Source organism: Fibrisoma montanum (assembly GCF_003583365.1).
Lineage (GTDB): Bacteria > Bacteroidota > Bacteroidia > Cytophagales > Spirosomataceae > Fibrisoma > Fibrisoma montanum.
In genome coordinates this window covers 230,687-288,357 of sequence record NZ_QXED01000008.1, presented here as the reverse complement: position 1 = coordinate 288,357, position 57,671 = coordinate 230,687, and the positions used below count along the sequence as shown (strand labels likewise).

Sequence of the window (57,671 nt, the reverse complement as noted above, 5' to 3'; positions counted from 1 at the left end):
ACCATGGTTGCGGTTGGGGTAGTAGAACGACTGAAACTGCTTCCCCGACCGGATCAGCGCGTCTTCGAACATCACCGAATTCTGGAAATGTACGTTATCATCGCCGGTGCCGTGAATGAGCAGGTACGGGCTGCGCAGTTTGGCCGCGTGGGTGAGGGGCGAATTCTCGTCGTAACCCGAGGGGTTTTCCTGCGGGCGTTTGAGGTACCGCTCCGTATAGATAGTGTCGTAGAAACGCCAGGTCGTGACGGGGGCCACCGAAATGCCCATCTTGAATACTTCGGCCCCCAGGGTCATACAAAGGGCCGTCATGTAACCCCCGTAGCTCCAGCCCCAGATGCCCACCCGATTCGGATCAACATACGGCCAGGTTTTGAGCGTCTGCGCCACGGCAATCTGGTCCTGCGTTTCGAGCCGGCCAAGCTGGGCGTACGTCTGCGTCCGGAAGGCCGTTCCGCGGGCGCCCGTGCCCCGGTTGTCTACCGATATGATGACATAACCTTTATCGGCCATCGTCTGATACCAGAAAAAATCGCGGGTATCCCAGTCATTTTTAACGGTTTGTGAACCCGGACCGCCGTATACAAACATCAGTACCGGGTATTTTTTCGTACTGTCGAAGCGGAGCGGACGTATCTCAAAGCCGTTCAGCAGCGTACCGTCGGCGGCTTTCGTCGTGAAGAACCGTTTGGGCGAGAGGGCATACTGCCGCAGCCGGTTGTTCAGGCCACTGTTGGTTTCCAGTATGCGGAGCTGCTCGGCTGTCGGGGCTTTGCGCAACGTAACGACGGTAGGAGTGGCCGCCGACGTATAATACTCCAGGTAGTACGTGAAGTCCGGATTGAAATTAATGGCATACGTACCCGATTGTTTGGTTAACCGGGTTTTGTTGCGCCCGTCCAGCCCGATGCGGTACAACTGCCGTTCGAGCGGAGAGTTTTCGGTCGATAGGTAATAAACCGCCTGGCTTTTCTCGTCGACGCCCAGGATGTTGATGGCTTCAAATTCGCCGGACGTAATCGGGCGGATCAGTTTGCCGCTCATATCGTGCAGGTAAAGGTGTTTGAACCCGCTCCGTTCGCTGCTCCAGACAAAGGCCTTGCCGTCGCGCAGGTAAGTCAGATCGTCCGTAAATTCCAGGTCCACGTAAGTTGGGCTGGTTTCGGTCAGTACGGTAGTTGCCTGCCCGGTGGCGGCATTGATGTGGAGCAGATCGAGCCGGTTCTGGAGCCGGTTCAGTCGCCGGACCGACAGCAGGTTGGGATTCCGGGTCCACTGAATGCGGGGCAGGTACAAGTCGGTGTCGGTACTGAGGCCGGTCTGCGCCTGCACTTTTTTTCCGCTTGGCCCTTTGTCAGCTACGTCGGCGATCCAGACCGTCACGGTCGAGTTGGCTTCGCCGGCTTTGGGGTATTTGAACCGGTAGTCGATGGGGTAGAGGTTACCCCAGAGCTGCATGTTGTACTCCGGCACGCGGCTTTCGTCGAACCGAATCCAGGCGATACGGCGGCTGTCGGGCGACCACTCGAACGCCCGCGACATCGTGAATTCTTCTTCGTAGACCCAGTCGGCCGCGCCGTTGATGATGGCGTTCTGTTTACCGTCGGTCGTGAGCTGGGTTTCCTGTTTGGTAGCCAGATCAACCACAAACAGGTTATTGTCGCGAACGAACGCCACCTGTTTGCCGTCGGGCGAGAACGTAGCGTACAGCTGCTTGCCGCCCTTACTCAGCGGGGTCAGTTGTGCCGATTGCAGGTCGTACACGTAGAATTGGGCGCGACTCGACCGGCGGTAAATCGGTTCGTCGTCGGTCGTGATGAGCAGTTTACGTTCGTCGGCGCTGAGCTGGTAACCTTCCAGGTTAATGCGCTGGTTGCCGCCCGCCACAACGGCCGTTCGCTGGTCGAATAAGGTATCGACCGGCTGGCCCGTAGTGATGTTGAATTTGACAATGCGACCGTCGTTCTGGGTTGTGTAGAAACCACCGGTTTTCATCCAGTTGACTCCTTCGACGGTGCGTTGGGTAAATACACCGGCGTTGCGCCCCCAGACATCGTCGAGTGTGACGGCCCGCTGCATTTGCGCCGTCGCAAGGGTATGGATCAGAAAAAGGAGCGCAAGGAGCGAACCTGTGTACTTCATGGTAAAAGGGGTTAACTGTAAACAGAAAATCCAACCCTGCGATGGAGTTGGACTTTCAAAAATAACAAAATAGCGTTTACGATGGGTCGCCCAGCAGTCCTTTGCGCTTCAGGAGGGCATCGGTGAATTTCAGATCGTTTTCGCTGTTGAAGATCGTGTAGGGCAGGTACAGGAACTGCGCTTTCGACAACCCCCGTGTCACGGTTTTGGCGATCCAGTTGGCTTTGACGTTCTGCAGCGCCTGCTCGTTGTTGAGGAAGAAAATGTAGGCTTCCTTGTCTTTGATAACACTGCCGATCTGATCCCACTTCAGCATACCCCCTTCGCGGGCGTTGATGCGCATGAGAATCTGCCGGCTGTCGATTTCGTAAACGTATTTCTGAAACAGGGCCTTGCTCTGTTCCATCTGCGTAATGCCGGTAATCTGCACAGCCCAGAACAGTACGTACAGGATGGTGAGGAGCACAATGACAATGTAGATCCAGATGTTGGGATAAGCCCCCGTAACGTTCAGGATAACGTTCAGGATAATCAGGCCCAGGGGAACAAACGCCCACTTCCAGTTATCTTTTACCCACTGACGCAGGGCTATGTTGATGTACGTTTTTTGATCTAACGCGTATTTCTTGGTTTTAACAATCATGGTACCTCATAATGAAGGCACAAAGATAGAAGTTTGTTAGGAAAAGCAGGAAAGAAAAGGGAGGAGAGGAGGCAGAGTGGAACGGAGAAGGAAAGTGGCGATTAAAGTGCTTTTCTTTTCTCCCCTCTACATTCCTCCCTCTCCTCCTTTCCTCCCTTCTAAGCTTCCTTACGAAAGTGAAGGGCGTTGATAACGTATTGCCGGCCGGCGGTCTGCCGCATCAGTACGTAGACCGTGAAGGCGTGGCCTTCGGTCGCGTAGGTGCCGGTGCTGTACAACAACCGGTCCGATGCGCCCCGGTACACAAACTGAAAACTATGGGGCGGATATTTACGAAAAAAGCTGCGAAGAATCAGTTCGGCGTGGGGGGCTGCCAACGAGCTAAACTCAACCTTCTCCGAATCGATGATTAACTCGATGGTGCTGGCAAAATGAGCCGAGAGCTGCCCGGCGTTGCCGTTGCGAAGCGAGATACGTATGGTCTCACTGAGCTGCGTACCGGGTGATGAGTTGGCCGGTGGCGTTGTCCATAATGTAGAGAAAAGTAAAAGAGCGACCAGGGCTTTCATGATGATGGTTGTAATCTCGGTATGCCCTGACAATTGGCTAAAACTATGCCAAACCCATCCGTTTGTTTGCCAGACGATGTCGGAATAGTCTTATTGGTAGTTGGACCAATCCGGCAACGTACTGGCGCTATGGCGACTTTTTACCATCTTTGCAGGGCTAACCATCGTTACAGCCGGTATGACGACCGCTCAACCTACGCTCATCCTGAACGCCGAACAGATTCAGCAGAAAATCCGTCGGATTGCCTTTCAGATTTACGAAAACAACTTCGGAGAACCTGCTATCATTCTGGCCGGCATAACGGGCGAAGGCTATGTACTGGCTGAGTCACTGGCACAGGAATTGCGACAGATCGCGCCGTTCCGGCTTGATCTGGTACGTCTTACCATCGATAAGTCGCAATCCGCGCAGCCGCCGGTTCAGGTGGAAGGCCCCGACGCCGACTTTGCCGATAAGGTGGTGATTGTTGTAGACGACGTGCTGTACACCGGTCGGACGCTCGCTTTCAGTTTGCAGCCGTTTTTTACCATGCCGGTCCGCAAACTACAGGTAGCCGTACTGATCGACCGCAACCATCCGCGCTACCCCGTTGCCGCCGATTACAAAGGGTATGAACTCAGTACTACCCTCAACGAACACGTTGACGTTATCCTGAGCGACCCCGATCGGACCGGCGTTTACCTGCGGTAAGAAAAGACAGCAGAAACCCTGGCCGAAGCCTGACCAGGGTCCGGTTCATTACATTATGCCTTTGTGCTGCGAATCAGGCTGACGCCGGCGAAGAAAAAGATGCCGCCCAGCACCAGAAAGACAAAGGATGCCTGAGCGACACCCCCTTTTGAAAAATCGATGCCTGCGTAGATGAGGCCAACCAGGCCGACCAGGGTCAGCAGAATGCCAAAGATGCTTTTCGTATTCATACGTTGAGCTGATTATTTTGGTGAATGATAGCGTATATCTCCTCAGTAACAAATACGGAGGGCTACATTCCCAAAAATCTTCTGAACGTGTGATTCTGACTATTCCAGAAGCACCATTACGTCTTCCTTGGTCAGTGACTTGACAAAGTTCTCTTCGGTGGCAATGAGGTTGCTGGCCAGTTTCTGCTTCGACCGCTGCAGGGCCAGAATCTTCTCTTCGACCGTGTTTTTGGTGATGAACTTATAGGTAAATACCGTTTTCTTCTGACCGATGCGGTGCGCCCGGTCGACGGCCTGCGCTTCGATGGCCGGATTCCACCACGGGTCCAGAATGAATACGTAGTCGGCGGCCGTCAGGTTGTGGCCCAGCCCACCGGCTTTCAGCGAAATCAGGAACAGCTTCACCGAATCGTCGGTCTGGAACAGTTCTACCTGCGACTGCCGGTCCTGCGTCGACCCGTCGAGATACGCGTATTTGATGTTCTTTTCTTTCAGGTATTGCCGCACTACGCTCAGGTGTTTGATAAACTGACTGAACACCAGAACTTTGTGGTGATCGGTCATGGCGCTTTCCAGGCGCATCAGTACGTCCTCCAACTTGCCCGAATCGCCTTCGTAGGTATCGTCGATCATCCGGGGGTGGTTTGCAATCTGCCGGAGTTTGGTCAGGCCCTGGAGCACGATCATCTGTGATTTGGCCATCCCATCTTCCTCAATACGTTCCAGAATCAGGTTCCGGTAGTACGACTTCGCTTCTTCGTACTGCTTCTCCTGTTCGGGTGTCATCTCCGAATAGAGAATGCTTTCTACTTTTTCGGGCAGATCGGTGGCTACCTGCGCTTTGTTGCGCCGGAGCATAAACGGCTTGATCAGCCCATAGAGCCGGCCGGTTTTCTGCTCGTCGTGGCGTTTCTCAATCGGCACCTGAAACTCATTGCGGAAAAACGACTGGCTTCCCAGCAGCCCCGGGTTGATGAACGTCATCTGCGTCCAGAGGTCCATGGTGCTGTTTTCCAGCGGAGTACCGGTCAGAATCAGGCGGTTGGCCGAATTGAGCTGCATGACCGCCTTCGTAATGTGCGACGACGGATTTTTGATGGCCTGCGATTCGTCCAGAATCACGTAGTTGAAGCGGTAATCCTTGAGCAGTTCAATGTCGATCCGGACAATACCGTACGAGGTCAGAATCAGGTCGTAGTCGTCGAACTGCGCCGTGTTCTTATCGCGGTAGGTGCCGGTGTAGACCATCACCCGCAGGTCGGGCGTAAATTTGCGGGATTCCAGTTCCCAGTTGTACAGCAGCGAGGTAGGCATAACCAGCAGCGTCGGTTCGGTAATGCCCAGTTCTTTCTGCCCCTGCAGCATGGCCAGCGTCATCACGGTCTTACCCAGACCCATGTCGTCGGCGAGGCAGCCGCCGAAGCGGTACTGCCGCAGGAAATTCATCCAGTCGTAACCCGCCTGTTGATATGGGCGGAGCGTACCGGTAAACTGCTTCGGCAACGGGAAGCTTTCAATCTCTTCAAAGTCGCGTAGCCGTTCGAGTTTGCGGGTCATCACGGCCGTTGCGAGGCTATCGCGTTCGAGTTCCTGCACCAGTGCGAGGTGGTGTTTACGCAGCACGAGCTGGTCGGTGCCGTCGGGTTGTTCCAGAAATCCGAACAGCTCCGAATATTTCGTGAACCAGGCTTCCGGAATGACGGCAATCTCGCCGTTGGGGAGCGTAAACTCCCGCTTCTTATTCAGAATCAGGTTCCGCAGTTTCAGAAACGGAATTTCAAACTCGCCGAACCGAACGTTGGCGTAAATGTCGAACCAGTCGCGGCCCTCCTGGATGGATACGTCGATGGACGAATACCCCAGAAAATAGCGCTTGGTATCCTGGGCACTCTGCTGAAGCACAAACCCGGCCTGGTCGAGTTGGGCGCTGTGTTCCGAAAGCCACGAAAAAGCTTCCGGTTTGGGCAGAGCAAGCCGGCCGTGCCGGATGTCGAGGTTGTGCTCGCGAAGCCAGTTTAGTTTCTGCCGTTCAAGGCGCTGATCCCGGCGGATTTTATGAAATACGTATTCGTCGCCTTTCTTCTCCAGGCTTACGTTAGCCGAAGCCGCAAAGCTGTCGAACCGGAACGTAAAGGAACCGTAGCGGAACGACAGGTCGAACGCGATTCGTTGCCCGGCATCATCGTCGGGTTCAGGGCCATCGGCAAAGAGCGAAGCCGCCACCGGGCGGCTCGATGCCACCTGTTCCGAAACGGTAAGGACCGGCACCGGATCTACGGTCTCTGTTTTTATCTCGAACCCTTTGGCATATACGTCATACGAAGCGATCAGTGGGGCTACGAACCGCTCATAATACTGATGCTCAATATTTTTCGGGATAACGATATGGTTCTTGTTAAAGAACGGTCGGAGTTTTTTTCCGTCTACGCTTTTGCTGAAATGATACAGCCGGTTGTTGACCATCATATAGGCGGGCTCATCGCAGATCATCAGCGCATCCTTAAACTGGAACTCGATCCGCTCCGTTTCCCGGGTCCCGTTCGATCCGCTTCCTGCTTCGCCGGTTTCGGCAACCGGATAGCGAATAATGGGAAAATAGTGGGTTGAGTCGTCGTTCCGGACGAAGTGAAAATGCACCCGTGCCGGTTCAGACATCCACTCAATGCGCGACCAGGCCGGATTGCCGTCGTTGCCCATCACGTAAAAAGGCTTGCCGGGCAGCAGGGCCATGATCTGCGCTTTCAGGTTTTCGAGATAGCCCGCGATGGCCTCCTGCACCAGCTTGTCGCCTTTCTGAGGATCGTATAGTTTAAGGAAGAAATCGACCGCCGGCAGCCGCCGGGTGTTGAACTTCTTGACGATGGTGTCCTGCTGGATGCTTTCGATCAGCCGGACGAGTTCAAAATCCCGTTCGTCGAGTTTTTCGGCAAACTCACCAACGTTCTGGGTCGAGAGGGTCTGATTAAGCAGCGTCAGTTCCCCCCGGCCGTTAAGCTGAACGACAAAGGCTTCGATCAGGAAGCCTAAAAATTCATGCTCCAACAGCGAATAAACGATCTGAAACGGATCAGATGGTGAAACTTTCATAACACTGCAAACGATCGGCCAGTACTAACGGTGGTGTTGAGCTACTGGAATGACGAGACTAAGAACTAAACCAGTGGATCTGTCGGGATAAAACCAGTTGATAATACGAATAAAAGCTTTGTTATCAGTGGTTTAACAGACAAAATAGAAACCTAACGACCTCAAATATACGAACTCATACAAGAAACCCAACTCTACATTTCAGCCAAAATAAACAAAGTGTAAACGGATCGCGAATAACCTTATTTAACGGCAATTCTGACCGCTGGAATTGGTTTGGCCGCAGGAAGAGGCCGGGTGGGCCAACCAGTAGACGATTGATTGAAAAATGACTTTGGCATAGTATTAGATGAACGGGTGTTCAACCAAAAAATCGCTTCGTGAGCTTTGTATTCGTATCGGTAAACTCAGGCAGATGGAAGCGCTGAATCCGGAATATATGATCAAAGCAGATTAAAAAATAAACAATTTCCAGGGCGGTAAATCGGGTAGTAACTGCTCCGCATCGTTTGTGTATAAACGAAGTTTCCGCTGAGAATAACAGATTGTATTCATACGTATGTAATGTGGTAAATAATTAAGAATGAATAGGTTAAAGAGTATTCTATTGTGACATTATTAGTCAGATAGAACTACTTGTTTCCGTTACCTGCGTATTGGTCTTCCTCCTGTTTTTCCGCCTGATGAGTGGCCTGTCTGCCGGTCGCCGGCGTCTCTTCAATTCGGCAAGCTGGCATTCTCTTTGATAGTTTCTGAGCAGCTACACAAAGGATAGGCGGAGTTTGTCCTGATCGACTCCGCCGACTGTCATTTCGTAGGCAACCTTAAATCGTTACTCTATCTGCGTATGGTAAAGAACATTTACCCTCTTGTATATAGTCTGCTTCGTATTTTTCGCCAGGAAGGCTTCAATAGGCTATATCGGAACTTCGTTCCTTTGCTTCTTTTACTACTGCTGGGAGGTAACGCAGTTGCCCAGATATCAGGGACCGTGTACCGGGATTTCAACGCAAACGGAACCCGCGAATTCAGTCCCACATCGCTCACCGGAGAGGTCGGTGTCGGTGGCGTTACCGTGACTGTGTATGCTGGCGGATCGGCTGTCGGAACGGCTGTCACCAGTTCGGCGGTTGCTACGCAGGGGCAGTTCAGCATTACGCCCTCGGCGGCCGGTCCTTACCGTATCCAGTTCACCAACCTGCCGTCTGGCTATTTTGCCGGGCCGAGGGGGTCGCAAAGCGGCACAACCGTGCAGTTTGCTGCGTCATCGCCGGCTACTGTCAATCTGGGGATCAATTACCCGGCTGACTACTGCCAGGCTGAGCCCAGCTTTTTCATACCCTGTTACGTTAACGGTAACCCAACCAGTACGACAGGAAACGCGGGCGCTCAGCCTGTTCTTGTCACATTACCATATAGTACGACGAGTACGGGAACAACGACTGCTGAAGTCGGTATTGCCGTCAACAGCCAGCTCGGAACCGTATACGGCATTGCCTATCAGCGGGCCACCCGAAACGTTTTTTCGTCGGCTTTTGTCAAGCGCCATTCCGGTCTCGGGCCGAGTGGAGCGGGCGCCATCTACATCACCAGACCGGGTTCCGGCACAACGTATACCTCAGCGCTGTTTGCTACCATTCCAAATGTAGGCTCGGTGGCCACTAATACCGCCCGGGGCTTACCCGGGACTATTTCGGAACAGAACCGGGATTTGTCGGTGTTTGATCAGGTTGGTAAAACAGGACTTGGCGATCTGGAAATTTCGGACGACGGTACGCAGTTGTATACCCTCAACCTAAATGACCGGCAGCTTTACCAGGTTCCCATCAACAACCCCAGCAGCGCGAACCCCACGGCCGGTACACCCGTGGCATTTGCCATTCCTTCGCCAACGCAGACAGCGGGAAGTGTATTCCGGCCCTTTGCCCTGAAATACTATCGGGATCGGGTATATATCGGGGGGGTGACAACGAACGAAGGCGTGACGGCCACCCGCACTTTCTCGGCTGCGGGAAGCTCAATTTCTTCGCCTAACCTGATCACCCGCGATACGGTCGGTATGAAGGGCGTTGTGTATGAGTTCAACCCGGCCAATAATACATTTACGCAGGTTCTGTCCTTTCCCCTGACGTATAAGCGGGGCGCCGTTAACAACGATAAAGTGGGTGTTGACCGCTCGGAGTACTGGCTTCCCTGGACCAACATTCAGCCCGGTTATGACCAGAACAACCCGTCTAACGCGAACCCGATACCGAACCGGTTCTCGCGGGCTGATCTGGCTAACTGTAGCTACCCGCAGCCCTGGTTTGCGGGAATCGAATTTGACATCGATGGTTCGATGATTGTCAGCATTCGGGACCGTCTGGGCGACCAGTACGGTAACCTGAATTTAGGCTTAAATCCAAACAGCACTCAGTTGTTCCGGGCAATTTCGCCGGGCGATATGCTTCGGGCCGGGCAATGCTCACCGGGGCAATGGACAATTGAAAATAACGCCCGGATTTGTAACGGAACACCAACGGCGGGAGCAAACAACGGACAAGGGCCGGGCAATGGCGAATATTATTTCAGCGATGCCGTATCGGTGGGAGACAATATTAACGGAACGCTTCGCCCGTACCACCTCGAAATGAGCCTGGGCGGTCTGGCCGTATTGCCGGGTCGCGATGAGGTGGCTGCGGCAGTAATGGATCCAACTACAAATATCGACGCGGGGGGGATTCGGCGTTTCCGGAACTCAAACGGAACCGGTAGTCCGTCAACCAGCGTGCAGATATACGAAAGTTCGAACGTTTCGACTTTCGGTAAAGCAAACGGCCTGGGCGATCTCGAAGTTGGCTGTAATTACCAGCCGATCGAGATTGGTAACCGGATCTTCAACGATGGGTCGGCTTTAACGGCCAATGGTCTGCAGGATAATGGGCAGGGGGCATCGAATTTTGCCAACATCACCGTCCAGCTGTATCAGGCTGGATCGCTGACCGCCACCACTACGTCGAATGCCAACGGCGAGTATTATTTCACCAACCTGCTGCCTAATACAGCCTACGAAATACGGATACCCCTCAGTCAAACCGCGTTAGCCGGGTTTACGCCGACCACGCCCAACGCCGGATCGGACGATCTGGTCGACAGCGATGGCGTCATCGTGGGCAACAACGTCGTTATCTCACTGACGACCGGCGACTACGGCGAAAACAACCATTCCTACGATTTCGGCTTCGTTACCTGTCCAACCATTACGAATGCATCCGCTTCGCAGACCGTATGTTCGGGCACCCCGGTCAGTTCGCTGAGTGTCACGACCACGGCGACTGGAACGGGCGCGATCCGCTTCGTTTATTTTACTTCTCCGCAGAGCGGTACGGCGGCCTACTCGGGCGGTACAACCCTGGGAACAGCTACCCCGGTCAGTAACGTTGCGTCGCTGACCAACGTCGCTTTTCCGGCTAACACCGGTACGACACCCATTACGTATTATGTATATGCCGTTCTGAACCCGACACCGGGACCGCTGGATTGCCGGCCGCTGGACGACATTCTGATAACCGTACGACCGTTGCCAGACGGTTCGGCAACGGCCACTACGATCACCTGTGCTGCCTCGGCAACCGTAACGGGTACGTCGTCGGTGACCGGCTCAACATTTAGCTGGACCGGCCCGGGTGGATTTACGTCAACGGCCGCGAGCTTCACGACCAACACCCCTGGTACGTATACACTGGTGGTTTCGGCCAATGGCTGTACGGACCCGTCGCCCGCTACGGTGGTGGTTAGCCAGAACATCACGCCCCCACAAAACGTAACGGCGACCAATGACGGGCCGCTGACCTGTATCGATCTGTCCGCGACGGTGTCGGCCAGCAGTTCGACAACGGGCGTTACGTACCGCTGGGCCGGGCCGAGTGGCTTCACCTCAACCGCCCAGAGCTTTACGACCAGCATTACCGGAACCTACAGCGTAACGCTGACAGGCCCGAACGGCTGTACGGCCACGACCACAACAACCGTAGCCGGCAACACCACCGCGCCGTCGGTCACGCCTTCCGTCAGCAACACCCTGACCTGCGCCCAGCCTACGGCGACGGTATCGGCCAGCAGCACCACGGGTGGTGTGACCTACCGCTGGGCTGGTCCGGGGGGCTTCACCTCGACGTCCGCCAGCTTCACGACGGCAACGGCCGGCACCTACTCGGTAACGGCCACGAATCCGGTCAACGGCTGCACAACGATTTCTTCGGTAGTAGTTAGTCAGAATACGGCCCTACCTGCCAACGTCGGTGCTTCGAACACGGGTCCGCTGACCTGTACGCTGACCACAGCGACGGTGTCGGCCAGCAGTTCGACAACGGGCGTTACGTACCGCTGGGCCGGACCGGGGGGCTTCACCTCAACATCCGCCAGCTTCACGACCGCAACGGCCGGTACCTATTCAGTGACCGTAACGGCTCCGAACGGCTGTACGGTCGTAACGAGTACAATGGTTCAGCAGGACCGTACTACCCCGACCATTGGTGCCTCGAACACGGGCCCGCTGACCTGTACGCTGACTACCGTAACGGTAAGCGCCACCTCCGACGTACCAGCTACGTACCGCTGGGCTGGTCCGGGAGGCTTCACCTCAACCGCACAGAGCTTTACGACCGCAACGGCCGGTACCTACTCGGTGACGGTAACGGCGGCCAACGGCTGTACGGCTGTGACGAGCACTTCGGTAGGGCAGGACGTCGTTGCGCCAACGGTAACGACATCGAACACGGGTCCATTGACCTGTACGCTGACCACCGTAACGGTAAGCGCCACGGCCGGTGAAGCGGTGACCTACCGCTGGTCGGGCCCTGGTAACTTCAGTGCTACCACGCAAAGCTTCAACACGTCGACCGCGGGTACATATACCGTAGTTGTAACGGCCGCCAACGGCTGTACGGCCACGGCCACATCGACGATTAACCAGAACACGGCCCCGCCAACAGGCGTTGTGGCGTCAAATAACGGCCCGATCACCTGTAATCTGGCGGCTGTAGGCGTCAGTGTCGTCAGTAGTGGTGGCGTGGCATACCGTTGGGTAGGCCCGGGTGGCTTCACGACCACGGCGCAGAACTTTACGACCAGCGTTGCCGGTACGTATTCAGTGACGGTTACTTCGGCCAATGGCTGTACGGCTACGGCCAGCACGTCGGTAGGGCAGGACATCGCCCCGCCGGCCGGCGTAGCGGCCACCAACAACGGCCCTATCACCTGTGCCCAGCCCTCAGCCACCGTATCAGCCAGCAGCACCACGAGTGGCGTCACATACCGTTGGGTAGGCCCGGGTGGCTTCACGGCGTCCACACAGAGCTTTGCCACCAATCTTGCGGGTACCTATTCGGTGACGCTGACGGCCCCCAACGGCTGTACGGCCACCACCAGCACAACGGTGGGTCAGAACATCGCCCCGCCGGCCGGTGTAGCGGCCACCAACAACGGCCCCATCACCTGTGCCCAGCCCTCGGCCACCGTGTCGGCCAGCAGCACCACGGGTGGGGTAACCTATCGCTGGGCGGGACCGGGTAGTTTCACTTCGACAGCCGCCAGCTTCGCTACATCCGTCGCCGGAGTGTATTCGGTGACGGTCACCAACCCGGCAAATGGTTGTACCACCACGGTGACGACTAACGTAACCCAGGACCTGAACGTACCGACCGGTGTGGCTGCTTTCAACAACGGCCCCATCACCTGTGCCCAGCCTACGGCGACGGTATCGGCCAGCAGCACCACGGGTGGCGTAACGTATCGCTGGACGGGGCCGGGTAGCTTCACCTCGACATCCGCCAGCTTCGTCACATCCGTTGCCGGTCTGTACTCGGTAACCGTAACCTCGACCAATGGCTGTACGGCCACGGCCAACACCACCGTTGGGCAGGACATTGTTCCTCCGGCAAACGTAACCGCTACGAACACGGGTCCGCTGACCTGTACGCTGACGACCGTAACGGTAAGCGCCAATAGTTCAACGCTGAATGTAAGCTATCGGTGGTCAGGGCCTGGTACTATTACGGCCAATACGCAGAGCTTTGCTACTAATGTTGCGGGTACCTATTCGGTGACGCTGACGGCCCCCAACGGCTGTACGGCCACCACCAGCACAACGGTGGGTCAGAACATCACCCCACCGGCCGGCGTAGCAGCCACCAACAACGGCCCCATCACCTGTGCCCAGCCCTCGGCGACGGTCTCGGCCAGCAGCACCACGGGTGGGGTAACCTACCGCTGGGCGGGACCGGGTGGTTTCACTTCGACATCCGCCAGCTTCGCTACATCCGTTGCCGGAGTGTATTCGGTGACGGTCACCAACCCGGCAAATGGTTGTACCACCACGGTGACGACCAACGTAACCCAGGACCTGAACGTACCGGCCGGTGTATCCGCCAGTAATACAGGCCCGCTGACCTGTACGCTGACCACGGTCACCGTCTCGGCTAACAGTACAACACCAGGGGTAACGTATCGCTGGTCGGGTCCGGGTAATTTTACATCAACCGCTCAGAACTTCACGACCAGTACACCGGGTCTGTACTCGGTAACGGTCACTTCGGCCAACGGCTGTACGGCCACGGCCAACACCACCGTTGGGCAGGATATTGCCTCGCCGACGGTGCTGGCTTCGAACACGGGGCCGCTGACCTGCGCCCTGACAACCCGTACCGTTTCGGCTACGGCCAACGAAGCGGTGACGTATCGCTGGGCGGGTCCGGGCGGGTTCACCTCGACGGCCGCCAGCTTCACGACCAGCACACCGGGGCTATACTCGGTAACGGTCACTTCAGCCAACGGTTGTACGGCGACGGCCAATACCACCCTCCAGCAGGATGTGGCGGCTCCGACCGTTGCTGCGTCAAACACCGGCCCGCTGACCTGTTCATTAACAGCGGCTACGGTGTCGGCCACGGCCAGTGAAGCGGTGACGTATCGCTGGTCGGGTCCGGGTGGTTTCACCTCGACGGCCGCCAGCTTCACCACATCCGTCGCCGGTCTGTACTCGGTAACGGTCACTTCGGCCAATGGCTGTACGGCCACGGCCAACACCACCCTCCAGCAGGATGTGACGGTTCCAACGGTCTCGGCCAGCAATGAAGGTCCGCTGACCTGTCTGATCACCAACACTACCGTTTCAGCAGTTGCCAGTGAAGCCGTGACCTACCGTTGGGTGGGGCCAGGCAACTTCACCTCAACGGCCGCCAGCTTCACCACATCCATCGCCGGGGTGTATTCGGTGACGGTTACTTCGGCCAATGGCTGTACGGCTGCGACCAGCACAACGGTGGGTCAGGACATCACTCCGCCGGCTGGTGTGGTAGCTGCCAACAATGGACCGATAAACTGTGCCCAGCCTACGGCGACGGTGAGCGTATCTTCAACAACCCTGGGGGTAACCTACCGCTGGACGGGACCGGGCAACTTCACCTCAACGGCCCAGAGTTTCACGACCTCGGTAGCGGGTGTATATTCGGTGACGGCCACCAACCCGATCAACGGCTGTACGACGGTTACCACTACGAGTGTTGTGCAGAACAACACCCCGGTAGCGAACGTAACGGCGACCAACACCGGTCCGCTGACCTGTACGCTGACCACGGTAACCGTCTCAGCCAGCAGTTCAACGCCGGGAGTGACGTATGCGTGGAGCGGACCGGGCGGGTTCACCTCGACGGCCCAGAGCTTTATCACCAGCACCCCGGGTACCTATTCAGTAACGGTGTCAGGTCCGAATGGCTGTGCGCCGGTTACGGTCAGTACGACGGTTGGTCAGAACATCACCCCACCGGCAAACGTAACGGCGACCAATACCGGCCCGCTGAGCTGTACGCTGGGTTCGGTGACGGTTTCGGCCAGCAGTACGACGCCCGGGGTGACCTATAGCTGGACCGGCCCCGGTGGCTTCACCAGTTCCGATCAGAGCTTTATCACGGCATCGGCCGGGGTTTTCTCGGTAACGGTAACCTCGCCGAACGGTTGTACGGCCACGGCCACTACCACAGTAGGTCAGGACAATACCGGTATCCAGAATGTAACCATCAGCGATAACGGCCCGTTGAGCTGTACGCAGACATCAGCCACGATTTCAGTAAACACGACAACCCCCAATGTGACGTATCGCTGGGTTGGTCCCGGTGGCTTTACATCAACATCTGCCAGCTTCACGACATCCGTTGCTGGTACGTACTCAGTCACCCTGACGAGCACGGTTAATGGCTGTACGGCTGTAGCGGCTAACACCCTGGAGCAAAACATTGCTCCTCCGGCGGCTGTAGTGGCCGCCAATACGGGCCCGCTGACCTGTACGCTGACTACGGCGACGGTGAGCGTGACGACAACCACCCAGGGTGTAGCCTACAGCTGGACCGGACCGGGGGGCTTCACCTCGACGGCCGCCAGCTTTACCGCCAGCACACCAGGACTCTACTCGGTGACGCTGACGGCCCCCAACGGCTGTACGGCCACGGCCAGTACGTCGCTGGAGCAGAATATCGTACCGCCGGCCGGCGTCTCAGCCAGCAACAACGGGCCACTGTCGTGTACCTTATTGAGTGTAATGGTGTCGGCCAGCAGCACGACACCCGGGGTGATCTATAACTGGGCCGGTCCGGGTGGCTTTGCCTTCTCGGGGGCCAGTTTTATGACCACCCAGCCCGGCAGCTATACGGTCACTGTAATCAATCCGGTCAACGGCTGTACGACTACGGCTGTGACTACGGTCGGTCAGGATATTACGCCACCGGCCAACGTAACGGCGACCAACAATGGTCCATTGAGCTGTACTCTGACGGCGGTGACGGTCTCGGCCAGCAGCACGACACCAGGGGTGACTTACCGCTGGGTAGGTCCGGGGGGCTTCACCTCAACGGCTCAGAACTTCACGACCTCGGTAGCGGGTATATATTCGGTGACGGTGACTTCGGCTAATGGCTGCTTTGAAACGGCCAGTACGATCATCAATCAGGATGTGACGGCTCCGACGGTACTGGCTTCGAACACGGGTCCGCTGACCTGCGTGCTGACAACCCGTACCGTCTCGGCTACGGCCAACGAATCGGTAACGTATGCATGGACCGGTCCGGGTGGGTTTACTTCGACGGCGGCCAGCTTCACGACCAGCACACCGGGGCTGTACTCGGTAACGGTCACTTCGGCCAACGGCTGTACGGCCACGGCCAACACCACTCTCCAGCAGGATGTGGCGGCTCCGACAGTGACTGCGGCCAACACCGGCCCGCTGACCTGTGCCCTGACAACCCGTACCGTTTCGGCCACGGCCAACGAAGCGGTAACGTATGCATGGAGCGGTCCGGGTGGGTTTACTTCGACGGCGGCCAGCTTCACGACCAGCACGCCGGGTCTGTACTCGGTAACGGTCACTTCGGCCAATGGCTGTACGGCCATGGCCAACACCACCCTCCAGCAGGATGTGACGGTACCGAGCATAGCCGCTTCGAACACGGGTCCGCTGACCTGCGCACAAACGACAGCGACGGTGAGCGCGACGGCCAGCGAAGCGGTGACGTATGCGTGGAGCGGACCGGGTGGCTTCACCTCAACGGCCCAGAGCTTTACGGCATCAGCCGCTGGGGTGTATTCCGTGACGGTCACTTCGGCCAACGGGTGTACGGCTACCATCGCGACGACAATTTTCAGCAACACGGCAGCTCCCGACGTAACAGCGACGGTGAGCAACACCATAACCGTTAATCAGCCGACGGCGACGCTGACGGCCAGCAGCACGACGCCCGGGGTGACCTATCGGTGGAACACGGGCGAGACAACGGCGACGATCTCGGTGAGTGCGGCCGGCTCCTACTCGGTGACGGTGACCGCACCCAACGGCTGTACGGCTGCTACAACGACTACGGTCGTGAGCGACACGGCGGCCCCGACGGTCACGGCATCGGTGAGCAACACGCTGACCTGCGCCCAGCCCACGGCCACCCTCTCGACAACCGCTACGCCGGGCGTCACGTATCGATGGAGTACGGGTGCCATTTCGTCATCGATCATAGTGACGGATGAAGGACCTTACTCGGTGACGGTGACTGCGCCCAACGGGGCAACAGCCGCTACGACGACCACGGTGGTCAGCAATACGGCCGCTCCGACGGTCACGGCATCGGTGAGCAACACGCTGACCTGCGCCCAGCTCACGGCTACCCTCTCGACAACCGCTACGCCGGGCGTGACTTACCTGTGGAGTACGGGCGAAACGACCGCTACGATCTCGGTGAGTGCAGCGGGTGCCTACACGGTGACTGTCACGAGCCCCAACGGGTGTACGGCTACAGTAACTACCACGGTCGTGAGCGATACGGCGACGCCGGACGTGACCATTGCCGTAAGCAATACCCTGACCTGCGCTCAGCCGACGGCGACGCTGACGGCCAGCAGCACGACGCCCGGGGTGACCTATCGGTGGAACACAGGCGAGACAACGGCGACGATCTCGGTGAGTGCGGCCGGCCCCTACTCGGTGACGGTGACCGCGCCCAACGGCTGTACGGCCGCTACAACGACTACGGTCGTGAGCGACACGGCGGCCCCGACGGTCACGGCATCGGTGAGCAACACGCTGACCTGCGCTCAACCCACGGCTACCCTCTCGACAACCGCTACGCCGGGCGTGACCTTCCGCTGGAACACGGGCGAGGTAACGCCTTCTATCCAGGTCGGATCGGCGGGTGTGTACTCAGTGATCGTAACGGCGGTTAATGGCTGTACGGCCGCTACAACGGCTACGGTCGTGAGCGATACGGTCGTGCCGACCTTAACCGTTGGCGTGAGCAACACGCTGACCTGCGCCCAGCCTACGGCTACTATCTCGACAACGGCCAGCCCCGGCTCTACGTATCAATGGAGTACGGGTGCCGTTACGCCTGATATTGTGGTCAATGCAGCGGGTACGTATTCGGTAACGGCTACGTCGCCCAACGGTTGCGTGGCTTCAGCCATCGGTGTGGTGGAGCAGAACTTCCTGCCGCCAACGAACGTGACCTCTTCCAATACGGGTCCGCTGACCTGTACGCTGACTACCGTAACGGTTTCGGCCAGCAGTTCAGCACCGGGTATTACCTACAGCTGGAGCGGTCCGGGCGGCTTCACCTCAACGGCCCAGAGCTTCACCACCTCGGTAGCGGGTACGTACTCCGTAACCCTGACCGGCATCAACGGCTGTACGGCGGTGACCAGCACAACCGTTCAACAGGACGCAACCGCACCGAACGTAACGGCAACCAACACCGGTCCGCTGACCTGTACGCTGACGACAGCCTCGGTAAGTGCCACGGCTAATGAAGCGGTAACGTACGCGTGGAGCGGTCCGGGAGGAATTACCTCAACGGCCCAGAGCTTCTCCACTACGGTAGCCGGCACGTATACCGTTGTCGTAACGGCGGCCAACGGCTGTTCGGCGACGGCGACAACCACGATTCAGATCGACCAGTCGGCTCCGACCGTAACGGCGACCAACACCGGTCCGCTGACCTGTACGTTAACTACGGCAAGCGTATCGGCTGCGGCCACTGAATCGGTAACGTATGCGTGGAGCGGTCCGGGAGGAATTACCTCAACGGCCCAGAGCTTCACGACCAGTACGCCGGGTGCCTATACCGTCGTGGTAACGGCTGCCAATGGCTGTACGGCTACGACGACGACCAATATCACCAGCAACACCGTTGCGCCGACAATAACCGCTGCGGGTGGGGTAATCCCCTGTGAGGGAACTTCGCTGCAGCTTACGGCCAGCACCACTCCGACGGACGTAACGTTTGCGTGGAGCGGTCCGGGCGGATACACCAGTACGGAGCAGAATCCGACGGTAACGGCCATCGGAACCTACACCCTGACGGTGACCTCGGCCAACGGCTGTACGGCCAGTGATACGGCCATTGTATCAAAACAACCCTGCGCGAGCCTGGGCGACCTGGTCTTCGAAGATACCAATGCCAACGGGCAGCAGGATGCCGGTGAGCCGGGTATTGCGGGTGTAACCGTCAACCTCTTACAGAATAACCTGGTCGTATTGACGACGACAACGAATGCCAGCGGTGTATACAGCTTCACGGGTCTGACCCCTGGATTGCCTTACGTAGTGCAGTTCGGCGCCCCAACCGGGTACACGGCCACGGCCGCTGACGCAGGCAATGATGCTTCGGATTCGGACGCTGATCCGATTACGGGACGGACGACCAGCTACGTTCTGGCCGCCGGAGAAAACAACCTTACTGTCGATGCGGGCTTCTACCGCCCGGCCAGTCTGGGCGACCGCGTCTTCGCCGATGCCAACCGCAACGGCATTCAGGATGGGGGCGAAGTGGGAATTCCGGGTGTCACGGTTACGTTGGTGAGCAACGGTACCCCGTTGGCCAGCGTCGTAACAGACGGCAGCGGAGTGTACAGCTTCACGGGTCTGACGCCGGGCGTATCGTATCAGGTGCAGTTTACCGCCCCAGCGAACTTCACCGCGTCTCCGGCTAACCAGGGCGGAGATGATGCCCTCGACAGCGATGCGATCAACGGCGTAACCCAGAGCCTCACGCTGGCCTCGGGCGAAACCAACACGACGCTGGATGCAGGCTTCTTCCTGCTGCCGGCCAGCCTGGGCGACTTCGTCTTCGAAGACATCAACGCGAATGGCCGGCAGGATGCGGGCGAACCGGGCATCGCGGGTGTGACTGTCAATCTCTTGCAGAATGGTACGGTAGTCAACACCACAACGACCAATGCCAGTGGCGTCTACAGCTTCACGGGACTCGTGCCGAACGTAGCGTATGTCGTGAGCTTCACCGCTCCGGCCGGATTTACGGCTACGCTGGCCGATCAGGGTGGCGACGATGTGGCTGATTCCGATGTCAATCCGCTGACCGGACAAACCGGCAGTTACACGCTGGCCGCTGGTGAAAACAACCTCACCGTCGATGCTGGCTTCTACCGCCCGGCCAGCCTGGGCGACCGCGTCTTTGCCGATGCCAACCGCAACGGCATTCAGGACGGGGGCGAAGTAGGGATTCCGGGGGTTACGGTGAGTCTGCTCCGCGACAGTACCGTAGTAGACTTCGTCACGACGGATGCCAACGGTGTCTACAGCTTCACGGGTCTGACGCCGGGCGTATCGTATCAGGTACGCTTCACAACCCCGGTCGGCTACACTGCCACACTGGGTAACCAGGGTGGAGATGATGCCCTCGACAGCGATGCAATCAACGGCGTAACCCAGAGCGTCACGCTGGCCTCGGGTGAAACCAACAATACTCTCGATGCGGGCTTCTTCCTGCTGCCGGCCAGCCTGGGCGACTTCGTCTTCGAGGATATTAATATCAATGGTGTTCAAGATCCGGGCGAGCCGGGTGTTCCGGGCGTAACCGTGAGTCTGCTCCAGAACGGCGTGGTTGTTCAGGTTACGTCAACGAACGCAAACGGTCAGTATACCTTCACGAATCTCCTGCCGGAAGTAGCCTACCAGGTGCAGTTTGCGCCGATGCCGATGTTCACGATCACGGCGGATAATGAAGGTGCAGACGATGCGCTTGATTCGGATGCCAACCCGCTCGATGGTGAAACCGGGGTGTATATTCTGGCTTCCGGTGAGAATAACACGAGCGTGGACCTGGGCGTATACCGTCAGGCAGCGCTGGGCGACCGGGTCTTTGCCGATGCCAACCGCAACGGGATCCAGGATGCGGGTGAGCCGGGTATAGCGGGCGTAACCGTTACGCTGATCAGCAATGGCGTATCCCTGACAACTACAACCACGGATTCGAGTGGGGTGTACAGCTTCACCGCGCTGACACCGGGTGTACCGTACTCGGTGAGCTTCACGGCCCCGGCCAACTACACGGCCACGCTGGCTGATCAGGGCGGGGACGATGCGACCGACAGCGATGCGATCAACGGCGTAACGCAGAGCATTACGCTGGCTTCGGGTGAGACCAACAATACCCTCGATGCCGGTTTCTACCTGCTCCGCTTCGATCTGGCCCTGTCCAAAGACATCGTTTCTGCGCCAAGTCCATTGTTGCCGGGAGGGGTCATAACCTACGAACTGATCGTCACCAACCAGGGTGAACTAACCGCGACCAATACGCAGGTGACCGACTTCATACCCGACGGTACGGCCTTCAATGCAGCGGCCAGTCCGGGCTTCACGCAGTCGGGCAGCAATGCCGTAGCAACTATCGCCAGTCTGGCACCGGGTGAGTCGGCTACGCTGACCATCGGCATGACGCTGACGGCTACGGCGGGCGGTGTCATTACGAACCGGGCCGAGATCACCGCCGACAGTGGTGATGACATTGACTCGACGCCGGGTAACAGCGACACGACACCGAACGAAGATGATACCGATACGGCGCTGTTGCAGCCACAGCAGTTTGCGGTTCTGGGTGACTTCGTCTTCGAAGACCTCAACGCCAACGGGCAGCAGGATGCGGGTGAGCCGGGTATTGCGGGTGTAACGGTGCAGCTGCTGCAGAACGGCGCGGTGGTCAATACGACAACGACCAATGCCAGTGGCGTCTACAGCTTCACGGGTCTGACGCCGGGCGTACCGTATCAGGTGCAGTTTACGGCTCCGGCCGGCTACTCGGCAACGGCGGCTAACCTGGGGGGCAACGGGGCAACGGACTCGGATGCCGATCCGCTCACCGGCCGTACGGGCAGCATCACGCTGGCGTCGGGTGAGATCGATCTGTCGGTGGATGCGGGCTTCTACCGCCCGGCCAGCCTGGGCGACCTGGTCTTCAACGACCTCAACCAGAATGGGCAGCAGGATACGGGTGAGCCGGGTATTGCGGGCGTAACGGTGCAGCTGCTCAGCGGTAACGGCAACGTATTGCTGACTACCACGACGAATGCCGGTGGCGTCTACAGCTTCACGGGCCTGACGCCGGGGGTTACCTATGTCGTCGCCTTCACACAACCGGACGCCTTCACGTCGACAACGGCTAACACCGGCAACGACGCGACCGACAGCGATGCCAACGGCGTGACGGGCCAGACCGGACCGTATGTACTGGCCTCCGGTGAGAACAATACAACGGTCGATGCGGGCTTCTACTGCATCACGCCGGTTATCGCAGCCAGCGCTCCACCGGTTTGTGCGGGCGAAACCCTGGTGCTGACAGGTACCACATCGTCGACGGGAGTTTCCTACGCCTGGGCCGGGCCGAACAGCTTTACCGCCAGCGGGGCAGTGGTCAATATCCCGGCTGCAACAACGACCAACAGCGGTTCGTATACGCTGACCGTAACCAACCTGATTACCGGTTGCAGCAGCAGCATCGTAGTCGATGCGGTGGTGAACCCGGCCCCGGACAGCGTTACGCTGACGGCCCAGGAAGCCACCTGCGACGGCGCTACGTCGCGCTCCGATGGGCAGGTAGCAATCGGCAACTTCGGCCCGAACGATCGCTTCGACGTATCGACGGGCACGACCTACAACGGAGCGACCAGCTACAATGAAGCCCTGCCGATTCCGGCGAGCGGAATCATTGTCAGCAACATCAGCCGGACCGGTACGCCACAGACGTACATCGTTCGGGTATTCACCCAAGCCGGATGTTTTGTGCAGCGGTCAGTTGTGTTGCAGAACACTCAGTGTGAGTGCCCGCCGGCGAAGTGCGTACCGGTTGTGATTCAAAAGACAAAAAGCCGTACGGCTGGACGATAGTGCACATAGAGAGAATGTGTCGAATAAAAACCCTGACGATAGCATTTCGTCAGGGTTTTTCGTTTATTAACAAGCGTAAACGTTTGGTGAGCGCCGGCTGATTTGGGTGCATTAAACCACTGGTTTGTTTTCGCTCATTATCTTTGACTATAATTTTGGACTTTGTGCCGGCCGGGCGCGGAACAGAACCAGGTAAGGAAGCGTAAACCTGCCCGGATAGCCCGCATCGATCTAATGAATGACCCTGCATGATCCTGATTGTTGATGACAGACGGGAAAATATCCTGCCTCTGAAGAAAATACTTGAGCTGCATCGATTTACGGTCGACACGGCCGAATCGGGAGAAGAAGCCTTGCGGAAAGTGCTGACTACGTCTTATTCGGTCATTATCCTCGATGTGCAGATGCCGGATATGGACGGGTTTGAGGTAGCGAATGCCATTGCCGGCTTCAGTAAAGCCCGGTTCACGTCCATTATTTTCCTGTCGGCGGTGAACACCGACAAGAAGTTCATTACCAAAGGCTATACGTCGGGCGGAGTCGACTACCTGACCAAGCCGGTCGACCCGGACATTCTGGTTCTGAAAGTCAAAACGCTGCAGAAGCTGTACGAACAGCAGCAGGAACTCCGGGCGGCTCAGGATTCGCTGCGGAAAGAAGTGGAGGTGCGTAAACAGGCACAGGAGGTCCTGACGGAACGCATGCAGGAGCTTCAGGGCGTACTGTCGTCATTACCCCAGGTGGCTTTCACAGTGGCTTCAAATGGACAGCTCGAATACGTTAACGAATACTGGTTTCGCTATGCCCCCTCGCCGACTACGTTTCCGGATGTACACGCCGACGACAACGTCTGGGAGGAATGGAAGCGGTCGCTGATCGACGGGGTCGAGTTTACGCGGGAAGTCCGGCTCAGGGAGCTGACAACAGGCGATTTCCGCTATCACCTGCTGCGGATCATTCCGGTTCGGCAGCAGGGAACTCTCACGCGCTGGATCGGTACGTTTACGGACATTCACCCGCAAAAGCAGGCTGCCGAACTGCTGGAGCGTGAAGTGGAAGTCCGGACGAATGAACTCCGGGTCAAGAATGCCGAACTGGAACGGACAAACCATGAACTCCAGCAGTTCACGTGGGTGGTGTCGCACGACCTGAAGGAACCGCTGCGGAAGATTCAGCTGCTCAACGATACCATCAAAGAAAAGTACCTGAAAGATAACCCGGAAGCGGCTCCGTACCTCGACCGGACCATCCGGTCGTCGGCGCGGATGGCGACGCTCATCAACGACCTGCTGTCGTACACGCAGCTATCGGCCCCCGAAGCGTTTCATTTCACCAATCTGAACAGCCTGCTCACCGACCTGCTGCAGGATTTTGAGGACGTAGTTTCGAAAAAAAGGGCTGTTGTCGACATCGGGCCTATTCCGGAGCTGGACGTGATTCCGACGCGCATCCGGCAGGTTTTTCAGAACCTGATCAGCAACGCCCTGAAGTTTGCCAAAGAGAACGTATCGCCCGTTATCACGATCCGGGCCGAACGCATCGACACGAAAGACATTGACGGCTGCCCGGCGCCAGACGGTCCGTACTGCCGGATTGTGGTGCAGGATAACGGCATCGGCTTCGACGAAAAGTTTCTGGATCGGATCTTCGTCATTTTCCAGCGGCTCCACAACCGGACCAACTACGAAGGTACCGGCATCGGCCTTGCCATTGCGCGCAAAAACATTGAAAAGCACCACGGTCTAATCTCGGCCCGCAGCCGCGAGGACGAAGGAGCCAGGTTCATTCTCGTTCTGCCGGTCAGACAAACCATCGAAGGGCCGGTTACTGAAACCCGGTAAAGCCGCTATATTCCTTTTTCTATGCCACCAAACACTACCTCGAACTCAATTATCCGGCAACTTCAGGTTGTCTTCACCCTGTCCACGATTTTGCTGCTGCTCAGTCTGGGGGCTTCATTTATAAGCATCCAGCGCCTGATCAGTAATTCCGAGCTGGTCAACCACACCAACGAGGTACTGATTGAGTCGGAAAATATAATCTCGTACATGAAAGATGCTGAAACAGGGCAGCGGGGCTATCTGGTTACCCTCGACCCGGTCTTTCTGCAGCCGTTCGACGGCAGTTACGAGAAAGTAGTGGCCAGTTTCAACCGGCTTAGTTCACTCATGGCCGATAATCCCGCCCAGCAGAAAAACCTGGCGCAGGTAAAAGCCCTGTTCGAAACAAAGTTCGAGCAGATGCAGAAGGTCATTGACCTGACCAGAGCCGGGGCTGTTACCGGCCAGGATACCGCCAGACGGTATCGGGAGATGATACGTGGTAAGCAGGTGATGGATGATCTGCGCGCCGTACTCAATCAGATCAAAACTCAGGAGAATCGGTTGCTGCAGGCCCGAATCGATCAGCAGCAGGTGTACATTACCTACACGCCTATTCTGCTGGTTATTACGGCCCTGATTTCCATGCTCATTACGAGTTTTGCCTATTTCCGTATCAAACGGGATATGGACAACCGGATCGCCGAACAGCAGGAAGCCGAGGAGCAATACGTCAAAACCAACCGGCGGATCTCCATTATGGAGGGCATTACCCGTAAAATTGCCGGTGGCGACTATGCAGTCCGCAGCACTGACGCGGAGGACGATGAACTGGGCCGGATCGCTACGGCCCTGAACCAGATGGCGGCTTCGCTCGAACGGACCTTTACGGATCTGAACAGTCGGAACTGGCTGCAAACGGGTGCCGTGGCCGTCAGTGATGCCATCCGGGGTGAGAAAGATCCAAAAAAGCTGGCCAATCGGGTGCTAGCTGCCTTGACCGAATATATGGGCGTTCCTCTCGCCACTATGTACATTCTCGACAACGAGCGTAAATTCCGGCTGGCCGGACGGTACGCAGCCCAAAATGCACCGGATGTCGTCAGTGGTGGACAGGGGCTGGTTGGTCAGGCCATTGAGCGGAAGAAGACCGTCGTGGTAGAGGACGTACCGGCCGACTACGGCAAGGTGAGTTCGTCGCTGGGAGAGGCCACCCCGGCGTCGCTCATTATTAGTCCGCTGATCTACGACGGCGTAAGTATCGGCGTCATTGAACTCGGGTTGCTTCGTCCGCCTACCGCGCTGGAGGTCGAGTTTGTAGAAAACAACCGCGAGGCCATGGCCATCGGGGTAAATGCCGCGCTCGACTACGGTAAAATGCAGCACCTGCTGGAAGAGACTCAGGCGCAGGCCGAGGAACTACAGGTGCAGCACAGCGAACTGGAAAACCTGAATACGGAACTGGAGATGCAGGCCCAGCGGTTGCAGGCGTCCGAAGAAGAACTCCGTGTGCAGCAGGAAGAACTGCAGCAAACCAACACCGAACTGGAAGAGCGGGGGCTGCTGCTGGAAGAGAAAAACGACGAGATTCAGAAGAAGGCCGATGAACTGGAACTGGCCACCCGCTACAAGTCCGAATTCCTGGCCAATATGTCGCACGAATTACGGACGCCCCTCAATTCCATTCTCCTGCTGAGCCGATTGCTGGCCGAAAACCTGGACGAGAACCTGACCAGCGAGCAGGTGGAGTACGCCCGCGTGATTCAGTCGTCGGGGAACGGGCTGCTGGGGCTGATCGACGAGATCCTGGACCTGTCGAAGATTGAAGCCGGGCAGATGAAGCTCGATTACGAACGCATACCGGTCAGCGACATCGGCGACGAAATGCGGGCGTTGTTCGGCATCATGGCGCAGGAGAAAGGGCTGAATTTTGGCATCACGATCGCGCCGGACGTACCGGCTATCATCGAAACCGATAAGATGAGGCTTGGGCAGATTCTGAAAAATCTGATGTCCAACGCGCTCAAATTCACGGCGAAGGGCAGCGTTACGCTGACGATCAAACCGGAGAATCGGTCGGCGAACCGGCTTTGCTTTATCGTAAAGGATACGGGCATTGGCATACCGCCCGAGAAGCAACCGCTCATTTTCGAGGCCTTTCAGCAGGCCGACGGGTCGACCAAGCGGAAGTATGGCGGAACGGGTCTGGGCCTGTCCATCAGCCGCGAACTGGCCAAGTTGCTCGGGGGCGAAATCAACCTGAGCAGTCAGGTCGATGTGGGCAGTGAGTTTACATTGGTTATTCCGGTCATTGCCGTTCCCGGCACCGCTGTTTCCCCAGCCCCGGCGGAGGTTGTACCAACCCACAGCCAGAAGCCACCGGTGCACGAACAGCCGTCGCCGAACGATGCCCCGGCGGCTGAAACCAAGAAATACATCAGCCCCACCATCCCAGAGTCCGTGCCGGACGACCGGCAGACGATCACGGAGCACGACAAGCTCATCCTGATCATCGAGGACGACACAAACTTTGCCAGGTCGCTGCTCGAATTTGCCCGCAGGAAAGGCTACAAAGGTATTGTCGCCGTACGGGGCGACGAGGGCCTGCGTCTGGCGGCTGCGTACCGGCCTGTCGGGATTCTGCTGGATATTCAGTTGCCCGTTATGAGCGGCTGGGAGGTTATGGACGCGCTGAAAGCGAACCCCCAGACGCGGCCCATTCCGGTGCACATCATGTCGTCGCATAAGCTCAAAAACGAGAGTTTGTTGAAAGGAGCTATCGATTTTGTGGATAAACCCATGGCGTTTGAGCAGATGCAGGAGGTTTTCGGCAAGATTGAGTACGTTCTGAATCGGGACCCAAAAAAGGTGCTGATTATTGAAGACAACCCCAAACACGCCAAAGCGCTGGCTTACTTCCTGGAAACCTTCAACATCAACTCGGAACTGAAAAGCGATATTTCGGAAGGAATCACGGCCCTGAAACAACGCGAGGTTGACTGCGTGATTCTGGATATGGGTATCCCCGACAACAAAGCGTACGATGCGCTTGAAGAGGCCCGGAAGAATCCGGAGCTGGAAAGTCTGCCGATTATCATCTTCACCGGTAAAAGTCTGTCGCTGTCGGAAGAGTTGCGGATTAAGAAGTACGCCGACTCGATCATCGTCAAAACGGCCCATTCGTACCAGCGTATGCTCGACGAGGTGTCGCTGTTCCTGCATCTGGTGGAAGAGAATAAGTCGGCGGCCAACAACAACGGCGCGACGAAAAAACTGGGCGCACTGACGCAGGTTCTGAGCGGAAAAACCGTGCTGGTGGCCGACGACGACGTGCGGAACATCTTCTCGCTGTCGAAGGCGCTGGAGCAGTACAACATGAGCGTTATTGCGGCACTGGATGGCAAAGAAGCCCTGCAGCGGCTGGAAGAGAACCCGAACGTCGACGTGGTGCTGCTGGATATGATGATGCCGCAGATGGACGGGTACGAAACGGCCCGGAAGATTCGGGAGCAGTACAGATACAAAAACCTGCCGGTCATTGCCGTTACGGCTAAAGCCATGACCGGCGACCGCGAAAAATGCATCGAAGCCGGTGCATCGGATTACATCACTAAACCCGTCGATATTGACCAGCTCATATCCCTGCTGCGCGTCTGGCTGTACGAACGGTGAGATGGTTTGTTGTTCGGGGCCTAGTGGAATTTACATTCTGTTCAAACACAGAAAGCCGTAAACGCAAAACCACAAACAACAAACCACACTGAAAACCACAAACCGTAAGACTATGGAGAAAAAACGAGTGCTGATCATTGACGACGACACGCGGAACATCTTCGCCCTGACGGCCACGCTGAAAGCGAAAGGATTCGAGTGCCGGTCGTGCCAGGGTGCCCCCGAAGCGCTGGATATCCTGAGTACCGACGCGGTGGTCGATGCCGTTCTGATCGATATGATGATGCCGGACATGGATGGGTACGAGGCTATTCCGCGTATCAAACGTATTCCGGGCCGGAGCGACATGCCCATTATTGCTGTAACGGCGCAGGCAATGGTCGGCGACCGGGAGAAGTGCCTGCGGGCCGGGGCCACCGACTACATTGCCAAGCCCATCGATGTTGATCGGCTCCTGGCGCTGCTATCGCGTATCTGACAGGTGTTATGATTGAGGAGGAAGAGGTTACGTTGCTGCTGAACGATCTGCTGGAAGTATACGGCTACGACTTTACCCAGTACGCCCGGGCGTCGATCAAGCGACGTATCAACCGGCTGTGGACGCTGGATAAGTTTCCGAGCTTTGCTGAATTGCGGTACCGGGTCCGTACCGATGCCGATTACCTGAAACGGTTCGTGGAAGAACTGACGGTGAACGTCACCGAAATGTTTCGTGATCCGTCGTTTTACCGGGCGCTCCGAAAGGAGGTATTGCCCGCCCTGACCGCCAAGCCCTTCATCCGGGTCTGGCACGCAGGCTGTTCAACCGGTGAGGAAGTGTTTTCCATGGCCATTCTCCTGAAGGAAGCCAATCTGCTGCACAAGTCGCTGCTCTATGCCACCGATCTGAACCCGGAGGTGCTGGAGGTGGCCCGCAAAGGCATTTATGCGCTCGCCCCCATGCGGCAGTATTCCGAGAACTATGTACTGTCGGGGGGAACGGCCGACTTCTCCGGCTATTACACTGCGCAATACGACTACGTTAAATTCAACGAGGAACTGACCCGGAAGATGGTGTTCTCAACCCACAACCTCGTCTCCGACCGGTCGTTCAACGAGTTTGACCTGATCCTGTGCCGGAACGTACTGATCTATTTCGACAAAACCCTGCAGGATCGCGTCCTGACGCTGTTCGACGAGAGCCTGGGCCTGCTCAGCTTCCTGGGGCTGGGATCAAAAGAGACGCTACGTTTCTCGGGCATCCGACAGAAATACAAACAGGTAGGCAGCGAAAAAATATGGCGGAAAATCGACTAGTCAGCAACAGCGCCATGGTTCTCATTGGCGGCTCAACCGGGAGCATCGACGTTTTGCTGAATCTGCTCCCGGCTTTGCGGCCACCCCTGACTTTTGCGCTGGTGATTGTGCTCCACCGCAAAAGCGCCACCGATACGTCGCTGGCCGATTTGTTTGCGTTAAAAACCAGCCTGCCGCTTCAGGAAGTGGAGGACAAGGACGCCATTCTGCCGGGACACATCTACCTGGCCCCGGCCGATTACCATCTGCTGATTGAACATGACGGCACGTTCTCTCTCGATGATTCCGAGAAGGTAAACTACAGCCGCCCTTCCATAGACGTAACGTTCGAATCGGCCGCCGACGTCTACGGCTCGGCCCTGACCGGCATTCTGCTGTCCGGAGCCAACGCCGACGGATCAGCCGGTCTGCAAGCTATCAAACGCGCCGGTGGGCTCACCATCGTTCAGCACCCCGACACGGCTCAGGTCGCTTACATGCCCCAGCAGGCCATCCTCAACACCAAACCGGACTACGTTCTGGACGTAGAGGGCATGGTAAGCGTACTGAGATGAGCATAACCTGTTCGACTATTCACTCAGGCTGATTGCCTTCAATCATTTCTTTAGGGCAATTACCTTCTCAAAAGCGGGTTTGGGCTGGTTGTTGTGGTCGAATAGGAGCGGGTAGCTGGTCCGGCCCCGGATTGGCCAGTTGTTCAGCCAGCTATCGCCGTCATTCACGCCCCAGAACGTGACGCGGGTAACTTTGTCCTTGTGCTTGAGAAACAGTTTGAACAACGCTTCATAATCAGCGGCCCTACTCATGTTGTGTAAAGAGTCGCCTTGTTAATCGTCTTCGCCAAACTGACGACGTCGTTCTACTTCAGCCTCTTTTTCATGAATAATGATAGACCACTCTAAATATTTAACATGTTCCAAGTAAGGTAATTTTTTGGGCATCTGCCGGACTTGTTGAAGAACTTGCTTTAGTCGATCGGCTTTTATCTGATCAAAATTCATCTTCCCGGAACCAGAGAGCATATTAGGTGCCCAGCTGATTTTCTTAAAGGCTTCGACAGACTGATTGTAAGTCAAAAAGGCCCGGACGCATAGTAGCCATTCGTTATACTTATGCATATGCTGAAGAGCTTGTACCATGCTTCCAATCTCACGCACATCATTTGCGTATGTTTTAACATACTCATCAAGGAAATCATGCGTGAGTCCTTTATGCTCATCGCTTACATGTTGGAAAAAAGGTTCGTAGTTTCGGCCATACCAGCTAAGCCGCTTCTGGCTTTTCATAATGCGGACTATTTGCAAAGCCCATTTGACGGCATCAGGGAGTTCCCAAATGAAAGCTAAATTTTCAATGTGGGGATGAGCTATCGAGTCCCCCTTTAATCGTTTATAGTGAGCTTCGATAAAATCAATCAAAAACGAAGGATCACGCGATAGTAAAGCTTTCAGGTTTTTTCGGGAGTAGTCGAATCCGCCTGCTGATGAGTGTTCCATTCTGAACAATTGCAGATATACCTTCTTAAGCACGGGTAAGTCTGTATCATTAAACAAGTTGATTCGATCTTTAAAAAAATCGTGCCATAATGAATACCGCATGCCTGTTTGTTCGTGCCTATCGGCCAAAATGGTCAGTATATCCCGGTAAATGGTTGGACGTACTGATTGATAATGCTGCCACCATTTGTCGGGCAGATAAAAACCATCAATAGACTGCTCTTGAAAACACTGAATAAGCTTATCCGACCAGTTAGTATTTACAGCAGAAGCCGGTAACATGCTAAAGAAGTTTAGTCGCCATTCAGCATTGCGATACTTGGCACCGGCAAACACGCTATACCACTCTTCAGGCACTGCAATCTCGTAGTTGAAGGCCGCTCCTACTATACGACCTACTGCAACGGTTAGCGGCCATTCACGTGATGAAAACGCTATAATCGTCTCCTTGAACAATTCAGGGTTGCGCTGTCTGACTCCACTCAATATTGCTTCTAATGGCTTATCAAGCATGGAGGAAATATTGACCGGCTTACTCATCAAGCTAAAAATATCATCAAATAATCGTTCGATGTCTACTATTGAGGTAAGATGTAGTTTTTCCCATAGTTCGTTCTGCTTCTTTAATTTATACTGTTCGGGTTTTTCCCACATCTCATCATCGGTGTCACGCCCTCGATAGCTATGCCAGTCAAGCAGCAGGTAAAGCGAGTACTCACGATTCTGGAAGCGCTCTGCCAGTTGGTCCATTTGGGTTGATTGTAGACCACTACGATTCAAAAAACGAACGTATTCGTTCACGAAGTGGCAATCATCAAAATCGTTTGGCGTTAGATGCTGCTCAATCAATGGAACGATGTAACCCTTGTCAAATTCCCGCAGCGACGCGTTGTCCCGTGGCGAGTAAGTTGACTTGTAGGAGCATAAGATTGATCGGCATTCGTCAGGGTACTTCGAAAACTGATCGCGGACAAACCCCCAAAGCGTACTGCGTAATGAAGTGAAGGGCTCCTGCACAGGGTATGGCATTGTAGTAAATGTAATTCCACGCCCTCTTGACGTTGTGCTTCGAAACTCAGACTGCAAGAATGATGACAACACGGCAAAGATTAGACGGCGTGCTGCTTCGTTGCCAGACTGCGTTTCATCTATGAGATATTGAAGCAAGAGTGCCTGCCTAAGCTCCATATATTGCGCATCTTCTGGTCGAAAGGCCAGTCGATCTTTAATCAAATTGGTTAGTAGTGGTACTGAATCAGGAGCACTTTCCGCAAACTTTACCAGTAGTTCAAGCGCGATGTCAAAATGTTCATTGAAGCCAATGAAGAAGTTAAACAATAACTGTAACCGGTCTTTCAACGGACCCTCATCCTTTTTCAATTCCCATAAAATATCCTTTTCGCGCCACTGCTTTTGTAGAGAAGGAAGGTTTTCAGATAGTGTCAATAAGTAGTCAAGCGTTTCGGTTGGTAAGGCGATGAAGAAAACGTCTAAAAACTTATAGGCTTTAGCATCGTCGCTTCTTATTGAACCATAATACTGATTTGTAACGAGCTTGATATCATTGATGATTCGTTCCTGATCAAAAGCGTTGATAACCCCATAAAATGCATCCCGAATGCGTTGCGGATAATCCTCGAAGAACTCCGTTAATAAGGCTTCCACACTAAGCAATTTTTTATCAACGAAAACCTGATACACGGCGTAGATTGCCAAGTTCTGGTCGGATAAACGGAAAAAGCTCTGGTCAGTCAGGTAAACATCAGCGAGCTCGTCTTTTTCCAGACCTGCTAATTCGGCCGCTAATGTGTCGCGAGTTAAGCCGAAAGCTGAGGTCAGCCGACTAACGAACGACTCCTGTAATAAGTCAATTTGTCGGAATACAGCCAATAAGCCAAGCACTTTTAAGCGAGTCGAATCAACCAGTAGAGATCTATTCTCACTGTCAGTTAAGGTATCGTAGTATCTGACGTACAAATCTGTAGCGTCGTTGAGTGCGTATAGGTTTTGCTTTTCTAAAGCCAGCTTGGCCGCCATAATAGCCAAACGGGGATTACCGTTGGCCAGATCACGAATGCGTTGTTGAAATCGCTGATTGCCTATTGAAAACGGTTCTTCTGCGATTAACTGCATGATTTGCTCATCGGTGAACCTTCCAATGGAATATGAGTCCCAGCGGTAAGGTTGGAGGTGCTTACTTACAACGTCAAACGCATAATCTCGAACCGTCAGAATAATTTTGAATGATATCTCGGGTCTAGCGTACAGGTTTTCTAATGTTTCAAGTAGAATGGGTGTCTGCCGGTTGGCGTCATCAATCAAAAAGATGTATTTCCTTTTTGACCGGACAAGGTCGTTTAAATCTTCAAGCAGCGACGTGTATTTATTTGCTATACAATATGGTTCGTAGTCTGGGCTAGTTTGGCAATACTTCTGCAGGGCCTCCAAGGCCAAACGGGTTTTGCCTACACCTTGTCCTCCGGTCAGTACCGTTACATCCTGACTATTAATTTTGTTCAATAGTATCTCTAATTCATCTTCTCGATACCGAAGTGGGTTGGACAAGGGATTATTCTCTCCCACTGCCTTACGGGCATGTTCCGCAATGAATTCGACAGGTGTCTGCAGCTGTAACGTATCATAGGCTATATCCAAGTAGCGACGAGCTAATTGACGAAAGTCGTTATGGATAGCTAACGCCAGTGCGTCTAAGCCAATTATTTCTAAAGGCACGGGACAACCACTACGAAGGGTATTATCCTCATCAGTGGTCAACTTACTAGCGTGTATTATAATAATTCGCTGTATCTGAGCCTGCTTTAAGCCAGTCTTACTTGAGTCCAAACACTTAGCTACATCGTCTTGCAGTTTCTTGAGCAGACAAGTCTGCTGTTTCGTATATTCAATCAGAACATACTTATTACTGGGTAGCACGACATAGGTATCTGGAGTCCCCTTTGTCGTCTGCATTTTACCTGGTTGAGTTCCAGTTCGTGTTATGTGCCGAAAATCGGCTCCGTATCGACAGAACAAATATTCATCGCAGGTCCGCTGGAAAGTAGCCCCATCGACGCGTAGTAGTGCGGTCTCGATGTCAGTAAGTTTCTGGTTCATATATATAATTTAGTAAATCAACTGACTTGAAATAAGATACAAAGCAAAAAGATGTGCCGCCGTTAACTTAAAAGTTAACGGCGGCACATCTTTTTGCCTGATTTTACTTCTTTAGGGCAATTACCTTCTCAAAAGCGGGTTTGGGCTGGTTGTTGCGGTCGAATAGGAGCGGGTAGCTGGTCCGGCCCCGGATTGGCCAGTTGTTCAGCCAGCTATCGCCGTCGTTCACGCCCCAGAACGTGACGCGGGTAACTTTGTCCTTGTGCTTAAGAAATAGTTTGAATAAGGCTTCGTAATCAGCAGCGAGTTGCTGCTGAACATTGTCGGGAAGGCCATTCACATACGGATTCGATTGCTCATTATTTACCATTCGCTGGTTCACGTCGGCTCCCTGAAAGTTGCGGGGCAGGACTTCAATGTCCAGCTCGGTAAACATGACTTTTAATCCCAAAGCCGCATACTGAAGAATGCTTTCCTCAATGTCTTTGAAGGGAACTTTGCCCACATGCCAGTGCCCCTGAATACCGACGCCGTCGATACGAACGCCCGCATCTTTTATCTTTTTGATGAGAGCGATGCAGCCCGCCCGCTTGGCCGGTTGTTCGTTGTTGTAGTCGTTGTAATACAGTTCAGCTTTAGGGTCTGCCTGCTGCGCCAGCCGGAAGGCTTCGGTTACGAAATTGTCGCCGAGGTGTTGCAGAAACACTGATTTACGCATGGTGCCATCTTCGTTGAGCGCTTCGTTGACAACATCCCACGAGAACACTTTGCCTTTATAGCGCCCGGCCACGGTTTTGACGTGCTCCGTGAAGAACGTCCGAATAGAATCTGAACTCTTGATCCCGCGAATAAACGGCGGCAACTGGCTATGCCAGACAAGCGTATGGCCGTTGATTTTGATGTTGTGCTTTTTGCCGAACGCCACCAGCTTGTCGGCCATCTCGAAATTATATGTATCCCATTTCGGATGGATAGGCCCGGCTTTCATGACATTTTCCGGTGTGGCCATGTTGAATTGCCTGACGATGAACTCGGTCATTTTGGGGTCGCGTTCTTCAATCTGGGCGTTGTTCAGACACGTACCAATTCCGAAATCTCGTTTAAACGCATCTTTTAATGATGGAATAGATTGAGAAAATCCAGAGACGGTTCCTATCATGAAAATGGCCGTACTTACAGCCACGAAGTTTCTTTTTGAAATCATGGAGATCTAGTGTTTGTTGAGCAGAAACCTTAAATAGTGACTATCTGCTTTCTAAAAACGCCGTTTAACTGAGCTTTTTTGCCCAGTTAAACGGCGAAAATTTCCTACTGCTTGGCAAGCTTCATCTCACCTCGCTCACTTTTAACAACTAATTCTTTATCAGACACTAATTCACCAGTGTAACTCATTTTACGATCGTTAAATGTGATACTGTACGAAATCTTTTTGCCATCAACAGTCCCTTCCTGTATAGGAGACTCTCCGAATTGAGTTTTCCAGGTTCCTGTTAATTTGTTGCCTTCTACCTTGAAGGTATAGTTTACTTCAAAAGTACCGTTCGGCGTTTCACGGCTACCTTTCCAGTTGCCATCAATTGGATTTTGAGCAAATGCTACAATGCTGACAAATGATAGAAATAAAGAAAAAAACAACGTTTTCATTGTGAAAATTGGGGTTTTGGTTTACAAATTATTTAAAAAGTAATTGAGAAAACTGGAACAAGTCGTGCCGCCAGACGGGCCAGGTGTGGCCACCAGCATATTCGCTGTAGTTATATTTAATGCCCATCTCATCGAACTTCTTCATCATAACCTGACAGTTCTGGTAGGCGATATCCTCCTTGCCACCCATCGAAATCCACAGGTTCTTCAGATTGCTGTTGATGGTGCTGGCATTGTCTTTCATGAAGGCATATTGCGGGTCCGACAGTTTAGGGTTATTGGCAAACCAGCCCGAGCTGAATACGCCGAGTGAGGAGAACATATTGGTGTTTTTGATACCCGCATACAGCGTCTGCAAACCACCCATCGACAGGCCCGCGAGTGCCCGGCTTTTTGCATCCGATTCCACCCGGAAATTGCTTTCCACGAAGGGAATGGCGCCCTGCTTAAGTTCGTTTTCAAACGCCCGCAGCCCGTTTTCGTTGAAACCGGCCAGGCCACCGGGCATGTTCATGTTCCCGTCGAGCATGACAATCAGCATCGGCTTGGCCTTCTTTTCGGCAATCAGGTTATCCAGAATCAGACCTGTACGGCCCTGCGTGGCCCAGCCGCGCTGGTCTTCGCCCCCGCCATGCAGCAGGTACAGTACGGGGTACTTCTCCGCCGACTGGTCGTAACCCGGTGGTGTGTACACGTACATTTCCCGCCAGGTGTTCGAGGCTTTGGAGAGGTAACGTTTGATGCGGATATCGCCGTGGGGTACGTCTTTCAGGGCGTAGAAACCCTCGTCCCGGTCGGGAATCTCAATGCCGCTGGCCATGCGTCCCATGCCGTAGAATGTCTCGCTGGCGGGGTCGGCCAGCGGTACGCCGTCGATCAGCAGCGAGTAGTAATGAAATCCGCGACTGATGGAGTCGGTGGTGACGGTCCAGAAACCGGCGGTATCTTTCACCATGTCGTACTTTTTGCCCAGGTCAACCTGCACCTTCTGGGCGTCGGGCGCTTTTACGCGGAATACCACCCGGTTATCCGGCAGAATCTGCGGGTACTTTGCGCTACGTATGTTGGTGGCTGCCGGTGTACCCAGAACGGTATACTTGGTCAGCGATGCGTTGTCGACCGGCTTGAACAGAAACTGCGAGAACATATACAGCCCGTTTTTCCAGACCTTGAAATCGTGTCCGCCCGGCTCGACGTAGTAAACGTGTGGTACGTTGTTCTGGTAGAGGTAGTCGTGGGTTCGCTTGCTGAACGTAATGAGCCCGTCGGCATCCCCGCACGAAATCCAGAGCAGCTTCAGTTTCTTTTTGGCGTCTTCGGGATTGGGTACCAGCTCTTCGGGTCGTTTGGTGTTGGGAGCCGACGAAAAGCCACCCACCCACGCAAATTTATCCAGATTACCGAGGCCAAAATTGAGCGACTGCCCGCCACCCATCGACAGTCCGGCGATGGCGCGGTGTTCGCGGTCGGTGCGGGTTTGGTACTTTTTCTCGATAAATGGAATCAGGTCGCTGAGCAGGTCTTTCTCGAACGTAGCAAACGCTTCCACCTTCTCCCGGTCGAATACGTTGCCAACGGCCCGGTCGTCTTTCATGGCCCGGCCGTTGGGCATCACCACAATCATCGGCTCCAGCTTTTTGTCGGCGTAGAGGTTGTCCAGAATCACCTGCGGGTTCCCGCCTTTGAGCCATTCTTTTTCGTCGCCCCCGATGCCGTGCAGCAGGTACAGCACCGGGTATTTTATCTTTTTGGAGTAACCTGGTGGCGTGTACACCAACGCTTTCCGGGTAGTGCCTACCGTTTTAGACGGATAACTGATCGAATCAAGTTTACCCGTAGCAATGCCCGAACGGACCTGATCGAAGCCTTTGGGTGCTTCTCTATCGGTGGGCTGAGCGAAGCTGTTACAGCAGCAAACGCCGATGATAGCGGCTAGTAAAAAGAGTCGTTTCATTCGTATATCGTTTTTGTAGGTATCAGTTGGTTTTGATATTTTTTTGTCATTCCGACGATAGGAGGAATCTTCAGTAGCCTGAGGTTTCTTAGCATCGCCCGAAGATTCCTCCTATCGTCGGAATGACAAACTCTCGACTACGCATCTTCCTCGGGATGACAAAAAAGCGGAATGACAAAAAGCTACAAGCTTACTTTTTAAAAATCAGGCCGGCGTATTGCCGCAGTGACCGGCGCCAGGTTTGCCACTCGTGCGACGTACCCGGCGACTCGTAATACACGTGCTTGATGCCCGCTTTGTCGAGCGCTTCGTGAAAGCCTTTTACACCCGCATACATGCGCTCCGGCTCTTTGGTGCCAATGCTCACGTACACCACTTTCACTTTCTTGTTGAACGCGTCGGCATCGGTCCAGGCTCCGTTGTAAAGCTGCTTAATATCAGCGCCCGGCTGCAACCGTCCCGCTCCGCTGAATCCGCCGATGTAGGCAAACTTGTCGAGATTGGTCATCGTCGTCTGGAAGGTCTGAAAACCACCCATCGACAGGCCGGCCATGGCCCGATTGTCGCGGTCGGCCAGCGTTCGGAACGACTTGTCGATCATGGGGATCACCTCCTTCACCAGCACGTCGGGGAATACATTGCTGTTCATGCTGGCGGGGCCGCCCCCGGCCGGCCCGCTGACCGTTGTGCTGACGGGTCTGGTCGGGTCAGTAGCATAGCCGCGCTCCATCACCACAATCATGGGCGTTGCTTTGCCTTCGGCGATCAGGTTATCGAGAATAAAATTCATTTTCCCCTGCGTGGGCCAGCCGGTTTCGTCTTCGCCCGAACCATGTTGCAGGTACAGCACCGGGTACCGCTTTTTGGGATTTTCATCGTAGCCGGGCGGGGTGTAGACATTCGCCCGTCGCCAGGCTTTAGTCATATCGGAATAATAACTGACCGAACGAACCTGACCGTGGGGCACATTTTTGGGCTGGTAGTAGTCCATGTCTTTGTCCGGAATGTCGATGCCACTAGCCATCCGCCCCATGCCGTAGAACGTCTGGCTCGATGGGTCGCAGAGGGGAACGCCGTCGATAATCAGGGAGTAATAGTGAAAGCCTTCCACGATGGGATCGGTCGTGACGGTCCAGAAACCGCTGGTGTCTTTCACCATGTCGTACTTCCGGCCCAGGTCCATCTGGACTTTCTGTGCGTCCGGCGCTTTCACCCGAAACACCACCCGGTTGTCGGGCAGTATCTGCGGGTATTTCTGACCCGGAATGTTGGTAGATGCCGGTACGCCAGCGTCCTGTGCCCGAACGGTGCTGGTCAGCAACACGGCCCAGACTACTAAAGTGATGATTGTTTTCATGAAAAGGTCAGCATAGGGTTTGTTATCGGGATTGCGGGGTAATAATCTGATACTTTCCGCTGAGATGCATCAGGCTGAACAGATACAGCAGCCCGTCGTAGTACGGATCGAAATAGCCATCTTCGTAGGGTTCCAGCTTCGCATTCCAGAGGGCGCGGACAAAATCCAGGCTCTTTTTGTCTTTGTTAACGAGCGATAAGGTAGCCGCCGTTGACACCAGACCGAGCGAATGGCGAAGCTTTTTTACCGGCCCTGCCTGTAAGATAAATTCTGGTTTGGAGCCGTCCAGATTAAACTGATCGTTAAAGGTGTCGATACCCTGCGAACGCAGGAAACCCTGAAACCGGCGGGCGTAGTCCTCCTGCCAGGCTTTGTCGGCACCGGCCCAGGTGTAATCCATCGTAACGTTCATCGGCACCCGCCACGAATCATACCGAAACGCCGAGGGTGACCAGCGGGTATCGTGCGGTTTGCCGCTAAACTCGGTGTAGTCGGCGTTGAGGCCCGTTACGGGGTGGCAGGCCCGGTGCAGAAACGCCCGCGACGTATCGGCGCATGCTCGGTAAAACTGTTCGTGTCCGTCTTTGGCGTACGTGGCCCAGATTTCGTAAAAGACCGGCAGGTGGTACGACGGGTCGGTCCATTTATAGTTATTGCCTTCGGGCACAAACGAAATCTGTTTGGCGTCGGTATTGATGAGGTTGTAGATGTTGCCGGTACCATCTTTCTTCCACATCGCATCCAGAATCCGCCGGGCCTCACCGTAGTAGTTGATTCCCGTGTTGTTGCCCCACTTATTAGCAGCAAACAGCAGGCTGGTGATGTAGTACAACTCGCCATCTGACGCTGACCCCTCCGCGTTTTTCTTCATCGTCTGCGGGTTGATGCTCCAGGCAAAGTATCCTTCGCGGGGGCCGCTCTGGTGTTGCAGGTACTTCTTCGACCATCGCCAGATTCGGTCGAATACGTTTTTCTTGTCGAGCTGAACGGCGATCATCATGCCGTACGACAGGCCTTCGGTGCGGGCGTCCTTGTTCTTCACGTCCGACACGTACGCCATGGTATCGCCCACCTCGAAATAGACCCTGTTCGGTCCTTCAAAGACGTCGTGATACGCTTTCGCCAGTTTCGCGTCGATGTCGGCCTGCTTATAGCCTGCTTCGCGAAACAGGTTGCGGTAAACGGGCTTGTTGGTCTGCCTGCTCTGCCCGAAAACAGCAGCCTGTCCGCTACATAACACGGCCAGTATCAGCCACAAAATGACGCGGCACGGTCGTTTTACTTGTATCGATTGCCCCATGATACCCGGTTGAGGATTGTATTGAATTGATTGAGTCAGCCTTGTCATTCCTTTTTGTCATCCTTTGGTCGGGATGACAAAAAGGAATGACAAAAAACGCTTTACTTAAACAGCAAGGGGGCAAGCTCGTGCAGACTGCGACGCCAGGTCTGGAATTCATGCGCTGTTTTATCCGACACGTACGAAACGGCATTGTATCCGGCGGCTTTCAGGTCGGTGGCGGCTTTGTTGACACCGTCAGGCCGTTCCTTGCTGCCACAGCTCAGGAAAACAAGTTTCGGTTTCGCCTTGCCGTTGAGGTCGTCGGGGGTGTACAGGCCACCGCTTAGCAGACCGTAATACCCGAACGTCTCCGGCTTGTTGAGCGTAATCATTTTGGTTTCCATGCCGCCCATTGACAGACCCGCCATCGCCCGGTTGTCGCGGTTCGCGAGGGTACGGAAGTTAGCGTCAACGTAGGGAATCAACTCCTCGGTCAGCACTGTCTGGAAGGGTTCGATTTTGAACTCCCGGATTTTGCCCCACTTCACTTCGTTGGTCATGCCGTAGGTCATTACGATGATGAACGGCTTGATTTTACCCTCGGCAATCAGGTTGTCCATAATCAGGTTAGCATGCCCCTGATTGCTCCACGCGGTTTCGTCTTCACCCCAACCGTGTTGCAGGTAGAGCACCGGGTATTTCTTCGAGCGGTCCTTCTCGTAACCCGGTGGTGTGTACACAAACGCCCGGCGGGATGTACCGGTGCTTTTAGAGGGAAACAGTACCTGCTGCACATGACCGTGCGGTACGTCTTTCAGGGCGTAGAAATCTTGGTCGTGGGCGGGAATTTCGATACCACTTTCCCACCGGACGGAGCCGTAATAGTTCTTGGCACCGGGGTCGTTGAACTTGCCCCCGTCGATGGTCACGTTGTAGTAATGAAACCCTTCGTCCATCGGGCCGGCCGTGGTGCCAGTCCAGAAGCTGTCTTCCCCTTTGGTGAGAATGGTGCCGCCCCGGCCACCCAGCCCAAGGCTCACCCGAACGCTGTCGGCTTTGGGCGCATGAATGCGGAATCGGGCGTACCCCTGCGAGTTAACCTGCGGATATTCCTGCCCCGGCTGATTTAAGGTAGAGGGTTTAAAATCCTCGGCGATGGCCGGTTGGCTGGCCTGCGAAAAGGCAGCTGTACTGGTGAGAGCGACGACAAACAAGGCCGCTAATGTGTTACGAAGCATTGGTGTAAGGGTTTAGTGAAAATAGATTTGAGGCTGTTTAAGGTTATCGTAATGTAAGTTTTTGTCATTCCGACGCAGGAGGAATCTTCTATATCCGGAGGTATTCTCAGCCTCACTCGAAGATTCCTCCTGCGTCGGAATGACAAAAATTCGCTCATTTGAATACTTCCTGCAACGTGGTTGCCAGGTATTGCTTGCAGTTCATCCAGGTATGACCACCCGGCACAATGTAGCTTTTCACCGGTAGCTTCTTTTCTTGAAAGTAAGCTATGTTCTGCTTCACCGGCTCGTACAGAAAGTCCTCGGTGCCGACGCTGATGGTAAACAGCTTCAGTTGCTTATTCATCTGCGCGGCATCGGGCGACCAGTCGGCGAAATTCTTCCTGAACTCGTCGGTAGCCGTGTAAGGGGCATACGAACATACGTAGGCGAATTTGTCGGGGTTGGTCAGGCCGATGTTCAGCGTCTGTCCGCCCCCGACCGAGAAGCCAGCCACGGCTCGCCCTTTGCTTTCCTTGATAACAGGAAAGTTAGATTCGATAAACGGCACGATGTCGTTCACCATGTCTTTCGTAAAATCAGGCATCGGGGCAGGGCGCACGTTGCCGTAGGGCATCACAATCAGCATCGGCTTGGCTTTCCCCTGCGCCATCAGGTTATCGGCAATCAGGTTGGCTCGGCCGACCTTCGTCCAGGTTTCTTCGGTGTCGGAACCGCCGTGAATCAGGTACAGCACCGGGTATCTGGTTTTACCGTTCGGGTCGAAGCCGGGCGGGGTGTACACCAGCAGTTGCCGGGTGGTGCCCAACGTACCAGACTTATAGTAGCGGTAGCTGATCTTGCCGTGCGGTACGTTCTGCAACGAATGCACCAGCGGCTGATCGCCGGGCACATCGACGATGCTGCGCTTGAAACGTTCGTTGGCAAAGATGTATGTGTTGCTCGGGTCAGCCAGTTGAACACTGTCGACGGTAAAGCTATACGGGTAAATATCGGGCTTGACGGGCGGTACTGTCACGCTCCAGATGCCCGAGGTGTCTTTGGTCATGGCAACGGGTGCTTTCAAAAACTCGCCGGATACCATCACCTGTTTGGCATTGCGGGAGAAATACCGGAACGTAATGCTGTGGTCGGGGTGAACGTCGGGTGAGCTAATGGCCGGTGGGCGTTGCTGGGCCATGGCCGTAATGCCCGCCAAAAGAACGGCTGATAGCAGGGATACGATTCGTTTCATGGGCGTGGGGTTTGGGATTGGAACAGAAGTGGCGTGGTGGCGGCAACGTACGTTTTCACGTTCATCCAGGTGTGGCCGCCGTCGGTAATCAGGCTTTTAAAGTTCACCTGTTTGGCCTTCAGGTAGTCCATAAACTCCACGGTGCCCTTGTACAGAAAATCATCGCTACCCACACTTACCCACAGTAGTTTGAGTTGCTTGTTGGTGTTGGCGGGATTGCTGGCGATGGACGGGTAGCTGCGCTCCATTTCTTCCGGCGACAGGTACGAGCTGTAGGCACACACCCACGCAAACTTGTCCATGTGGCTAAACGCCGTGCGTAGCGTTTGGCCGCCCCCGCGCGAGAAGCCGCCAATCGCCCGGTTGTCGCGGCCCGGCATGGCCCGGTAACTCTTCTCGACATACGGAATGACGTTGCTCACCAGATCAGTGGCGAAGTCGTTGGCCCGTTTTACTGCTTCGGCATTATCGCGCCCCGTCGGATCGGCGGGCTTGGCACCGGCTTTTTGCTCCGCTATCCGTGCGGCAATGTTGCCGTAAGGCATCACGATAATCATCGGCTTGGCTTTGCCTTCCGCAATCAGATTGTCCAGAATCAGGTTGGTTTTACCGACCTTGAAAAAGGTTTCTTCGGTATCGGTGGTGCCGCTGATGAGGTAATACACCGGATATTTCTGTTTCGGATTCGTGTCGTAACCCGGCGGGGTGTAGACCACCAGCGAACCCGTAGTGCCTTCCATTGACGGATAGTACTCGTAGTTAATGGAGCCGTGGGGCACGTCGCGCATGGCGTGAATCAGGGGCGTATCGCCGGGTACGTCGACCAGACTGGCTTTGAACCGCTCGTTGGGGAAGAACGCCACATTGGCCGGGTCCATAACCGTGATGCCATTCACCCGAAAGCTGTACGGGTAAATATCGGGCTTAACGGGGCCAACCGTGACACTCCAGACGCCCTGCGCATCTTTGGTCATGGCGACTGGCGCTTTTTCAAACTGCGCACTCAGTTCTACGGCTTTGGCCTGTGGAGCCAGATACCGGAACGTAACAGACTTATCAGCATTCACCTGTGGCGACACCACCAACGGGCCGCGGGGTGGCTGGGCCCATGCCAGAATGGGCACCAGTACTATTGCCCAGAGAAACAATAGATGTGTACGAAGTTTTGGATTCATGGTATTGAACGGATAAGGACACTACGGAACGTGTCGGGTTTAGGAACAGGCAACGGTTTATCGAAATAATTTCTGCGCGATGGTCGACAGGTAGAGCTTGCAGTTCATCCAGGTATGGCCACCGTCCGAAATCAGCGTTTCGTGTTTGATCTTCTTATCATCGAGCACCTTCAGGTAATCGTTGATTACCGGGTACAGCATATCTTCTTTCCCGACACCAATCCAGAACAGCTTCAGCCGCTGGTTGGTGAGGGCGGGGTTGGCAAAAGCGGTGGCATTGTTCCGCTCAAACTCCTCTTTGAGCATACCCGGCGCAAAGCCACATACCCAGCTAAACAGGTCGGGGTTGTTTAGACCCATATAGAGCGTTTCGCCACCACCACCCGAAAATCCGGCAATGGCCCGGCTGTCTTTGTCTTTTTTGATCCGATAGTTCTTCTCAACGAACGGCATCAGATTCCCCAGAAAATCCTTCTTGAACGCCTGTAGGTTGTCCCAGTTTCGCAGGCTCCCCGACGATTTGCTGATGACCGGATACGCTCGTCCGTAGGGCATTACAATCACCATCGGTTTGGCTTTGTTTTGCGCGATCAGGTTGTCGAGAATGATGTTTGCCCGCCCCACTTTGGTCCAGGTTTCTTCCAGGTCCGTGGTGCCGTGCAGCAGGTACAGCACCGGGTAGGTTGTTTTCGAATCGGTTTCGTAGCCGGGTGGGGTGTACACCACTACGGGCCGTTGCCCCAGTTCGGGCGAGGTATAGAACCGGTACGACACGGTGCCGTGCGGTACATTCTGAATGGTATGTACCAGGGGCGTAGAACCGGTTATCTCGACCAGGCTGTTCTGAAATCCTTCGTTTGGGAAGATGGCTGAGTTCTTGGGATCAGCCACCGAAATACCATCAACGGTGAAGCTATACGGGTACATATCCGGCTTTACCGGACCTGTCGTTACGCTCCAGACCCCTTGGGCATCTTTGGCCATGGCGATGGGCGCTTTCTCAAACTAGGCGTTCAGTTTTACGTCTTTGGCAGCCGGAGCCAGCAGGCGAAACGTAACCGTGTTGTCGGCGTTCACTTGGGGCGATACCACCGTTGGCCCACCGGGCGGCTGGGCCCCTGCCAGCCTGCCCAGACTAAGCAGCAGGCAGGTTAGCCAAAAGCGAATCGATAAGGGTTGGATCATCATTGATTAAGGGTTAGGATTAGTGTTTGTCATCCCCAAGAATGAGGGGTCTTCGGGTGAGGTCCAAAACCTCCGGTTACCGAAGATCCCCGCTCCGGCGGCCCGGTCATTCTTCGGGATGACAAAAAATGCATTGTTGCTAACTCACAGACATGGCTGTTTAAGAATCATAATCTCAATTCAATCAGCGATACACCCTGCCGGGGCAGGTCGAAGGTAAGCGTCGTTTTCCCGTTGGCGACAGCTTTCGAGGTTGGCGAGGCCAGTTCCTGAAGCTGTCCGGCTTTTTCCAATGTCCTGTACTGGTCGGGTGACACTTGCTGCGGGCTACCCATCGCCTTCCAGGTCTCGAACGAGTTGCTGTGCTTGTCATCCACGCGATAGTGCCGGATACGAGCTTTGTTTTTACCAAGTCCGCTGACCATAAGCTGAACCGGTGTCGGTGGTCCCGTAACGTCATCATCGTGGTAATTCCAGACCATCACGCAGACCGAGTTCGGACCTTTGCTGGCGATAGCGTTGACGTCGTTCTGCGCCCGTACGCCACTGGCAATGATGGTAGAAGCCGTTAATCTGTTGTCGGTCTGAACCGCAACGCGCTGACCGCTCATCTTGCCGAACATGCGGAATACGTTCAGTACCGGCTTGTCGACACCGTGGGTTGCCAAATCGCGGAAACCCGCAAACCACGGCTGGTCCTCGAACTCAAACGACCAGCTCACGGCTCCGCGCAGGTTGACGTTGTGCTGGTCCATCAGTTCGTAAATCCGGGCGAACGACGCGGCCGTGTAGCTGGAATACATGGTGCCATTCCGGTAGCCGTATTTCGGGTCGCGGGTAACCGCGCAGGCGGCACAGCCTTCGGGGTCACACTCGCCGATGATGATGGGAATGTTTTTCAGTTCGGGAAACGAGTTGACGGCTTCAAACGCCCGCTGAATGTCTTTCAACTGCACGCCCATGTTCATGCGGATATGCCCGTTGACAAACTCCGGATTGCCTTTGGCGTGAAAGCCAATGTATTGCAGCGGGGTACCAACTTTACCCGTCGCGTAGTTTTTGCCCCGCAGGCAATGCTCGATAAATCGCGTCAGGTAACTATACGCTTTTTCGCTGCGGGGGCTGGTGGTATGCGGCCCGCCAATGGTGCATTCGGGGCAGGCGCGTTTCAGGCCGTCGGCGGCATAGTCGTACAGCTTGCAGTATTCCTCGAACGTACCGGACCAGTATCCGATATCCGGCTCGTTCCAGACCTCCCAGAGCCAGCTTGTCACTTCCTGTTTTCCGTATCGGTCGATGCTGTGTTTGGCCCACTGATACACCAGTTCCCGCCATTTGTCGTAGTCTTTGGGCGGATACGTCCAGCCGGTCCAGATGTTGCCGCCCTGGCTCCAGGTATGTTCGTAGGGCTCGGGTTTGGCTGACAAGTCTTTAGGCATAAACCCAATTTCCATCAGCGGCTTCATGCCCCGCTTCACGTAGGTGTCGATGATGCTGTCGACTACCGTCCAGGTGTAGATGGGTTTGCCGGTGGCGTCTTCCCGGTAAGCATCCGTAAAGCCCCATTTCAAATCCGGACCGGGGCTGTTGCCTTTGGACGTAAGCAGGTTGTGCGCCCGCACGTACACCGGCACGGGGCTCAGTTGTTGCAGTTCGGTGAGTAATTTCTGCCCGTCCTTGCGGGTGGTGTAGTTGGGCTCGTCGTACCCGAAAAACGCCCAGAACGGTTTCATGTCGCCCACCGGCTTTGCGGCATCGACCTGAATGGAAACCGGCGACGGCTGTGCGGAAACTACCCGGCAGCACAGCAAAAGCAAAGAGAGTAAGGCGAATCGGTTCATGATGAATTAATAATTGAGTGAGCGTTTTATGTCATCCCGACGTCTTCTGTCATCCTGAAGAATGACCGGGTCGCTTTTGTCATCCCGAAGAATGAGGGATCTTCGGTAGCCGGAAGGTTTTCAGTCTCACCCGAAGATCCCTCATTCTTCGGGATGACAAAAGACGTCGGCATGGCAAAAGCGCTGTCTGGTTCAAGTTGTCAAATGACTTAAAAAAATTGACTATTAGTTTTTTATCCAGTTATTCGCTTTCATCCAGGCAAACAGCGGGTCCATCCAGCCGGGGTGTCGGAAAATAAATCCGTGGTCACCCTTGGGATAGATGTGCATTTCGACGGGCACTTTCTGGCGTCGGAGTTTCTCGAAATAGACGATACTGTTGTCGACGTCAACCAGCTTGTCATCAGCCGCGTGGGTCAGGTACGTGGGTGGTGTGTTGGCGCGTACCTGAAGCTCGTTGGAGAACAAGTCGATGTCCTGCCGCGACGGAGTTTTACCCAGCAGATTACCCCGCGAGCCGCCGTGCGCCAGGCTGTCCTGCATACTGATGACCGGATAAATCAGAATCTGAAAATCGGGCCGCAGGCTGGTGCTGTTACCGTTGTCGATATACGCGTTGTCGAAGTGCGTAGCCGCGGTGGAAGCCAGATGCCCACCTGCCGAAAAGCCCATGATGCCTACTTTATTAGCGTCAATACCCCATTTAGCCGCATTCTCGCGCACCAGTTTGATGGCCTGCTGGGCATCCTGCAACGGACCAATTTTCTTATCAGTCATTATGGCATCGCTCGGCAGGCGGTACTTGAGCACAAAAGCCGCAACACCCTGTTCGGCCATCGCTTTGGCGGTATTGACTCCTTCACCCTTGTACACAACTACGCCGTAGCCTCCGCCGGGAATGATGATGACAGCCGTCCCGGATGCTTTGTCGGCAGCGGGTCTGAAAAACTCCAGCGTAGGATTGGTAATACCTTTCAGCACACCCGATTCCGCACCCGACTCCTGCACATCCGACGCTTTTGAGTTAGGAACCGCAGCGGAGTATAACGGAATGATCTCCTGCGCCTGTGTGATGAATGGAGCAAGCCATAACCAGACAGCTAACGCTATTGCTTTTCTATTTCTATGTTGTATCACTTCGGTCAGCATCATTATAAGGAAATCAATAGTATTCAGTGCTTTGTCATCGGCTTTTGTCATCCCGACGCAGGAGGGATCTTCTGTAGCCTGAGGTTTTTCAGCCTCACCCGAAGATCCCTCCTGCGTCGGGATGACAAAAGCCGATTATTTTAGCGCACAGAAGTAGCCAAAACTCGCGCTAGTTTACAGCAGCCGGTTTATAGCCCAGCAACGACAGCATCTGCATGGCGTATCGTTTTCCTAACTCACGATAACCGGCGGCATTGAAGTGTAGGTTGTCAGCAGAGTCGGTGCAACCCGCCGATGAAATCACGTGCGCATTTTTGATCGTTTGGGGCAGCGTGGCAATGATCCTGTTCATGCTTGCGCATCGGCCTTCCTGATCGGCATTCACCGTTTCGCCAGCCAGCAACGGTACTTTTTTGGGTTTCAGATCCAGGTCGTGCATCAGGTTATCGTAGACGATCTTGACCTTTTTCGTCCACAACGTATCACCCGTATTCGACTCGCCCTGGTGTAGCAAAATACCCTTGATGACGCCGTCTTTTTGCGCCAGCTTCGCCATCTCGACCAGCCGGCCGTAGGGGTTACCGCCATATTCGTTGATGAAGTTTTTCATCCAGCCCGGCACGTTGGTCGTGTACGACTCGTATTGGTCTTTGTCGAACAGCTCGATTTTACAGCCGCCCACGGCCACATTAATGACGCCTACTCTCACCTTCTCGGGCAGGTTGGCTACCAGTTCGCGACCGAAATAATCGGCGGGAGTCAGACCCGTACGGCAGCGGCACAAGGGCGGAACAGCTGTATACCAGTTTCCCTTCGTCCGGTTGATAACCGGGCAGTCAACGGCTTCCATCACCTGAAACCGCGGACTCACGTTGACCGTATCCTGCGGCTCAATTTTAGCATTGCCCTCCATGTTCGACTGCCCGAAGCAAAGGTAAATGTGGAAGTTTTTGTCCTGAGAAAATGCGCTTAGGCTCAACAGGAGCAGATAGGCAATGGAAAAAAACCTTACGTGGACGTTCATTGTAGTTGGTGTTTAGGCTTACCTTGATAACTATAAATTCTTTTTTATGTATCTATTCGTCTACTACTCAATTGTCCATTGCATCTAGATTGGACCTTTTTCGTAAAAGCGACCATAGAGCGTAAAACAAACTATACTTTTGCATAGTAATATGCGATTTTCTCACCGGATAAACTGACAATATTTGTTCGAAATCTTTTACGTCTAAATGTTATTCACAATCACTAAAATTTTCCTTTCTAAATAATAGAAAGACAGTTTGTGAGCTCAAAATTTAGTGTACTTATCCATTCAATATAAGCGGGTCAATTAACAAGAAGCGCAGCCCCATTTGTAGGAATTACCCAATTTACTTCCTGATTTTTCTGAAGTTTTGCGGTGGTTACTTTACCCGTTAATTGTGCATCGTCGCTGTATAGTATGTACTCAGCGCCTGCGGCAATCATGGGTAATTTCAGTTTTAATTTCAGTGTCTCTTCTTGAGCGTTTATTCCAGCGACATACCATTTGGTACCCTGACGGCGAGCCAGTACCACGTACCTGCCAGGATATCCATCAATGTATCGAACCTCATCCCAGGTAGTAGGAACAGTTTTCATGAAATTCATGGCCCAGTCGGGTGCATCGGTGAGGTTGTTGGGCGCTAAGGCAAAATGCTGTACGGCACTTTGAAATAATACTGCTGTTGCCAGGGCGTATACATCTGACGTCACGCGTCTTGAGCCTTTGTTTGGGGTATTGTTTGCATTGTAGAATTTATTCAAGGCACTGCCACCAAAATCCATGCTGCCCACGGTGTTGCGGATAAATGGGTGTATGGTAGCATTAAACGCTTCCATGTCGCAGCTTCTCTGCGAAAAAGCGAGGTTTTCGCTGGCCAACACCGCTTCACTCGCTGCGTAGTTGGGATACATTCGCTCCCAGCCCCTGGGCAATGTCGAACCGTGAAAAATGCACAGGATTCCGTAGTCGTTGGCGTCGTACAAAATGTCTTCGTATAACTTCATCGTCTCCTGCTTATCGCCCCCGAAGAAATCGACTTTGATCCCTTTCACGCCGATACGTTTCATCCAGGCCATCTCTTTACGACGGGCAATTGTGTTGTCCATAATTCCCCGTGGCCCCTGTGGAGCATCGTTCCAGTAGCCATTGGAGTTGTACCATAAATACAGGCTAACGCCTTTGCTTGCCCCGTATTTGGCTAAATCGGCTATTTTCTCCCGTCCGATCTGCGTGTCCCAAAGGGCATCGATCAAAACGGTTTGGTAGCCCATAGCAGCGCTGAAATCGATATACCTCATTTGTTCATCGTACACCGTTCTACCGTCCATACCCATAATCCAGCTCCACGAACCTTTTGTATACTGGTATTTTTGAGATGCCTCGTAACGTGGTTCAACGACATCAAATGGCACGGTCGTTTCGACAATCGGGGCAAGCGTTTCGCCGACCGTAATCGTACGCCAGGGTGTTTCGCCCGGCAGTGGGATACCCGGTGCCGACGTTCCGTTGCCATTGTTTTCGTCAGGCATCGGAAATCCGATGGTATATAATCCACCAGCATGGCCAATAAGGCGGCTTCCGCAGTATCGGCTGTCGACGCCAGTTTCAGAAAGTAAGACCCAGCCTTTGTCATTGACTTTGAACAAACAGGGAAATGTGTAACCATTCGTTCTGCCATTTTCGCCTAGCGTGTCGTCCACCGTATACGGAATTTCGTAGCTGGGCATCGTTCGGGCAAAACCCACCATCGCTTTGCTTTGTGCCGAGAGAAACGTGGTTGTTCCTGCTGGAAGTACAAAGCCAGTTTTTTCTTCATTAACAACACATGAACGAGCCGCCCTTTTTGGGTAAATTTTGTACTTGAACGCCACATCGTTATTGCTCACTCTAAACGTGATGTCAATAGCAGGAACATTGTCTTTCGACAAAGAAATAACCCCCTCATTAGCTACATAGTGGACCCTACTTTTTTTGATAGTTGACAACTCGTACGAATTATCAATTTTAGTAAGTGTTGCCGTCTTTCCTATGACAAGCCCCTCCGAGAAATCCCCCACATTTGTCTTTAGACCCAGTGGTGATTTAGGTAAAAAAAACGTTCCATTTAGCGAGACACTATAAGCCGGTTTGCCATTTTCCAGCGATACAGTTACCTGCAATTTTCCGTCAGGGCTGCTTATCACTGAATTATTGGTTTGAGCGATAGCTAAAGAGGAAGTGAGCAAGAAAACTAAGATTGTATAGTTCATTTATCTTTTGTAAACGAGTGAACTTTATTGTCCAGAAATTTTATCAGTAATCCTGAAATAGTCGAAGTCGGCATAGCCCCCCGGTTGCCCGGTAGCATAGTTGAACAGCCCAAACCGGTAGCCCATAAAGTGGGGGATGGTATAGGGCATTTTAAGCGCTTCGCCGATGCCTGTCCATGTTTTGCCGTCGAGGCTGTAAAAGAAACGGGCGGTGTCTTTGCGGTCGCGGAAATCGCATTCGGCTTTCAGGTAGACCGTCTTCTGGCTCAATGGCACCCGCTGCACCTCCACCGGCTTACCAGACGAAGCGCTGACCATGACAAGGTATCGACCTCCGTTTTCGGCTTTTACGCCCACTAATCCGTAATTCTTTTGCAACAGGCTTAACCCGGCAAAGTCACCGTCCGTCAGGCTCGACGCGTCCAGCAACGTAGTGCCCGTGCAGGCGGGGCCAATGGTCCGCTGGGTGAGCGTGTTGCGGGCCATCACAAAGGAGGTGTCGGTACGCCCGGTTTTCAGCCGCAGGTATCCTTTGCGTTCCGCCACCGACCACAGGCTGTTGTCCGGATTGTGATTCCACTGCCAGACCAGCGGCAAAGCGGGGTCTCCTTTCTTTCGGGTAAACTCGTCGGAGGCAACAATACCCGGAATCAGCCCTTTGCTGGCGGGGAGGTTGAGCGTTTGGGGCACTTTACCGTTTTCGCCCAGCACCGGCCAACCGTCTTCCCACTTAACGGGCACCATATACGGAATCCGGCCAACCCCGCCAAAATCGCGGAACAGGTACGCGTACCATTTACCATCAGGCGTATCAATCAGGCCACCCTGCGCTACGCCCAAATCCTGCAAGGCAACCCGGCCTTCCCAGGGACCGGTCAGTTTATCCGCCCGGTGAATGACCACCGTCCGCATACCACCTTTCGGCCAGGTGATGTTGAACAGGTAGTATTTGCCGTTCACCTTGAACAACTGCGACCCTTCGGCGGGCAGGCCCCCACTGGTACCCGAAGGGGTGCTGGCGTTTTCAATCAGGATTTGTTCGGTCGTTCCGGGTTTTACGCCCGACGCATCAGCGGTCAGTTCAACCAGTCGGAGTTTACCCGCACCGTAGATCAGGTACGTCCGGCCGTCATCGTCGAAAAACAGGCTGTGGTCGTGGTACGATGGTTTGAATGAGATCTCTTTCCAGGGACCTTTTTCAATATTCTTCGTGGTATAGATATACGTTTTGCCGGTCGTTTGCGCGAAGGTTGTTACGTAGTACGTGCCGTTGTGGTAACGCAAGCTACTGGCCCAGGAACCCCGGCCGTAGGTGCTTTTGCCATTGGTCAGATTCAGCGCATCGACATTGGCCAGCGTATCATAGGCGTATCCGACCAACTGCCAGTTCACCAGATCTTTTGATTTCATAATCGGCAGCCCCGGACTCAGGTGCATGGTCGTGCTGCTCATGTAATACGTATCGCCCACCCGAATCATGGCCATATCGGGTACGTCGGCGAAAATGATTGGGTTACGGGCAGTTTGGGCCTGTGCGGAAAGCTGCGTCAGCACAAGCATAATTGATAACAAACCAGTACGAGCAAGCAGGCTTTTCATAAAACAACAGAGGTAAGCGTAGTTACGCCTGATTAGTCAAGTGGCCCAATTAATTCAATGAATGTTCCGTCGGGGTCCTGCACCAGCACAAAGTGTGATTTGCCGTTCAGGGACGTTGGCGTACTCCCCAGCAGGGGTACCTTCATCTGCTTCAATCGCTCAATGATTGGATTCAGCGCTTTCACGTTGATGGTAATGTACTGCATGCCCGTATCGTCCTGAATGAATTGGGGCTTTGGATGCGACGCTTTTGTATTGAAACTCATCAGCTTCCAATCAGTAGCTTCGGGGCTGTTTTCCAGTTTCAAAATCGTTACGGCCGCAGACGCCCCATTTGCCAAACCTGAACGTTTCGAAAACTCTTCATTAATGGTGAAGCTGCCGGTTTTCACCATACCAATGCCATTCACATAAAAGTCAAGCGAGCGGTTGAGGTCAGCCACCACCACACCAATGCCAATGGTCTTGCTGGTAAAATTGGACTGCGCCTTGGTGATTGTAACACTACTAAAAACGAATAGTGTATAAATGACACATTTTAGAACAAGGTGAATCTTCCTTAGCATTTCAAAAATTCGTTAACGGGTTAAAAGTCTAATCTGGTGAATACGGGGTGTGCTCTTTCCATTTTGGGCCACAATTTTTACCCTTATAACTTCTTTAGGATCTACGTTTAATCGGATTATCTTACCCTGTGTAGCAGGCGTATCTGCCTGAGCGTCGTTAATATAAATGGCCACGTTCTGCGGCTCCAGATTATCTAAAGCCGTAATCTCAATGAATTTACCTTCTTGCCCTTTATTCTGCAACTGATAGGCGATGTATGACCGGGTACGTCGCCAGAACCGCTCGTCGTCGTAGCCCGATTCGCTCTTTTCGCCCTGGTACGCGTGATCGACTTCGGGTTGCTGTTCGCCACAATTTACCTTGTCGACCGTAATCGCTTCCAGAGCCAGGGTTTCGGCTTCCTGTTGTTTCAGCCTGGCCTGCTGCTGACTGAAGGCAGCCTGGGTAAACGTCGGAAAATACATCTGGTACCGAGCGTCATGAACTTCGTAAAACGGTTGCAGCGTCAGCGTGTCCAGTTGGAAACGCAGCGTGGAGACAGGCTTTAGCCGACTTACATACGTCGCCGGGTCGCCCACCAGCGCGTAGGCACTGGTCAGCGGGTACAGTTTTCCTTTGGTTTCGTGCCCCATCCGGCTATCGTCGGCGAACAGACCGGTTAGGTCGGCCGTTGACGTTTTCGCGGCCAGCACAATGGGGCCATGCACAAAAGCGGCCCAGTTCGAGCCATCCGGCAACGGCTCAAGCCGGGTCGACGTTTTAAAACGAACCGTCACCCTATCGCCCGACTTCCACTTCCGAGCAATGGCTACGAAACCCGACGGCTTTGCTTCAATCCGTTGTGCCTTCCCGTTGACCAGCACCTCCAGGTTTTCGGCCCACTTCGGGTAGCGGATTTGTAAAGCAAATACCTGCGGCTTTGTCTGTTCTACAACCAGTTCCGTCTGGTTTTGATATGGAAACTCGGTGCGCTGACTGAGCCGGATGCCTTTTTCTTTCCACGTTAATGTGGAAGGGATGAACAGGTTAACGAACAGGTCGTTGGCCGAATGGCTGTAGATTAGCTCACCATATTTCGTGTGGTTCTCCAATCCCGAACCTACGCAGCACCACATGCTGGTTTCGGGCTGCGAATACACCCGGTAATGATTGGGGCGTATGGGCGTAAAGTACACAAACCCGCCTTTCTCGGGGTGCTGACTCGATAGGATGTGATTATACAGCGTTCGCTCGTAAAAATCGAGGTAGCTAACGTCATTTTTGTCCAGAAACAGCGCTTTGCTCAGCCGGAGCATGTTAAACGAATTGCAGGTCTCCGGCCCCTGATTCGACCGCAACAACTGACCGAAATCGGTTGTCGGATTGAAATGCTCACGGACGCTGTTGCCGCCGAAAGCCACGCTTCGGGTCTGCGATACGTTCTGCCAGAAGTACGTAGCCGCTTCAGACCAGTCGGTTTTACCGGTCAGGGTGGCAATTTTCTCGTAACCGATCACCTTCGGAATCTGCGTGTTGGCGTGCAGCCCGGTTAGTTTATCCTGCTTTTCGAGCAGTGGCATCAGCAACGCCCGGTGCGACAATCGTTGCGCCGTTTCGAGGTACTTTTTGTCGTTGGTCAGGATGTAGAGGTCGGCAAACGTTTCGTTGATGCCGCCGTGTTCTGTGCGTAACACCTGCTGAATCTGCTCGTCAGACAGGGGCTTAATCAGCGCAACGAACCAGTCGCCCAAACCAATCAGCACCTGTTTTGCCTGCTGGTTTCCGGCGTATTCAAAGGCATCGCGCAGGCCCGCGAACAGTTTATGGATATTGTACAACGGTACCCAGGTGTTGTTGAGCCCGAAGCTGCTGCCATCAATATCACCTTTGTGAATCCGCTCCCAGAACACTTTTCCCTGTGGGATACCGCCCACGTACCCATTACCATTTTTTGCCTGACACTGCGCCAGTTGATCGATCATATAGTCGAGCCGCTTTTTGAGTTCAGGCTCGCCGGTCGACGCATACATCATGGCTAAGGCCGAGAGGTAATGGCCGCCTATATGCCCATCCAGCCCGACGCTTTCCCAGTTGCCGTAACGTTGCGCTTTCAACGGCAAGCCAGCGTCAATCAGGTACGGAGCCAGCAGTTTGTCGGGGTTCAGCGCCAGGATATACTTCAGGTCGACGTCCTGCGCCTGTTTGAACGGGCCACCGGTCAGCTTTACCTCCTGCAAGGCAAACGGCTGCATCTGCGCCATGCCCGACAGGCTGAGCAACGTAAAACAGGCGATATGGAATAGGGTCGTTTTCAACAGTACCGTTGGTTCGTTGTCATTCTTGGCTTTGTCATCCCGTTTGTTTTTTGTCATCCCGAAGAATGAGGGATCTCCGGTAGCCGGATGGAATGTCAGCTTCACCCGAAGATCCCTCCTACGTCGGGATGACAAAAGCCTATTCACTTCTTAAACATCGGGTCGTCACCTTTGTATTTCAGGTACTTGAATGAAGCCGCATTCTCGGACTTTTCGCCAGATGAGGTAGCATACAGGCCATATACGCAGCCAATGAAGCTGTTGGCCGCTTTGGTGCTCAAAAACTTGCCGTCAATCTGGTCTTTCAACAAGTTCCAGTTTTTCCCATCGGTCGAGTAGTAGACGCTGTACAAGGCTCCTTCCGACTGTATTTTGAAATTCACTTTAGCAACGGATGAAGGTAAAGGCACCTCAGTCACCATTTCCAGGGTTTTGTCTTTGCTCCTGAACAATTGAACCACGTCTTTACCGCCGGATTTTGATTTGGCTACGAAGTAAAAGTGGCGTTCGTCCTGAAAAATCACCAAACCTGCTTTTTCATTGTCTGATTTGGGCGAAAACATTACTTCGGTTTCGGCGGTGCTGTAAAGGTGTTGCTGACGCTTACCCACAAACGAAGGGTTTCCCATGTCAGAAATCGTTTCTGGTTTAAGTGTCAGCGTCAATCCTTTGGCCTTTGACGTTTTAAACGAGCTGCTATCCACCGTTCTCAAAAAAAGCATCGACAGATCAAGCCCTTTGTCGAAGGTCATCGTATACTCGAAGTTGCCATTTTGCGGTAATGCCCCTTTCTGTCTAACTTCTTTAATGTTGGTTTTGTATTGGTATTCAATGACTTTTTCACCGTGTTCGATCATCGGCCAATCATTTACCCAGGTCAGCGGAGCAATGAACATTTCGCGACCTGTATTATAATAATCGCCTTCGTAGGGACGTACCGCCAGGAAAATCGAATACCAGTTGCCATCGGGACCTTCGATAAACTGCGCGTGTCCGGCCGAGGTAATGGGATCTTTGCGGTCGGCGGGGAGGTCCCGCTGCGTTAGAATGGGGTTGCCTTCAAAGGGCACGTATGGCCCCCAGACATCCTTGCTCCGTAACACCACCTCCGAGTGATTGACCGATGTGCCGCCCTCAGCCGCGTACAGGTAGTACCAGCCGTTACGCTTCAGAATATGCGGTCCTTCAATCCAAACCGGCTTTTTCGACAGGTCTACACCCCCATTCACTAACTGTTTTTCTTCGCCCACCACTTTCAAATTCTTGTAGTCGAACTCGTACATCCGGATGGTACGGTGGCCCGAATAAAGCGGTTTACGGTCGGGGGCATCGCTGTTGTAAATGATGTAGGCTTTATCAGTCTCCTCATCAAAATAAATAGACGGGTCAATCCCACGTACCTGCGGAATTTTCACCGGATTGCTG

At 54.3% G+C, this 57,671-nt stretch carries 29 protein-coding genes and 2 pseudogenes (2 of these 31 running past the window's edge); 7 read left to right on the top strand and 24 right to left on the bottom strand.

Annotated features, from left to right (window positions below):
- From DYU11_RS25530 to DYU11_RS25520, 3 genes are all read right to left on the bottom strand, one after another.
- Nucleotides 1–2,142, bottom strand: the 5' portion of a protein-coding gene (locus DYU11_RS25530; RefSeq protein ID WP_119670561.1) for a S9 family peptidase. Its footprint begins 69 nt before the window's first position; the window shows 2,142 of its 2,211 coding nt (coding positions 1–2,142); its start codon is at nucleotides 2,140–2,142; its stop codon lies off the left edge, out of view.
- A 76-nt stretch (nucleotides 2,143–2,218) separates the two neighbouring features.
- A complete protein-coding gene (locus tag DYU11_RS25525; RefSeq protein ID WP_119670560.1) occupies nucleotides 2,219–2,785 on the bottom strand; it encodes a YcxB family protein in 567 nt (188 codons plus the stop codon).
- Between the two features lie 158 nt (nucleotides 2,786–2,943).
- Nucleotides 2,944–3,354, bottom strand: a complete 411-nt coding sequence (locus DYU11_RS25520; RefSeq protein WP_229366029.1) for a DUF4783 domain-containing protein — start codon at nucleotides 3,352–3,354, stop codon at nucleotides 2,944–2,946.
- A gap of 178 nt (nucleotides 3,355–3,532) precedes the next feature.
- Between DYU11_RS25520 and DYU11_RS25515 the strand changes: the two genes are divergently transcribed.
- Nucleotides 3,533–4,045 carry a phosphoribosyltransferase family protein gene (locus DYU11_RS25515; protein WP_119670558.1) on the top strand — a complete coding sequence of 171 codons (513 nt, stop codon included), beginning with the start codon at nucleotides 3,533–3,535 and terminating at the stop codon, nucleotides 4,043–4,045.
- Between the two features lie 53 nt (nucleotides 4,046–4,098).
- On the opposite strand, the gene DYU11_RS33520 is transcribed toward DYU11_RS25515, so the two are convergent.
- Both DYU11_RS33520 and DYU11_RS25510 read right to left on the bottom strand, forming a co-directional pair.
- Nucleotides 4,099–4,275 (bottom strand): hypothetical protein, encoded by a 177-nt coding sequence (locus DYU11_RS33520; RefSeq protein WP_199736791.1) that lies wholly within the window; start codon nucleotides 4,273–4,275, stop codon nucleotides 4,099–4,101.
- 99 nt (nucleotides 4,276–4,374) lie between these two features.
- Nucleotides 4,375–7,362 (bottom strand): DEAD/DEAH box helicase, encoded by a 2,988-nt coding sequence (locus DYU11_RS25510; protein WP_119670557.1) that lies wholly within the window; start codon nucleotides 7,360–7,362, stop codon nucleotides 4,375–4,377.
- A gap of 937 nt (nucleotides 7,363–8,299) precedes the next feature.
- Between DYU11_RS25510 and DYU11_RS25505 the strand changes: the two genes are divergently transcribed.
- The 6 genes from DYU11_RS25505 to DYU11_RS25480 all read left to right on the top strand — a co-directional run bounded on the left by DYU11_RS25505 (nucleotide 8,300) and on the right by DYU11_RS25480 (nucleotide 30,395).
- Entirely contained in the window at nucleotides 8,300–23,053 is a 14,754-nt protein-coding gene (locus DYU11_RS25505) for an SdrD B-like domain-containing protein (protein WP_158600358.1), read from the top strand.
- A gap of 248 nt (nucleotides 23,054–23,301) precedes the next feature.
- Nucleotides 23,302–24,894, top strand: a complete 1,593-nt coding sequence (locus DYU11_RS25500; RefSeq protein WP_119670555.1) for a hybrid sensor histidine kinase/response regulator — start codon at nucleotides 23,302–23,304, stop codon at nucleotides 24,892–24,894.
- Nucleotides 24,895–24,915: 21 nt separating this feature from the next.
- Nucleotides 24,916–28,545 carry a response regulator gene (locus DYU11_RS25495; RefSeq protein ID WP_119670554.1) on the top strand — a complete coding sequence of 1,210 codons (3,630 nt, stop codon included), beginning with the start codon at nucleotides 24,916–24,918 and terminating at the stop codon, nucleotides 28,543–28,545.
- Between the two features lie 112 nt (nucleotides 28,546–28,657).
- The gene (locus DYU11_RS25490; protein ID WP_119670553.1) at nucleotides 28,658–29,023 is read left to right on the top strand and encodes a response regulator; all 366 of its coding nucleotides are present in this window, start codon (nucleotides 28,658–28,660) and stop codon (nucleotides 29,021–29,023) included.
- Between the two features lie 8 nt (nucleotides 29,024–29,031).
- Complete coding sequence (locus DYU11_RS25485; protein WP_119670552.1) at nucleotides 29,032–29,841, top strand: CheR family methyltransferase; 810 nt, start codon at nucleotides 29,032–29,034, stop codon at nucleotides 29,839–29,841.
- A complete protein-coding gene (locus DYU11_RS25480; protein WP_119670551.1) occupies nucleotides 29,823–30,395 on the top strand; it encodes a chemotaxis protein CheB in 573 nt (190 codons plus the stop codon). The genes DYU11_RS25485 and DYU11_RS25480 overlap by 19 nt, the downstream gene beginning before the upstream one ends.
- A 42-nt stretch (nucleotides 30,396–30,437) precedes the next feature.
- On the opposite strand, the pseudogene DYU11_RS25475 reads toward DYU11_RS25480, so the two are convergent.
- From DYU11_RS25475 to DYU11_RS25385, 19 genes and pseudogenes are all read right to left on the bottom strand, one after another.
- Nucleotides 30,438–30,638, bottom strand: a pseudogene (locus tag DYU11_RS25475) (endo-1,4-beta-xylanase); the annotation flags it as partial.
- A gap of 30 nt (nucleotides 30,639–30,668) precedes the next feature.
- A complete protein-coding gene (locus DYU11_RS25470) occupies nucleotides 30,669–34,307 on the bottom strand; it encodes an NACHT domain-containing protein (RefSeq protein ID WP_119670550.1) in 3,639 nt (1,212 codons plus the stop codon).
- 247 nt (nucleotides 34,308–34,554) lie between these two features.
- Nucleotides 34,555–35,655, bottom strand: a complete 1,101-nt coding sequence (locus tag DYU11_RS25465) for an endo-1,4-beta-xylanase (RefSeq protein ID WP_119670549.1) — start codon at nucleotides 35,653–35,655, stop codon at nucleotides 34,555–34,557.
- A gap of 104 nt (nucleotides 35,656–35,759) precedes the next feature.
- A complete protein-coding gene (locus tag DYU11_RS25460) occupies nucleotides 35,760–36,095 on the bottom strand; it encodes a hypothetical protein (protein WP_119670548.1) in 336 nt (111 codons plus the stop codon).
- Between the two features lie 28 nt (nucleotides 36,096–36,123).
- Nucleotides 36,124–38,049, bottom strand: coding sequence for an alpha/beta hydrolase-fold protein (locus DYU11_RS25455; protein ID WP_119670547.1), 1,926 nt, complete (start codon nucleotides 38,047–38,049; stop codon nucleotides 36,124–36,126).
- Between the two features lie 190 nt (nucleotides 38,050–38,239).
- Nucleotides 38,240–39,406 (bottom strand): alpha/beta hydrolase-fold protein, encoded by a 1,167-nt coding sequence (locus DYU11_RS25450; protein ID WP_119670546.1) that lies wholly within the window; start codon nucleotides 39,404–39,406, stop codon nucleotides 38,240–38,242.
- 22 nt (nucleotides 39,407–39,428) lie between these two features.
- A complete protein-coding gene (locus DYU11_RS25445; RefSeq protein WP_119670545.1) occupies nucleotides 39,429–40,706 on the bottom strand; it encodes a family 8 glycosyl hydrolase in 1,278 nt (425 codons plus the stop codon).
- Between the two features lie 101 nt (nucleotides 40,707–40,807).
- Nucleotides 40,808–41,926, bottom strand: a complete 1,119-nt coding sequence (locus tag DYU11_RS25440; protein WP_119670544.1) for an alpha/beta hydrolase-fold protein — start codon at nucleotides 41,924–41,926, stop codon at nucleotides 40,808–40,810.
- Nucleotides 41,927–42,080: 154 nt separating this feature from the next.
- Complete coding sequence (locus DYU11_RS25435) at nucleotides 42,081–43,160, bottom strand: alpha/beta hydrolase (RefSeq protein WP_119670543.1); 1,080 nt, start codon at nucleotides 43,158–43,160, stop codon at nucleotides 42,081–42,083.
- The gene (locus tag DYU11_RS25430) at nucleotides 43,157–44,335 is read right to left on the bottom strand and encodes an esterase (RefSeq protein ID WP_119670542.1); all 1,179 of its coding nucleotides are present in this window, start codon (nucleotides 44,333–44,335) and stop codon (nucleotides 43,157–43,159) included. Before DYU11_RS25430 ends, DYU11_RS25435 begins: the two co-directional genes overlap by 4 nt.
- Before the next feature lie 57 nt (nucleotides 44,336–44,392).
- Nucleotides 44,393–45,520, bottom strand: a pseudogene (locus DYU11_RS25425) (esterase).
- Between the two features lie 167 nt (nucleotides 45,521–45,687).
- Nucleotides 45,688–47,361 carry a GH39 family glycosyl hydrolase gene (locus DYU11_RS25420; protein WP_119670541.1) on the bottom strand — a complete coding sequence of 558 codons (1,674 nt, stop codon included), beginning with the start codon at nucleotides 47,359–47,361 and terminating at the stop codon, nucleotides 45,688–45,690.
- A 225-nt stretch (nucleotides 47,362–47,586) separates the two neighbouring features.
- Nucleotides 47,587–48,510, bottom strand: coding sequence for an alpha/beta hydrolase (locus DYU11_RS25415; protein WP_374756003.1), 924 nt, complete (start codon nucleotides 48,508–48,510; stop codon nucleotides 47,587–47,589).
- Between the two features lie 169 nt (nucleotides 48,511–48,679).
- Nucleotides 48,680–49,534 (bottom strand): sialate O-acetylesterase, encoded by an 855-nt coding sequence (locus tag DYU11_RS25410; RefSeq protein WP_119670540.1) that lies wholly within the window; start codon nucleotides 49,532–49,534, stop codon nucleotides 48,680–48,682.
- 305 nt (nucleotides 49,535–49,839) lie between these two features.
- Entirely contained in the window at nucleotides 49,840–51,786 is a 1,947-nt protein-coding gene (locus tag DYU11_RS25405) for a glycoside hydrolase family 97 protein (protein WP_119670539.1), read from the bottom strand.
- 24 nt (nucleotides 51,787–51,810) lie between these two features.
- Entirely contained in the window at nucleotides 51,811–53,385 is a 1,575-nt protein-coding gene (locus DYU11_RS25400; RefSeq protein WP_119670538.1) for a glycoside hydrolase family 43 protein, read from the bottom strand.
- Nucleotides 53,386–53,417: 32 nt separating this feature from the next.
- Entirely contained in the window at nucleotides 53,418–53,951 is a 534-nt protein-coding gene (locus DYU11_RS25395; RefSeq protein WP_119670537.1) for a VOC family protein, read from the bottom strand.
- Nucleotides 53,952–53,963: 12 nt separating this feature from the next.
- A complete protein-coding gene (locus tag DYU11_RS25390) occupies nucleotides 53,964–56,246 on the bottom strand; it encodes a glycoside hydrolase family 127 protein (RefSeq protein ID WP_119670614.1) in 2,283 nt (760 codons plus the stop codon).
- 143 nt (nucleotides 56,247–56,389) lie between these two features.
- Nucleotides 56,390–57,671: the 3' portion of a glycoside hydrolase family 43 protein gene (locus DYU11_RS25385; RefSeq protein ID WP_119670536.1), read on the bottom strand. It continues 395 nt past the right edge of the window; only the last 1,282 of its 1,677 coding nucleotides appear in the window; its start codon lies off the right edge, out of view — the gene reads right to left on this strand; it ends in the stop codon at nucleotides 56,390–56,392.

Coding starts and splice junctions, on each gene's coding strand:
- DYU11_RS25525 (WP_119670560.1), bottom strand. CDS start 2,785: ATGATTGTTAAAACCAAGAAATACGCGTTAGATCAAAAAACGTACATC.
- DYU11_RS25520 (WP_229366029.1), bottom strand. CDS start 3,354: ATGAAAGCCCTGGTCGCTCTTTTACTTTTCTCTACATTATGGACAACG.
- DYU11_RS25515 (WP_119670558.1), top strand. CDS start 3,533: ATGACGACCGCTCAACCTACGCTCATCCTGAACGCCGAACAGATTCAG.
- DYU11_RS33520 (WP_199736791.1), bottom strand. CDS start 4,275: ATGAATACGAAAAGCATCTTTGGCATTCTGCTGACCCTGGTCGGCCTG.
- DYU11_RS25510 (WP_119670557.1), bottom strand. CDS start 7,362: ATGAAAGTTTCACCATCTGATCCGTTTCAGATCGTTTATTCGCTGTTG.
- DYU11_RS25500 (WP_119670555.1), top strand. CDS start 23,302: ATGATCCTGATTGTTGATGACAGACGGGAAAATATCCTGCCTCTGAAG.
- DYU11_RS25495 (WP_119670554.1), top strand. CDS start 24,916: ATGCCACCAAACACTACCTCGAACTCAATTATCCGGCAACTTCAGGTT.
- DYU11_RS25490 (WP_119670553.1), top strand. CDS start 28,658: ATGGAGAAAAAACGAGTGCTGATCATTGACGACGACACGCGGAACATC.
- DYU11_RS25485 (WP_119670552.1), top strand. CDS start 29,032: ATGATTGAGGAGGAAGAGGTTACGTTGCTGCTGAACGATCTGCTGGAA.
- DYU11_RS25480 (WP_119670551.1), top strand. CDS start 29,823: ATGGCGGAAAATCGACTAGTCAGCAACAGCGCCATGGTTCTCATTGGC.
- DYU11_RS25470 (WP_119670550.1), bottom strand. CDS start 34,307: ATGCAGACGACAAAGGGGACTCCAGATACCTATGTCGTGCTACCCAGT.
- DYU11_RS25465 (WP_119670549.1), bottom strand. CDS start 35,655: ATGATTTCAAAAAGAAACTTCGTGGCTGTAAGTACGGCCATTTTCATG.
- DYU11_RS25460 (WP_119670548.1), bottom strand. CDS start 36,095: ATGAAAACGTTGTTTTTTTCTTTATTTCTATCATTTGTCAGCATTGTA.
- DYU11_RS25455 (WP_119670547.1), bottom strand. CDS start 38,049: ATGAAACGACTCTTTTTACTAGCCGCTATCATCGGCGTTTGCTGCTGT.
- DYU11_RS25450 (WP_119670546.1), bottom strand. CDS start 39,406: ATGAAAACAATCATCACTTTAGTAGTCTGGGCCGTGTTGCTGACCAGC.
- DYU11_RS25445 (WP_119670545.1), bottom strand. CDS start 40,706: ATGGGGCAATCGATACAAGTAAAACGACCGTGCCGCGTCATTTTGTGG.
- DYU11_RS25440 (WP_119670544.1), bottom strand. CDS start 41,926: ATGCTTCGTAACACATTAGCGGCCTTGTTTGTCGTCGCTCTCACCAGT.
- DYU11_RS25435 (WP_119670543.1), bottom strand. CDS start 43,160: ATGAAACGAATCGTATCCCTGCTATCAGCCGTTCTTTTGGCGGGCATT.
- DYU11_RS25430 (WP_119670542.1), bottom strand. CDS start 44,335: ATGAATCCAAAACTTCGTACACATCTATTGTTTCTCTGGGCAATAGTA.
- DYU11_RS25420 (WP_119670541.1), bottom strand. CDS start 47,361: ATGAACCGATTCGCCTTACTCTCTTTGCTTTTGCTGTGCTGCCGGGTA.
- DYU11_RS25415 (WP_374756003.1), bottom strand. CDS start 48,510: ATGCTGACCGAAGTGATACAACATAGAAATAGAAAAGCAATAGCGTTA.
- DYU11_RS25410 (WP_119670540.1), bottom strand. CDS start 49,534: ATGAACGTCCACGTAAGGTTTTTTTCCATTGCCTATCTGCTCCTGTTG.
- DYU11_RS25405 (WP_119670539.1), bottom strand. CDS start 51,786: ATGAACTATACAATCTTAGTTTTCTTGCTCACTTCCTCTTTAGCTATC.
- DYU11_RS25400 (WP_119670538.1), bottom strand. CDS start 53,385: ATGAAAAGCCTGCTTGCTCGTACTGGTTTGTTATCAATTATGCTTGTG.
- DYU11_RS25395 (WP_119670537.1), bottom strand. CDS start 53,951: ATGCTAAGGAAGATTCACCTTGTTCTAAAATGTGTCATTTATACACTA.